Origin of the sequence: Paenibacillus sp. TCA20 (genome assembly GCF_000732325.1) — a bacterium.
GTDB lineage: Bacteria > Bacillota > Bacilli > Paenibacillales > Paenibacillaceae > Paenibacillus > Paenibacillus urinalis.
In genome coordinates this window covers 346029-386655 of sequence record NZ_BBIW01000005.1, presented here as the reverse complement: position 1 = coordinate 386655, position 40627 = coordinate 346029, and the positions used below count along the sequence as shown (strand labels likewise).

The window sequence follows — 40627 nt, the reverse complement described above, 5'->3', positions numbered from 1 at the left end:
TTTTTTTGCATTTTTTGAGGAGCTTCCACGGTCTCAGCACTCTTTGTGAAACTTTGCTGTACCTTCCAAGATCGTTTTCAAATATTGCTCAGACCGGTTCAATTGATTCTTAAGGTCATTGATTTCTTTGACCTTTTGCTTAACGAGCTTAAGCTTGTCCTCATATGATAGGTTAATCTCGTCATTAACTAGCAGGCTCAGCTCTTCTATAGAAAAATCCGCAGATAGCAGTGCCTTCACATCGTTCAGATACTCCACAATTTCCTCTGAATATACACGGTAATTATGTATATCTCTATACATATAGCTGCCCGGAATCAGCTGCTTGCGCTCATAAAATCTTAAGGTAGATATCGGCAGACCCGTTAATTTCGAAACCTCATTTATTCTCATAATGATCCCTCTTTAACTTCTTGCTATAAACCTAGGTTCATAGCTCATAATGTGATCATGATAACGAACGGCATATCAAATGTCAAAAAAATCTAACGTTATCACGAAGGAGAGAGTCATATGTTCAACTATATTCAAAGTAATGATTTCACGGATATCGTGAAGGGACGTCGTTCAGTTCGCAATTATGATGAGCATTATAAAATTCCGAGAGAAGAGATTACTGAAATAATATCTGAAGCCAGCCTGGCTCCTTCCTCAGCTAATATGCAGCCATGGCGAGTCGTCGTCGTGGACACTCTGGAAGGGAAGAATAAGCTTACACCCTTAGTTCGATTTAATACACTTCAGAATAGTACCTCTTCAGCGATGCTATTAATTTTTGGAGACACATCAAGTTATTTATATGCAGAAGAAATATACAACACAGCAGTAGAACAAGGATTAATGCCTGCGGATGTGCGAGATCGGCAGCTTGAAACCATATCGTCGATTTTTCCAACACTGACAAAAGAAATGAAAGTGGAAATTGCGAAAATAGACAGCAGCCTCTTTGCCATGCAGCTTATGTTAGTCGCCCGCGCACATGGATATGATACCAATCCAATGGCAGGCTTTGAAGCAGATCGGTTAGCCCGAGAGTTTGAATTAGATGAGGAGCGTTATGTTCCGGTCATGATCATCTCCATGGGTAAGGCCAAAGAGGAGGGATATGAATCCATTCGATTAGATGCCGAGAAGATTACATTTTGGGCATAACCTCTGATATGCAAAATAAGGCTGCTGATGATTCAGCAGCCTTATTCCCGGGTGCAGGATTGTTGAGTGACAACATAGAATTACAACATTTGACAATTGATTTCTTCGAGAGGTGGCAACCCCTGTGGTTAGAATGATGAACAAACGAGAATTTATTGAGATGACCGTTAGAGAGGAACGCTCTGTTGTCATTAGAGTCAAAGATCATAATGAACTTGTCCGTGGCGTTTCCAAACATATGAATGATCACTGCTTGTTCATAGATACAGAAGAAGGGAACTCTCTGCAGTATGAAATGGATGATATCATTGAAGTCTTTGCGATCCAATCACTGACTCCTTCTCAAATGTCGGTACAATCTCATCTTGCCCAGTCTACCGATAGTGATGATGAACTAGAAATTCTGGTGCAGGAGTTCAATGGTTTAACTGAAGATCATCAGCATCGACTAGCGACCAGATTATCTCAAATATTTAATAAGGATGTGATTATTTCAACCTCGGAGCTGGAAACCTACAGTCCTGCAGAGATTCACATGCTTACGGACATCATAAATGGATATATCCTTACTGTAAGAACACCAGATCTATTCCCTAAATCAATACATTCGATGAATTTACCATCCAAGATAGAGTTTGGACATCGCCCACCCATGGAAGAGGAATAAGTTAATGGCCAGACTCCACAAAACTTTGAATGCGTGCTTTAATGTCATCACGGACAGATCTGAACTCGCTCATGATATCCTCTTTCGTTCCTGTCGCTTTTGCCGGATCCTCAAATCCCCAATGCCATTTGATAACCTCTGGATTGGATATTACCGGACAATGCTCATCTGCGTGACCGCATAACGTTATGACATAATCAGCACGGTTAAGGATAGCTGGATCAATCACATCCGAAGAGTGACTAGTGATGTCAATTCCTGCTTCATTCATCACTTGCACAGCTCTAGGATTAAGACCGTGAGCTTCTAATCCGGCGCTTTTCACTTCATACTTGTCACCGCCAAGCTCCTTCAAGAATCCATCGGCCATTTGGCTGCGACAAGAATTTCCTGTACATAAAAAGTATACGAGTTTTTTCTCCATGTTCATTCTCCTTTGGTAATCTTCATTTGTATATTTGCAATCAATAAATTAGGGTCAGCCATAGGTAGAGGCCGAATAAGGTAATTAAGAGTACCGGCAAGGTAAGTACAATTCCAACCTTGAAATAATATCCCCATGTTTTTTGACGTTCTTCCTAGCCAGCACATGCAGCCATAAGAGGGTAGCGAGCGAACCGATAGGCGTAATTTTTGGGCCGAGATCCGAACCAATGACATTGGCATAGATGAGAGCTTCTCTTAATACACCTTGTGTGTTGGTTGCTTGAATCGCTAGAGCATCAATCATGACCGTTGGCATGTTATTCATTACGGAAGAGAGCAAGGCGGCTACAAAACCAGCACCGATCGTGGCTGTAAGTAGTCCTTGATCCGCAAGCCATTGGAAGAGGTGGGCAAGCTCATCCGTCAAACCTACATTACGGAGACCATATACAACCACGTACATGCCGATCGAGAATAACACAATCGACCATGGCGCTCCTTGAATGACCGATTGAACGTTGACTACCGGACTGTATCTAGCTCGTACAATAAATACAATTGCAGCAACTCCAGCCATGATGGATACAGGGACATTGATAAATTCACTCAGCAGGTAAGCAGCGAGCAGCAGCGCAAGAATGATCCAAGATAACTTAAACATACGCGGATCTTTAATGGCTTCTCTTGGATGCTTAAGCTGTTGCAGATCTACCGTTTTGGGAATGCTCTTTCGAAATAGCAGGAATAATACGAGCAAGCTGCTGCCAATGGAGAACAATGTCGGTACGATCATTCTGCTAGCATACTCGACAAAACCAATGCCGAAGAAATCCGCCGAAACGATATTTACTAAGTTACTGACGATTAGAGGAAGGGATGCAGTATCTGAAATAAATCCGCTGGCCATGATGAAAGGTAAGATCATTCGATCATTGAACTTCAAGGCTCTAACCATAGCTAACACAATCGGAGTTAAGATAAGGGCTGCTCCATCATTGGCAAAAAATGCAGCAACCGCAGCTCCAAGCAAGATCACATAGATAAACAACACTCTTCCATTTCCATTGGAGAAGCGGGCCATATGAAGGGCAGCCCATTCAAAGAACCCGATCTCATCCAGAACTAGGGAGATCAGTATAATGGCCACGAAGGCAAGCGTCGCATTCCAGACGATGCCGGTCACATCCCAAACATCCTGCAGACTCACAATGCCGCACATCAGTGCTAAGACCGCACCACCCATGGCAGAATAACCGATGTTTAATCCTTTAGGCTGCCATATTACAAAAACAAGAGTAACCAGAAATATAAGGCTTGCTGTCAATAACATCATTTCCTCCTTAGCTACCGGCAACAATCAGGATCCAGCTGATCGATTTGCTCCTTCATTGAAGGCATCTCATCCAATATCCCCTGTAGGTAAGGCTTTTCATCCATATTGAGTGAATAATAAACCCATTGCTTCCTTTTGGTCTCCGTTACAAGTCCTCCGTTCTTCAGCTTTCTTAGGTGCTGACTTACATTGGGCTGTGTCGTTTGCAGAAGATCGACCAGATCACACACACATAATTCTTTTTCCTTGAGAAGTGCCAAGATCGTTAACCTAGTTCCATCAGAGAGCAATTTCAAAGTGTTGGCTATCGCTTCTATGTCTTGAGACAAATGTATTCCACCTCACGATCAATTTCATCTTGTATTCGTCATGACTTTGTTAATTATACATAGGATTGAATATAAGTAAACAGTTATATAATCAAATGATTATGTTAAATTTAATAAATCAAGATTTTTTGATGAATTATTGACATCTGTATTTCTCAAGTGATAAAGTGTGTGTATAAATCAAGTTATTTTGATATAAGATATAAGATATAAAATAAGAGATAAGGAGGTGGGGGATTGGATATTAAGTTTCCCGAAACCAACGAGCACCCAATTGATTTTTCTACATATGAAGCCAAGTTCAAAGCATTGGCGGATCAGAAAAGGCTGAAGATTATGTATGTACTTACACAGAGAGGTAATACCTGTGTATGTGATCTAACCGAGATCTTTGATATGCAGCAATCCAAGCTGTCATACCATTTAAAGATACTATTAGATGCGGGGCTGATTAAGCGTGAAACCAAGGGAACCTGGAGCTATTATGAATTAAATAGTACGGAAGTAAACAATCTTTTATCACCGGAACTGTGCTGCATATTCCGAAATGTAGAGGAACAAAGAGGCGATTGCTGTTGAATCGCTTTTACTTTTCATTAATTAATCAAAAAAAATTGATTTAACTTGAATAAGGAGGGTTTTAACATGAGTAATTGTTGTAATAGCTTAAAAATTAATACGGTAGTAGCTAAGAATTCACCTATGGAGTATGTTAATAAGAACAGCGAGCTTCCTGTGGCTATTATTGGAGCGGGACCGATTGGTCTAGCTGCTGCAGCACATCTGGTTTCAAAAAACCAGCCTTTTATTTTATTTGAGTCAGCTCAACAAGTCGGGGGAAATGTAACAACATGGAGTCATGTTCGTTTATTTTCGCCTTGGAAGTACAACATAGATAAAGCAGCGAAGCAATTATTAGATGTAAGCGGCTGGACCGAGCCAGGTGAAGAAGAGCTTCCTACTGGAGCACAGCTGTTAGAACAGTATCTTATTCCTTTGTCCGATCTACCAGAAATAAAGCCTTACATTCATCTAAACACTATAGTCACTGCCGTGAGCCGAAAAGGGTTAAGTAAAATAAAAACGGCAGGGCGTGATAATTTCCCTTTTGTCCTACATATCCAAGAAAATGATACTCGTAAGGTGGTCGAAGCTAGAGCCGTAATCGATGCTTCAGGAACATGGGGGTCACCTAATCCCGCAGTATCCGAAGGAAACTGGACAGATAGCGAGCTGAATATACAACACAAGATGTTCTACGGTATTCCAGATATATTCAATGTTCACCGTAATCGATATGCGGGTAAACATGTGCTCGTTGTGGGTAGTGGTCATTCAGCCATTAATGCACTCTTAGATCTGCAAAGTCTGCAAGAGTTGGAGCCCTCAACCCGAATTACTTGGATTCTGAGAAAAGATAATGTAAGTGAAGTATATGGAGGTCAAGAAAATGATGGTTTGGCTGCACGGGGAGCTTTGGGAACTCAATTGCAGCAGTTTGTAGCTTCCGGGAAAATAGAAGTATTTTCTTCATTTCAAATTGAAAGATTCCAATACTCTGCAGATCAAATATCGATATCTGGAGTGCGACATGGACAGGAGAGCAGGGTGAACTCCGTCGATGAGATCATCATCAGTACGGGCTCTCGTCCAGACCTGAGTTTTCTAAGAGAAATAAGATTGGACATGGATAGTTCTATAGAAAGTGTTCGTGCGTTAGCTCCACTCATTGATCCCAATATACACAGCTGCGGAACAGTTAGACCTCATGGTGAACGAGCGCTGCGCCAACCAGAATCTAATTTTTACATTGTAGGAGCTAAGAGTTATGGCAGAGCCCCAACCTTTCTAATGACAACAGGTTATGAACAGGTAAGATCCATTACCGCTGCACTCGTAGGAGATTACGAGGCAGCAGAAAAAGTTGAATTAGTCCTACCTGAAACAGGAGTATGTAGAAATTCTTAATGGACTTACGTATATTACATGTAAGAAATGCAAAGCTGACTAAGAGAGAAGAAGTTTAGAATGAAGAGAGATCATTAACCTTGGTCTCTTCAATGTTTCATTAAAATATTTAAAATATCCTCTACGTTATAAACGTCGTTATTCACTTTCCATTCATCAGCCTCCTTTAGCAAATAGATGGTACCTTCGAGATCTAGTGATTCTTCTGCTAATGAGACCGTCCCTGTATAATTCAGTTCAATCTGTGTATCTGCTGCGTTTCTTTCGGTAAATTCAAGGTCGGTCAATCGGACCTCACTTTCTTTCAGCTCTGCTAATTGAGAGCCACGGATAAATACTCGGGAACGAACTGATCTTTCATAGAACACTTCCGTTGTTAGAGGCTCCATTGCCTCATATTTTTCGGATATGACTTGCTCCGTAACCTCATTAATTTGTGGGCTTTCCAATTCAGCAAGCTTATATTTCTCTGCCACTTCAGCTGCGCTCGGAACATTCGAATTAGCGCATGCGGAGATGAATAACATTGTGAGTAGTGCAGTGAGCATTACTATACTGGATTTTTTCATGAATTGGCTCCTCTCTGGATCGGTTAAAAGTATATTACCATATTTAGGATAATCGATAAATGTACATATCTCGTGCTAACTCCTGCTGTTTGATATACTAAATAGAGCAAAAAGTATACAAGGAGATGGGATTAATGCGGGGGAAGCTGACTACATACCAGATTGAGAACAGGAACATTTATATCTATACACCACCGTCTTATGATGACAACAATGCGGATTTGTTTCCCGCTGTAATTGTCCAGGATGGCAGCTATTTGTTTGTAGATTCGATGGAGGAATTAGAGGCAGATTTTGCAAGCGGTGCTACGCAAGAGGTACTCTTTATTGGGATTGAGCCAAGCAGACGCGATTGCGAATATACCCCATGGGAGGCAGAGCCTCTGCAGGAAGGTGAGGTCTTCGCAGGAGAAGGGGATCAGTACTTGGACTTTGTGACAGAGAGAGTACTTCCTTACGCGAGGGAACGGTATCGAATTACAGAGGATGCATCCCAGATTGGAATTACGGGAGGATCACTCGGGGCGTTGATATCGCTGTACGCTGCTTTTCAAGAGCCGGACTACTTTGGACGATTCATTATGATGTCAGCTTCGCTTTGGTATGATAGGTTTGTTGCGTTTGTAGAGAGCAGTACCTTGACTCAGAATGATGTGCGCATGTATATGTATGTTGGTGAGACGGAGGGGGTAGGGCGGGATAATCTGCAGCAGTACATGGTCCCGAATACGAAGAAGGTCTATCACATCTTACAAGATAAAGTTCCTAGTGGAACGGATCATATTATGCTGGAGACCGATCCAGAAGGTATTCACAGTCACCAATATTTCAATAAGTATTTCCCGAGTGGAATGAGATTTGCATACCCGGGTCCCAATGCGGATTAGCGAGCGTTGTATACATTAAAATAGGATTAGGGAAAATGATAAGATGAATAAATTTAGATTAGGAGCGTGTAGACGATGGTTGGAGTAGAACTGGATATGGTCGTAACCGACAGTTTAAAAGCACTGGAGATGTACAAGGGTATATTCGATATTGAGCTTGTGGAAGCTTCTAAGCTTCCTCGAGGTGAAAATGAGGTGGTGTTTACTCTATATGGCGTCCGGTTTCATCTGTTGGATGAGAACCCGCAATTTCATCTCATTGCACCAACTCCTGAGCATCCTCAAACCAGCTGGGTAAATGTCACCGTCCCTAATATTGAAGAGACTTATACCAAGGCGATGGAATTAGGCTGTACAGAAATTCAGCCGGTAACGGAGCTGCCTGACTATGGAATAGCGAATGCTATTTTTACAGATCCTTTTGGTTATGTATGGATGCTGCATCAGGTATATAAAGAGGTTAGTCATGAAGAACGAATTAGGCTGTGGGAGGAAAAAAAGGGAGAACTAACTTCTGATTAAGCGCATTACTTGATGTTAACTGCCATATACGGTTTTTAAAATAAAATAGTCGTACAAGCCTCCTTCTGCGAATAGGATATATCGATGTATTGTTGCTATCTAAGGAGGAGGCATATGTTAACAAGTGCTTATATTGCCTATATGCTGCTTGGTTTGTCGCTCGCCGCTCCCATTGGCCCTCTGAATGCAGCTCAATTAAATATTGGGATTCGGCGGGGATTCTTTCACTCCTGGGTATTCGGACTCGGGGCTGTGCTGGCAGACGTGGTCTACATGCTGCTCGTGTATTTGGGTGTGGTTCATTTTCTGGATACTCCATTTGTTCAGACATTTCTATGGTTATTCGGCTTCTTTGTATTAGTCTATACCGGAGTGGAAAGTCTGCTGAGCAGCGGTCAAATCAAGGAGTCGGAAGCATCAGAGAGGGAGCCGCTGGGCAGATCATTTCGATCTGGATTTTGGATGTCCTTGTTTAATCCGATGTCCATTTTGTTTTGGCTCGGCATATTTGGCTCCGTACTCGCACAGGAAACAGCGGCCAAGAGCACTTCGCAGATTGTACTGCTCAGCCTGGCCATTGTCGCTGGGATCCTTGTGTGGGATGTTACAGTTGCTGCAACATCGAGTTTTTTTCGCAAAGTGCTGAGTGCTCCTCTGCTAAGAGGGATATCTATCATATCAGGACTATTTTTAATCGGCTTTGGTGTACATTTTGGTGTGCAAGCCGTCAAGGTTTTATTCTTCTAGCATTTTTAGAGTGTGTTTAATTCTGATCTATCGGTTTAATTACAAATTAGAAAATTGTAAAAAACCTTTTAGATTAGGAGTGATATGATGTTCCGTCATCAGAAAGAATTGCAGTTTGAAGTTAAGGTTGATCGTCCAGATCCGATGCTGGCACGTCAGGTTCAAGAAGTACTTGGTGGTCAGTTTGGAGAAATGACGGTCATGATGCAGTATTTATTCCAGGGCTTTAATTGCCGTGGTGAAGAGAAGTACAAGGATATGCTGATGGACATCGGTACCGAAGAAATTGGACATGTTGAAATGCTCTGTGCATTGATCAGTCAGTTGCTTGATGGTTCTTCTCCAGAGGCACAGGATGAGGCGGCAAAAGATCCAGTGACCGCAGCGATTATGGGCGGGGTGAACCCGCAGCATTTGCTCGTTAGTGGTCTTGGTGGACTACCAAGTAATTCAAATGGTGTACCTTGGAATGGGTCTTACATTGTAGCCAGCGGCAATTTGCTCGCAGATATGCGTTCTAACCTCCATGCAGAAAGCCAAGGCAGACTTCAAGTGGCGAGACTATACCATATGACAACGGATGAAGGGGTTCGTGCAACGTTCCGAAAGATGCTGGCACGTGATCGCTATCACCAATATCAATGGATGGCAGCCATTCAAGAGCTGGAGGAGAAAAACGGAGTTGTCGTTCCAGCTACCTTCCCTCCGGAAGCAGAATTGGAATCACAGCCAGAAGCTTATGAATTCTGGAATCTGTCTGAAGGCAATGAATCCTCCGAAGGACTGTGGGCTACGGGCAGCGCTCCTGACGGAACAGGTAACTTTGTCTATGTAGCAGAACCGGTAGCTAAAGGCCAAGTATATAAACCTGCTGTTCCACCAGAATCCATTCATCATGATCTGGATCCACAAAACTAACTTTAATCTGATAATTAACGAATTAACAAGCCTTACAGTTGCATGCATCCTTGCAATTGTAAGGTTTTTTTGTTAATCAACTTACTGAAGAATGGATACAAAACGACATTTACATCATGAGTATGTTAAATATGCTAGTTCATGGCAGGATCGTGTGATCATGTGAAGAATTAAATCTTGTTGGGGTCTAAGATCTAGTTAGACATCATCAATCTATTTAACATTCTATCATTAGGAGGCGGATATGTTTCAAAAACTAGGATATGATCGTACTGTTCCCTTGCAATTCAACTACAAGAAGGTCTGTGGATTATGGCTGGCCATCATCGGCTCTGTCATCATCGCATCGACAATATTTGGCGGTTCCTTTTATTTAAATCCTTTCATCTTTATGATCGGTTATTTCATCGGTTTCTATATTTCGTTTTTTAATGCGAGAGTTCAGCACAGATTAGCTGAGGGTCCCAGCACCCCTTTTCAGGATCGAATGGGAAATATCGGTGTTATCTCTTTATTCGTGCTGATGTTCTTGATCGCAGGGCCTTTTTTCCCTAGCTTGGATTGGCGGATGATCTGGCTGGGCACGCTTCTGGCAACAGGTATTCATTTCTTCCTGTTTTATTATGTCCACGGGAAGTCGATGCTTGTCATCGGTTCGATGGGCACCGTGATTGCAATAGCGGGGATGGTTCTCGAATCGATACCCTTTTTCTACTTTGGAATAGCAGATGGCCTCGCCAAGCTAGTAGGACTATATCTATTATTCTATTCCAAGCCAAGCCGTCAGAGCAGGGCACATCAGCTTTCAGCATAACAAAAGTAGCAGCATCTAGGATTATAGTATTGGAGACATAAGTAGTTTCCTTCAAGCAGAAGTACATAGACAGATTAGCCGTCGTCTATTCGTTCCTGAACAGAATCGTTCTACCCTTGATATGATATAATCATGGCAAAGTTCTAGACGAGGAGATGTGAACGGATTGTCTGGCGTTATTAACAAAGTAGTGCAAATCTTGGACCTGTTACTTCCTCAGGGTACCGAAAAAGAGATGAGTGTAACGGAGATCAGTAAAGCGTTGAATATGCCGATACAGAGTGCACATCGATTACTCTCCTCTCTTACTGAGCATGGTTTTGTGTCGCAAAATGAGAAAACGAAACGGTATAAACTGGGCCTGTCTCTGATGAAGTATGGCTTTCTCATGTGGGATAGTTTGATGCTGCGCACGATTGCAAGACCGTTCATGGAGGAGCTATCGAAGCGTACTAAGGAAACCGTATACTTATCCGTTCGTGAGAATGCGGAAGGGATCTACATTGATTCAGTGGACTCACCGCAAGTTCTGAAAATATCGGAACCAATAGGGCTGCGCTTGCCATTATTTATTGGAGCATCGAATAGAGTGATATTAGCCTTCCTAAAGCCTGAACTGCAGAAGTCACTGCTGGATTCGTTTGATTGGGATGACGTCCCTTCGTTGAAGCCGCTGTCCCGAGCCTATATTGATCAGGAGCTTACAGCAATTAAACAGCAAGGATATGCAATGACGACGAATGAGGCAACAGAAGGGACCACAGGAATTGGAGTCCCGATCTTTTCCTACGAGAATACAGTTATCGGGTCTTTGAATGTGGCAGGTCCTTCGATTCGTTTCAGTGAAGAGAGTATTGGTAAATATTCAAGTATGGCTCGAAAATATGCAGCCCTCATATCTAACGAGCTTGGGTATCGCGGACGTAACCTTCAATGATCTCCAGGTGAATTGACATCCTATGAAGGATAACCTTTTCTTAAATTGTAGCAGACCCCTGTCATTTAATGACGAGGGTCTTTTTCTGTTTTATTTATCTCATTATTCGGGATAGACATAAACAATACTCAATATTTCTCAATATTATCTCACTATGTGGGATAATGGCGTTGATATCCTCCCTATTTGAGATACTATAGAATTATTCATATCATTCGAGGTGAGCCTATTGAACATCATTGTTTTCCGTCATTTTTCATTTGATGATCCATCCGTAATCGTGTCGTGGTCCAAACAAGCTGGGCATGATCTGATCGTACATGACCCTGCCAACGGGATACCGCCGGAATGGCTTCACTCGTTAGACCTGCTCGTTATTCAAGGGGGACCCATGAGTATCTACCAGGAAACGGAATACCCTTGGCTTATTCAAGAGAAGCACTTTGTAAGAGATGTCATTGAAGCGGGGAAGAAGGTGCTTGGGATATGTTTGGGAGCACAGATGATCGCAGAAATCTTGGGAGGAACGGTATCTCCGATTGGAGCAAATAAGGAGATTGGATGGCATCAAATCTACAGAAATAAGGAACGTCATCCTTGGCTGGCTCAGCTTCCGGAACATTTTATTTCTTTTTCATGGCATGGTGATACCTTCTCAATGCCTGAAGGTGCCAGACATCTGATGTACTCGGAAGCTTGCGGTCAGCAAGCATTTGCCTATGGTGATCATGTCTTGGCCTTGCAGTTTCACTTAGAGTCAACACCCGATTGCATCGAGGAAATGCTGTCCAGATGGTCACATGAACTGATCGATTTATCATTTATTCAGCAGGATGCAGGAATTCGCGAAGGGATGAATCATAGTGAACCTGCGAACAGGCTGCTGAAGGGAATATTGGATCAAATTGCGTTGAGCATATCAGAAAGCGCAGACGAAAGCGTGCTTTCATCATAATGACGAAGAAGTCGATTTATGGAGAGGCCTCTTAACCTATGAAAAGTGTAGGTTTGGAGGCTTTTTTTGACCCTAAGATAGCAATCATGAGAATCGAGAGTACAACGTATGATATGTAGAGGATAACGTTTAGTGAAGGAGAGCGCTATATCTTATGGACCCACTTTCGAATAATCACTATTCAACGAACGATAAATTAACAGACCATACTTATCAGCAAGCGAATCTAAAAATAACAGGGATGTCGTGTGCCGCATGCTCAGCTCGAATCGAAAAAGGCCTCAGCAAGCTTCCCGGAGTGAAGCGAGTAAATGTGAACCTTACTTTAGAATCAGGACAGGTTGAGTTCGTATCAGGAGCACTACAAGCTTCAGATCTTATCCATCAGATCAGGCAATTTGGATATGAGGCGTACATTCAAACAACAGATGAAGAATCTCTTGTACTGAGAGAACGGGAACTACAACGAAAAAAATGGAAGTGGATCTTGTCAGCGATACTCTCTTTTCCCTTATTGTGGTCCATGGTTTCCCATTTTTCGTTCACCTCTGGAATAGGTGTCCCTGACGTGTTATTCATTCCTATTGTTCAATGGTTATTGGCAACGCCGGTACAGTTCTATTTTGGCGCGACTTTCTATAAAGGTGCGTGTAAAGCGTTGAAAAACCGAAGTGCCAATATGGATGTACTGGTCGCCCTTGGGACAAGCTCGGCTTATTTTTATAGTGTGTATCTTATTTTGATGACCAGTACCGGGGGGGTGCTGGGTCATATTCACCAGGCGGTAGATGGGGCCGGACAAGCTCCACTCCAGCTTTATTTTGAAACAAGTGCAGTGCTGATTACGTTAATTTTGTTCGGCAAATGGCTGGAGGCTCTGGCTAGAGGAAGAGCTGTAAGGTCCATCCGCAGTTTGATGCAGTTAGCTCCGCAAACGGCAAGAGTCGTTCGAAATGGCAAGATTATTGAAATCCCCTCTGAACATGTCCATACCAATGATCTTGTTCTTGTAAAGCCAGGCGAGAAGATTCCTGTGGATGGAATCGTGGAAGAGGGAGCTTCCTCGGTAGATGAATCCATGTTAACCGGAGAGAGTCTGCCAGTGGACAAGAAGCTTGGCGACACTGTTGCTGGAGCAACACTTAACATCAATGGTCGTCTCGTTATACGTGCGACACAAGTAGGAGCTGACAGCGCCTTGGCAAGGATCATTCACATTGTCGAGCAGGCTCAGGGATCAAAGGCTCCCATCCAGCGTGTTGCAGATACCTTATCAGGAATATTCGTGCCTGTCGTTATTAGTCTGGCTGCGATTACATTTTTATTTTCATTATTATTTGAGAGCACAGGCAGCTTGAGTACTGCTCTGGAAAAAGCAATTGCTGTATTGGTCATCGCCTGTCCATGCGCACTGGGTCTAGCGACTCCGACATCCATCATGGCTGGTTCGGGTCGTGCAGCTGAATTCGGTATCCTGTTTAAAGGTGGGGAGCACCTTGAGAATGCAGGTTATATTCAGACCGTGATATTAGATAAAACCGGAACCGTCACTCACGGGAAACCGATGTTGACCGATGTAATTACTTCGCAGGACTGGTCCTCGAACGAAATGTTGAAACGAGTAGGAATTGCGGAGCTCAGCTCGGAGCATCCCATTGCTCAAGCCATAACGGAAGGGATAGAAGACAGGGGCATTAAAATTCTGCTTAAACCAGAGCGGTTTGAGAATATGCCGGGGTACGGCGTTCGCGCCCGCGGTTACAGCCAGGACATTCTTGTGGGAACGCGGCGGCTGCTTACGGATGCGAAGGTACGGATTCCTGCTGAAGCAGGGGTTCAAATGTCTGAGCTTGAAGGTCAAGGGAAAACGGTGCTGCTCGTGGCAATCAATAATCAATGGGCAGGAATGGTCGCTGTCGCTGATACCGTGAAAGAAACCTCTGCACAGGCCGTCAGCCGTCTTCAAGCAATGGGGATTGAAGTGGTATTAATGACGGGAGACAATGAGCGTACGGCTCTGGCTGTTGCGAGTCAGGTAGGAATCTCCAAAGTCACTGCAAATGTCCTCCCCGAGGAGAAAGCGGCAGAAGTAAAGAGACTGCAGCAATTGGGACATCAGGTAGCTATGGTAGGAGACGGGATTAATGATGGGCCTGCACTTGCTGTCTCTGATGTAGGCATATCTGTAGGCACTAGTACGGGAATAGCCGCAGAAGCAGCAGAAGTTATATTGATGCGCGGAGATCTGAATCAAGTTGCTGACGCGATCCAATTAAGTAAAAGCACGATGCGTAATATCAAGCAAAATCTATTTTGGGCGCTTGCCTATAATGTAGTGGGCATTCCCATTGCTGCTATGGGTCTCTTAGCACCGTGGCTGGCTGGTGCAGCGATGGCGTTCAGCTCTGTTTCGGTTGTGCTGAATTCCCTGCGTCTCCAGAAATTGAAGCTGTGAAAATGCTGCTGCCTCATTTGAACAAAAGTTGCTGCTCTTTCATTTTAAATAGAAGAAAAAGATATATCGAAGTGCAATTATGGAATAACAAGCCTATATAGAAGACCATGCGAAGCTGAATACAGAACAAGGGCTGGAGATAGGTCAGAACCTGTTCCGGCCCTTGTTTCTATAGAATTACGGTTCAATGCCCCAGCTAAGCTGATTGTTCAAATATCCAGTAACTTGATTGCTATTTACATATTGTGTGCTGGTCGCATTAAAGGAGTAGTCGTTCGATTGCGTGTAATTGGACCAGTTGTTTTTAGAGAAGCGTGTTTGAACTTCTGCACTCTGACCGGGGCTTAATGTTCCAGCCGCACTAGAGAAACTAATCTCCAAGTAATGATCAGCCCCGGAAACCGGAGTCGTCAGTTTAACGAAAGCACTGCTCACATTAGCACTTCCTACGCTGGACCAATCAGACCAGAAGCTCTGCCCTTGTTCCCCGTCAATGGTGTAGTAATACCGAATCTTGACATCACTCAATGAAATGTCGGAAGTCCCCGAGTTAACTACTTTGAATTTAGGCGAGATTCCGTTGGTAGATGTACTTGTGTTGCCATTATAAGCTTGAATCGTGATGGCCCCGTCAGGGGAGGGAACGGTTACGCCGCTGTCAGCAATATTCACGGTAAGGATGGCTTGACCACCTCCGCTGAATTGGAAGTTGATCGTACTCTGGCCAAGCGGCAGAGTGGACAGATAGGATTTGTTCAAAACGACAGAAGAGCCTGTCACCGTATAATCCTGACCGGATATAAGCGCATAACTGCTATTATTAATACTGATGAGCTGTAGTCCATTCAAGGAAAGAGCAATTGTAATGTTTTGCTGAAGATTGGCTGCTTTATCGAATGTGGTATTTACGGGTGAGATTGACGCAGCACTCGGTGTTGAATTGACGACCTTAACTTTAAGTGTAGGATCTTGACCTTGACTGAAATCAAATGTGAAGGTATGTTCGCCAACTTGCATCTGTGACAAGAATTCTTTTTTGAGTACAAGTGTGTTACCGCTTAAGGTATAGTCCTGGCTCGGGGTGAGTGCCTGAGTGCCCATACGGATCGCAGTTAACGTATGGCTGTTTGAATTTAGGATGATGGTTTGGTCACTCTGATTAGGTGTATACTTGTCGAATTCAATGTTGGAGGGTGATAGGGATGCATTTGGAGTTGGATTATTGGATTGCAGATTCGGAAGCTCATCTAACGTAATGACATAATCACTTTGATATAGAGTTGTCAGTGTGGCAGGATAGTTGAAGGCAGAACTCATCAGATGCTCACCATACCATGGACAGAAGTAGAGCCAGCCGGATTTTTCCTCAACTAAATTCTGTAAGCTCGGAACGGTATCATTCTCGGTCATGGCCACCATCTTTGTTCCATTCGTCAGATCAACCAGCTTATAGAAAATTGAAGTAATGGCGTCCTCGTTCGGAACGCCGGACAATCCGTCATCGCGATTGTAGACCGTATTGTATTTATCGTAGCCTACAAGATCGACCTGATCATCTCCTGGATACCATGCGGGAGATGTACTGTACACATAGCTGTTATAAGTCCAGATCAAGTTGTGCAAGTCGTACGTTTCAGTTAGTTCGGTATAGAGCAGATCCCATAGATCTTTGTATACTTCTGCACCTGCTGAAGCCCACCAGAACCATGCACCTTCTCCATTCAAGCCTCCGTTTCCTTCGGCCTCATGATAAGGACGGAATAGAACGGGTACATTGTTATCCTGCAAGATTAGCAGCTGCTCCGCCAGATCCTCAATCGTCATCATGACGTATTGATACTCTTTCGTACCAGGTATGACCGCATTTGCTGTATTGAAATTGGTTTCGGATGGCTTATAGGTGGCATCCTTCCAATCTACAGCCTGCCCAAGCTGATAGGTCGTGAAATTCTTGGGTACATTGATATGCCAAGCGGCTGTCGCAATACCGCCTCGATTGTTTACCCAGTCGATCATCCGATCAGTCGTGCCGTCTTCCCAGCCGTACAGTGGATTATAGTTCATAAAGTCAAAGCCGCGAATGGCTGGATACTTGCCCGTTAGATCATGGATCCATTCAAATTCGAGCTCATAATCGCCGTCATTACCGCCTCCATAGATCTCCTGCTGACCCGAGATAATATGGTTACCATACACTTCAGTTAAGTAATTCATAAGAAGCTGAGTCTCAGGTGTCGCTTGAGTATCTGTGAGGACAGGCTGTACATCCAGGGGATCAAGATCAGCATGATCTACAGTGAAGGAATCGAAATATGCAAATCCCCAGCCGGCCTTCAGTTGAATCGTATTGCTGCCTTGATTTAGTTTGAAAAATCCAAAATTGTAATCGGACCAAGTAGTCGCATAGGGCAGCATAAAAGTTGATTTTGTAACCCCATTTACCGCGAGTGATTGTTGCCTGCCGTCAGGACTTACCTCCTGCATATACCGTGATGAAACTTCATACATGCCTGTTTCTGGGACAGTCACGTTGAAGGTAATCGTCCCGGAACCCTGCATCCAGACAAATCCATCTCCTGTGTATCCAGGCTTAGGCTGGCCGTAGATTTCCGTGACCACTTGAAGATCAGAACTGAGCTGAGCATCTTCACTTTCGATAGTCAAGAGTGGGGCGTCGTCTGCTTGAGCAGGGACTGTTACTAACCCTACGAGCAGAGCGAATACCATCAGTATTGCGCTTGACTTTTTGAACAATTGTACCATTAACATCTTCCCTCCATATAAAATATGATGAAGAATGGATACTCTGCTCGGTCATGGTTGCGCTTTCAAAGTAAAGATAACATGATTGCCATTAATTGTAAATATTCTGATTTTGTTATTTTGAGAAACTCAAATTCGCCTATCTATATCAAGTGTACTGCATTCGACTTCATTCCCCTAAAATAAGCGAGTATTGAATCTCAGAGTCGGTTAATACATATTATGGAATCTCAATAAACGATTGAAAGGAGAGCTGACAAATGAAAAAGGAGCATCGCTATTGGATTACGGTTCCACTCTTCGTTCTGGTAATTGTAATTTCTGCTTGTTCAGGGGAAACAGAGCATGTGACGAAAACGGCAACTGGAGAAAGTGAAAATCAATCCTCTGTGCCTCCTTCATCTGAGCAGGAATCTCCCGAAGAGAAGACGCGGGAAGAGACCAAGAGCTTTGAGATGTTGACGTCTGAAGGAAATCAGTTATTTGAAGGACGCTTGCAGTACGGCGAGGGATTTAGTATGTATGTCTTTGAGAAGTTTACATTTGATGCAGATACCGGCCGATTGTCTTTGACTAGCAATCCAGATTACTACGTGGATATTAAACCTTTACCAGCCGATTATAATTTAGAGCAGCTTGAAGCTGCCGCCAAGGAGGACTTGAGTGAAGCAGGAGAAGTGTCTGATTATAGTGGTGAGTTAGTCGAACATCCCCTTGGGTTCGCTGAGCTTTACCTTCAAGCTTCCGGAGTGGAAGGCATCAGCGATTATATGGTATGGACAACAGAACAAGGGGATGCTTTTGAATTCCGCCTTCATAATCCGAAGAGTGAGGAGGCTTCCGATTTCGCAGGACCCGTTCTTGTTTCCCTGTCGACTGTGCAAAAAAATAAGTAGTTCATTTCGTTCAGAGTCGCATTCTTCGTGCGGCTTTTTTTATGCGCTTGGCGATTCAGAAGCTGTAACTACGCATAAGCCCAGACCAGATGATGAACGCATTCATACATTAAATGGTATCTGCCTAATAGAACTTTTATATAAAGGAGCAGGATCATGGATGAGTTCAAAAGTTAAGCTCACAGGGCGAGTCATTTTTAAGGGAGACCCTGGTTACGAAGCTGCTCGTAAGAATTGGGACCCGCATACAGATCGATTTCCTAAGGTGTTCGTTTTTGCACAAAAAACACAGGATGTGGCCAATGCCATCCGATGGGCTCGTCAAAATCATGTTCCATTGCGCGCCAGAAGTGGAAGACACGCCCTGGAAGGGAATCTTTCACAGATCAATGGCGGCATTGTCATCGATGTAAGTGAGATGAAGAAGATTACTTTGGATAAAAAGAGCGGAACGGTCATCGTTGAGACAGGTAATCAGGTAGGAAGAATTGTGGATACGCTCGCGCGGCAAGGGTTTATGGCTCCATTCGGTGATAGCCCAACAGTGGGAATTGGAGGTATAACGCCAGGAGGGGGGATTGGACCGCTGCAACGGACAACAGGCCTCATCTGCGACAATCTCATCGGACTTGAAATGGTTGACGCGAAGGGGAGAGTCATTCGAGCAAATCACAAACAAAATTCGGATTTATTGTGGGCTTCCCGTGGCGGTGGCGGCGGCAACTTCGGCATCTATACCCAATATAAATTTAAAGTCCTGCCTGCTCCAGCCAAAGCTACCGTATTTAGCATCACGTGGCCTTGGGAGCAATTTGAGGAAGTCGTAAGGAAATGGCAGGTATGGGCTCCTAACGCCAGCAACAAATTAGGCAGCGAGTTAAGTGTCGGTCCTAAAAAAGGCGGTAATGTCAGCATGTTAGGAATCTACCTCGGCTCAAAGGTCAAGGCGCTTCACCAGCTGAAACCTATTCTCAGCGTGGGCACGCCGACTCAAAAAGTAATTCGTTACCTGCCTTACACGGAAGCTACGAAATTCATGCTTGCCCCCGATCCGGTGCTTACTCAAAGATATAGCAATCAGTTTTCAAGTGGTTTTGGGAAACAGCCATTTCCCGATAAAGCCTATAAAGTGATGCGCGAATTTCTGGAGAAAGCTGAGGGAGGGACTCCGGCAGGCTTCTTTTTCCTAAACTGGGGCGGAGCCGTAAGCAGAGTAGCTCCACAAGCAACGGCGTTCTACTGGCGACAAGCTAAATACTATGTGGAATGGAATAGTTCGTGGGTTAAACCATCCCATGCAGCCCGAAATATTGCCTTGGCCCGGAACACAAGGAAGAAATTAAAGCCTTATATTGTAGGTTCCTACATCAATGTTCCTGACCAAGGGATTAAATGTCCAGGGCCCGTCTATTACGGGAAGAACTATGCTAGGTTGAAGAAAATCAAAGCGAAATACGATCCGAAAAATGTATTCAACAATCCGCAAAGTATTCCTCCAGCATAAAATACAGAGCCGTTGATTCCATTCTATCAGCGGCTTCATTGATTATGCCATAGTAGTGTTTAACCTTAGGGCTGGAGCAGCCAGCGGTGTGCCTCAGGAAATAACTTACTCCAAGTCGATTCGTGATGTGTTCCTTCGGGAACGGCATCGAATCGAACCCGGTCCTCCGGAACCCCTGCGGCAATCAGCGTCTGACGGGCAAGCTCAACATGCTCGTACGCGGTCTTATTAAATTCGGGATTGTCAGTTTCTTGTCCTCCAATGCTAAGATAGACCCGCAGAGCGGGTGATAACACTGAGCTCTGGATCAATTGCATAATCGCGCCGTTATCGTGCCACATAACAAAGGAAATCCCGCCTACACGGCCAAATTGTTCTGGATAGCGAATGGCCGTATAAAGTGCGATATAGGCACCAAAAGAGCTCCCGGCAATCGTTGTATGCTCTGGTTCTGGGCGTGTACGAAAGTGTTTATCGATATAAGGCTTGAGCGTTTCTGCCAGGAAAGCAGTGTACGCCTCACCTTTGCCGCCGAAGCCATACTCGTCGTTGACTGTAAAATTGTATTCATTATTACGTTCCTTGCCCCCATGGTCAACGGCGACCACGATCGCTTCTAAAGAAGGATTCTCAAGTCCCATCTGCGAAAGGGTCTCATCTACACCCCATTCGGTGCCCCAGGATGTTGCTTGATCAAATACATTCTGTCCATCTTGCATATAAATGACCGGATATCTCTGTTCTCCAATGTTATAGCTGCCAGGCAGATATATCCAGATTCTGCGCTCGATTTGCAGCTGAATTATTGGAAATGCATTGAATATTCGGACATCCCCCGTTATAGTATGCGTTCCCTCGTCAGTAAGAACATCTCTCCAAGGTATAGGATCACCAATCTTCATCCTCATTCTCCTAGTACTCATATTTACTAGAATCTTATCGTGCGCTACTAATGAATGCAATACAGTATGAATTTTAGATCGTTTATTGACAATGTTAAGAAGTAGTTATAGTATCTAATTAATTGAAAATTCGATCGAGGAAGCACCTCGCACTTACTTTGTTAAGTGTGGGGTGCTTTTTTTTTGCAATGAAATCAGACAGCGTCATCTAACGCGATGAACCTGGGTTCGTACAAACATATATTGAGGTGGTTGAACTAAATGTTACTTAAAATATGGAGAACGAAAATATTCTGTATGCTGCTGCTCACATTATTTGCCGCAACGGCTTCTGCTGCAGATTTTAATTTGTCGATGAACATCACAGACAAGAAGGCTAAGACATTAGCGGGTGGCTTTCATGCGCAGGTGCAACCAGGGTCTAAGCAAACATTTACAGTTACTGTCACGAATCACAGCAAAGATCGTCAGTCCGAATTTTATCTATATCCTGCGGATGCTGTTCCCAAATTAAATGGAGGTAAGGATTTTACTAATTATGGAGAAGAATTAACAGGGCCAGGTAAATGGATAAAGACAAAGCCCTTAAGGGTAACCCTTCCGCCTTTAGAATCTCAGAATTACTCTTTTGACGTTGAATTTCCTGAGCACTTGAGCTACGGCCAATATATTTCTTATATTGCACTACAAGAATACCCGGAGGCTGTGACAGCAGATACGCAACAACAAGAAGTGAATTTTCATACGGAAGCATTAACCAAAATCGGAATACAGATCATTGCTGATTATAACCCGGGTCAAGCACGTACCCAATTTTCATTTTCTGATTTTAAATATGAATACTTACATAACGGCTTATTAAGCGTATCTCCATATATTAATAATGAAGGGACTATACTCGGTAAGCCTGAAATTGAGATTCAAGTGGTTGATACCGACACGAATACAAGCCTCTATAAGAACAAACTGAGTATGGAATCTGTCTATGGAGGCACAGAGGCGGAATCAAAATTTATATTACAAGGGCTTCACCTTGAACAAGGGGGTTATAAAGCGGTATTAACAGGACAGTGGAAGGATGAAGTATTTACGAAGGAATTTGAATTTGTTCTAAACCGGGCGGAAGCTGCTAAATCTAAGCAATCTCTTGCTGATAAACATCTGGCAAAGGTGCTGCCCCAGAATAATAATGGAGGGATTTCCTCCCTAATGATCTGGTGTTTGCTTGCTATCATCTTCTTGTTACTGAGCCTGCTTATACGGATGAGATTCAAGAAGAACGATGAAAGGAGGGATTAAGGTGTAACATCCGAGGGAAGTACAGAAGCAACGAAACACTAAAGGAGAGATTATAAAATGTCAATCATGAAGAAGTTAGAGACAGCTCTACTCGGCTTAGTATTCATCATGTCAGTTCCACTGACAGCCGCAGCTGAAGAGCTAGATGTACAAAATCCGGAGAGTCAGTTTAGCTTAACCGGAGGTCAGCTCACATTCTCGGCAGATCCAATTATTTTTGCTCCCAAGGAAATCAACAACAAGGACTGGAAGGGAGCAACGGTAACCAGCAACATTCTTCTCACAGACAATACAGGCCGAGGGGACGGATGGACCATTACTCTAGCTGCATCAGATTTTGTAAGCCAGGCGCTTACGGATCCCACATCCGGAGGAAATGGGACATATACACTGTCCTATCCTGCCTCAAATGTTGAAGTTAGATCCGGACAGATTTATGTGAATACGGGGCAGCAAGTAGATACTACGTATGGCCCCTTATCCAAGAGCTTCTATCTATCATCTACACCACAAACCATTTTCAGTGCTGATCCAGGTTACGGTATGGGAGATTATCAAGTTAGTCCAACTTTTTGGATAAATACGCCAAAAACCGTTACCGTCAGTGAGCTTCATGGCACAGGATCTTCTTATGCGATCGGGGATACGGTGGGAGCAGTGGCAACTACATATACAAGTATGTTAACGTACACACTGGCAAGCGGAATTTAATGAACAGAACTTAGTCAAAGCTTGAACGAAAAGAAAAAGATGCCTGCAGAAGCAGGTGTCTTTTTTAGCAAAAGAGCATTTTAAGATTGCTGCTGAATTGCCTGCCTTCATATACATCCAGAGACCGATTTATAATTGGAGCTGTATGGTATACTCACAGAAAATGAGTACTGCACTTGCTTTCTATAACGGTGATGAGGGAAGGGAATATGTGCGATAAGACATGAATGGATAAACATGATTGAATCTTAGATTTTAACAGGTTCAGCAGTTGTATACTTTGTTTCATACAAAAAAGAGAATGATTCCGGAAGAATTCGGAGTCATTCTCTTTATTTTTGCAGGAATATTACATATTAATTTTGGATGCGGCATGCGATGAAGTGCACCTCCAAGCAGTGTAATTCGGTTTGTCCCGGCAGAGTACCGGCTAGAGCCAATCCTGCTTGAAATCCTCAATATAATGCCTGACAGTTGTAGGATTCTTTCCTGTTACCTTCATATAATCATGCTTAATTCCTTTTGCAAGTCCGAGCTTCGTAGGCATATGAATTCCAGCAACCACATTTACGAATGGTTCGTCTATACCTGATTGTGTCATATACTGCTTGAATTCTTTGATTGATGGGTTCGTATATTCAATTTTTACGCCAAGCACTTCCGTCATTATGACTGCTACCTCATAAAAATCGAGTGCTTCATTGCCTGTGATGATATAGATTTGATTTCTATGCTTAGCTTCCTCCATTAACGATAGAGCTGAGACTTCTGCAAGATCTCTTGTGTCCACAAAGCTGGTTTTTCCGTTTCCTGCCGGCACAAAAATGTGGTGTCTTTCTTTAATTTCCTTACAGAGAAAATCACTTAAATTTTGCATGAAATAGCCGGCACGAACGAAAGTATAAGGTATTTTACTGCTTTTGATCCGCTTTTCCATCTTGTAATGATGAATGAATGGCATAAACTGAACGTCTTTTAGCGATAGGTAGGTAATGTGTTTGATCCCTTTTTCCTTCGCCTTCTCGAGAAAGACATCGAACTCAAGTTGTTGACCAGGCGGATACATTAAAAAAATCCGGTCAACCCCTTTGAGCGCTCCATCAAAGGTGCTTATCTCTGAGAAATCAAGACGCACGAATTCATAATCATCTCCATATTTGGCCTTCACCTGTTCAACATTTCGCACCGCACATACGTTCGGAATATTTCTATTCTTCAATTCATTAGCAACCCAGAAGCCAACCTTTCCGTTAAAGCCAGTTACTAATACCTTCATCTGATATCCTCCTTGCTATAGCTCTCCGTTATGTCAGCATATCTGAATTCGGTGCATATTCATCCTGTCCCTAACCACAATTTCGCTCCAATAATGTTCCAAGCTGTTCTGCTAATACTTCATGGGATACAGGTCTTTCATTGCTAAACCACCACTCAACCACGCCTACATAGGAAGATGCTACAAATTGCACAACAAGATCTTTATTCAAGCCCTCGTTTTTCCCTTTAGTGGTATCCACTTCGTCCTTGAATTCTTCAATCAAGAACTCCAAAAACCGATGCCGGAAGAAAGGTGCTCCTTTACTTGCGAGCATCATGGAGAAGAAGGAATAATTGCTCTCCAGGTATTCCGTCCATATTAAGGACCCTTCTACAAAATCCATATCCGCAGCGGCCTCGCATCTGTCGCGAAGCTCATTAATATGGGTTTCTATCAGTTTATCTAACAGATCATATTTATCCATATAATGTAGATATATTGTACCTCTGCTAACATTAGCTCGATCAGAGAGGTCCTGGATTGTAATATCATCAAACGGTTTCTCCCTCATAAGCTCAATGACCGCAGATTTTAACGCTTCCTGTGTTTTAATAATTCTTCTATCGATTTTGCTCATTTCGTTATATTCACCAGACTTTCTCTTTGCATTCGTTTTAGCTCCGTTTGAAGCAGATAATTAACAATATCGATAAATCTATTCATTAATATACAAACTCTTACATAATGACAATTGCTGTGTAATAAGAATTCATTATAATTATAGACATGAGTTCAATAAAATAAAAGTGTTAATTAAGTAAATCAAACTTTTAAGCTGAACACTTTTTTAAAGAAGGAGATGTTTAAGACATGTGTAATAGCCATGAATCTTTTAATACACGGGTACTGAGCGTTCCGGCGGCAAAAGCGCCATTTGAACAAACCACAATCGAGCGGAGAGCATTACGTCCTGATGATGTATTAATTGATATTAAGTATTGCGGTATCTGTCATTCTGATATTCACAATGCGCATGATGATTTTGGTAGTGGAGTATTCCCAATGGTTCCTGGACATGAGATTGCAGGTGTGGTTGCGGCAGTAGGCAGTGAAGTTACGACATTTGCTGTAGGCGATCGCGTTGGTGTGGGCTGTTTTGTTGACTCTTGTGGTGAATGTGTATTCTGTCAAAGAGGAGAAGAACAGTTCTGTCAGAAAGGTGTTACCATCGTGTTTAACTCGATTGGCTATGATGGAGAGCTGACCTATGGAGGATACAGCCAAAAAATCGTTGTGAAGGACAAGTTTGTTGTACGTATTCCGGATCGCATGGAACTGGATGTTGCCAGCCCGCTGCTATGTGCTGGGATTACCACCTACTCGCCTTTGAAGCACTGGAACGCGGGGCCAGGCAAGAAGGTTGCTGTGATTGGCATGGGCGGCCTCGGTCACCTTGCTGTTCAGTTTGCCCATAAGATGGGTGCAGAGGTAACGGTTCTAAGTCATAGCGAGAAGAAGAGGGAGGAAGCTCTCAAATTTGGCGCTGAGCGTTATTTTGTGAGCAGCAATCCTGATGCATTTAAAGAGCTGGCAGGTCAATTTGATCTGATTCTTAATACGGTTTCTGCCAATATTGACGTTGATGCTTATCTGTCCATTCTAAATGTTGATGGAACGCTTGTTAATCTTGGCTTGCCGAACAAGCCGGATCAGTATAATGTGTTCTCCTTGTTTGCTGGAAGACGGAGTATTACTGCATCCAATGTTGGCGGTATTAAAGAAACACAGGAGATGCTCGATTTCTCTGCTCAAAATGACATTGCTCCCATGATCGAAGTCATTCGTGCAGACCAAGTGGACGAGGCGTTCGGACGGGTTCTGAACAGCGATGTGCGTTACCGTTTTGTCATTGATATGGCTACACTATAAAGCTTCAATAATCTCAAGAGCCAATCATGGATTGGCTCTTGTTCACAGCTTGCCACGTAAGCGTCAAGTTAAGTGAACAATAGATGTTGTTTTGTTCATTATTGTACGATGCGAGGATAATTGACTATTAACTTTTGTGCTGAGACAGCATAATCGATACCGCGTGCGGTTAATTTATGACAGATTGTATTTTAGATAAATAGGCTGGTTTAGAGGAAGGTGCGGATCATGAAAAAAATATTAATATTAGGTGCGAATGGACAGGTTGCTCGTCAAGCCATAGATCTGTTCCTCACCGAAACAGATGCTCAGCTGACGTTGTATCTTCGGAATTCGAGCAGGCTGCAGATCTCAGATGCCAATAGACAACGTGTGATTGAGGGTGATGTCAATGATATGAGCCGATTGAAAGAAGCGATGGCTGAGCAAGATGTGGTCTTCGCAAATTTGGGGGATCCCGGTATCGTACAGATGACCCGAAACATGATCAAGGCGATGAACGAAATGCAGGTGAAAAGGGGGATCTTCATTAATATACTGGGCATCTACGACGAAGTACCAGGCAAGTTCGGAGAATGGAATAAGCGAATGGTTGGCAGTGGTATACATGCCTGGAGGGAAGCAGCGAGTTTAATAGAAGAATCTGATCTGGACTATACCATTCTAAGATGTACCTGGTTCACTAACAAGGATGAAGTAGATTATGAACTGACTGAAAAAGGCGAACCTTTGACAGGCACTGAAATATCACGGAAAAGTATCGCTTCTGTGGTTGTCCGTTTGGCTGAAACGGAGAACTGGGGAGTACGCCAAAGTCTAGGAATAAGCAAACCTAATTCGGCTGGTGATAAACCGGCATTTTACTAGAAACCGCAGAGGATGAATCAGAAAGTGGGGAAGCGATGATGAGTAGACGTACATGGCTAATAACTGGAGTTAGCAGCGGTTTTGGTTATGAAATGACCAGACTGCTGCTAGAGAAAGGTGAGAAGGTCATAGGAACGGTGCGTAATAAAGATAAGGTTAGACAGCTGATAGAGCAATATCCGGATCACTTTATTTGCGAGTTCCTCGATGTTACGGATGTGCCTGCTATTCGCAGGTTAATTGACAATTCTTATAAAAAGCTCGGCCGTATTGATGTCATCGTGAGTAATGCAGGTTATGGACTCTTTGGAGCTGCCGAGGAATTAACTGACGAACAAGTGGAGCATATTATTGCGACAAATCTGACAGGCTCTATTCAGTTGATCCGATCTGCTCTTCCTCATCTGCGCAATCAGGGAGGAGGCCGTATTATACAGCTTTCAAGTTATGGGGGTCAGGTAGCCTTTCCAGGCAACTCCATGTACCATGCCACCAAGTTTGGCATCGAGGGCTTTTGTGAATCGGTTGCTCAGGAAGCAGCATCTTTTAACATCGGAATCACACTGGTAGAGCCTGGTGGGGCTCGAACAGAGTTCCGTTATGGCAGCGCCCAGGTGGCGAAGCTTATGCCGGAGTATGACGGTAATCCGGCACACGGTTTTCTTGGAATGCTGGACCCTTCTAACGGATTGGCCCCTGGAGACCCGGTTCGCATGGCTGAACGAATCATAGAAAGTGTTGATCAAGAGCCCGCTCCTATGCGGATGATCCTCGGGTCTCAAGCACTGAAGGTTACTCTATCGACACTGAAGACACGAGTGGAGGAATTGGAAGGACAGGCTGCGCTGGCCGCTTCCACAGACTTTCCTCCGGGAGAGTAATGGCTGCTTAAATCATCTACAAAACTTTAAGTAGAAGGGAGAAATCGAGATGGAGAATGATTACTTAAGCAACAGCACTATTTTTCCGCGTGGGGAAAAGGTGCAGGCGAACTTTACAGGCGATGCTTACCTTGAAATGGTGTTTACAGATCCGGCGCCTCTGAATACCACGATCGGCAATGTAACTTTTGCACCTGGCGCACGAAATAACTGGCATTCCCACAAGGTTGGTCAGGTGCTGTTAGTAACCGGGGGCAAAGGCTGGTATCAGGAAGAGGGCAAGCCTGCCAGACCGCTTACAACGGGGGATGTCGTTAATATTCCTCCTGACGTGAAGCATTGGCACGGCGCAGCTAGGGACAGCTGGTTTGTTCATCTCGCCATGACACCGGGAGAAACCGAATGGTTTGATTCCGTCGATGCGGATGGGTACGACCAATTGGAAGGATAGATTTATGGATAGGCAATAACGCAATTCTATATACATTATAGCGAATGGAGGCTTTAGATATGGAATACATCAAATTCGGAAATACGGGGATGGACGTGTCACGTATTTGTCTTGGCTGCATGAGCTTTGGTGAGGTACTGCCTGGAGGACATCAATGGGTGCTGAATGAGGAGCAGAGCCGTCCGATCATCAAGAGAGCACTCGAGCTTGGCATTAATTTTTTTGATACAGCGAATATATACGCATCCGGTACCAGTGAAGAGATCGTTGGACGAGCGCTGAAGGATTATGCCAATCGAGATGAGATCGTCCTTGCTACGAAGGTATGGGGACGCATGCATCAGGGACCGAATGGCGCTGGTCTTTCGAGAAAATCTATCATGAGCGAAATCGACAACAGCTTAAAAAGATTAGGAACAGATTACGTGGACCTCTACATCATTCACCGCTGGGACTACAATACGCCGATTGAAGAAACGATGGAAGCGATGCATGATGTGGTGAAATCAGGGAAGGCCCGTTATATTGGAGCTTCTGCGATGTATGCCTGGCAGTTCCAAAAAGCGCAGCATATCGCGGAGAAGCAGGGCTGGACAAGGTTTGTTTCCATGCAAAATCATCTTAATCTCATATACCGTGAAGAAGAAAGAGAAATGATGCCGCTTTGTAATGACCAGAAAATAGCAGTGACTCCTTACAGCCCGCTGGCGTCGGGACGTTTGATTCGGGATTGGTCTGAATCCACCCATCGCTCCGAAACAGATGTCATTCAAAAATCAAAATATGATGCGACAGCTGATGTAGATCGGTTGATTGTGGAACGAGTGGCATCGGTCGCTGATCAGCATGGAGTTCCGCGCAGTCACATTGCACTTGCTTGGCTGCTGCAGAAGGAATCGGTAACAGCTCCAATCGTCGGTGTTACCAAAATGGCACAGCTGGAGGAGGCGGCTGCAGCTGTGTCTGTCAAGTTAACAGCAGAAGAAATCTCTTTCCTTGAAGAGCCCTATGTTCCGCATCCTGTAGTAGGGGCACAATAATACCATTTGTAAATATTAGCGAGGAGGAAATGGTTATGAAATATGTGACTTTAAATAATGGTGTTCAGATGCCCATATTAGGTTATGGTGTGTACCAAATCCCTGATCAGGAAGAGTGCGAGAAGTGTGTGCTGGATGCTATAGAAGTAGGTTATCGTTCGATTGATACAGCACAGGCATACCGGAATGAAGAAGCTGTAGGCCGTGCAATAAAGAAAAGCGGAATTCCTCGGGAGGAATTCTTTGTGACTACTAAAGTATGGATTTCCAACGCGGGGTACGAAAAAGCAAAAGCTTCCATAGAAGATTCGATGCGAAAGATGCAGCTGGATTATCTTGATTTAGTACTCATCCACCAGCCCTTCAATGATTATTATGGGACTTATCGTGCGATGGAGGAGTTATACAAAGCCAACAAAATCAGAGCGATTGGTGTCAGCAATTTTTATCCGGACAGATATATCGATCTGGTGCAGTTTAGCGAAGTGGTTCCGGCCATTAACCAGGTGGAGACCCATGTCTTCAATCAGCAGGTCAAGGCTCAGGAAATTATGAAAAAATACAACACCCAGATTGAATCCTGGGGCCCTTTTGCAGAAGGGAAGAATAACTTCTTTACAAACCCTACACTTCAAGAAATCGGAACGAAGCATAACAAATCCGCAGCTCAAGTCGCATTACGGTTCTTGATTCAGAGAGATGTGGTTGTTATTCCAAAAACCGTAAACAAAGATAGAATGGAACAAAATTTGGATGTATTTGATTTTGAACTGAGCTCAAGCGATATGGCGAAAATAGCGGAACTGGATACGGGCGAAAGCTTGTTTTTCTCCCACTATGATCCAGATACCGTTGAATATCTAACTGATTACGGTAAGAAAGGTTTGGAATAAGTAGCGAAGCCGAGTATGATCATAGAAGCGAATATCGACCCGTAGAAGGAGCTTTGAAGAAAAGCGGCCCGTTCTTCGGGTCTTTTTAATATTCCGTAGGAAGCTGCTGTAAACTTGATGTGTCGAATCATGTTTCGCTTCTGAATCGATATTGCCTTGGTGAGACGCCAATGAACTTCTTGAATTGTCTCATAAAATGGGTATCGTTCTCGTAACCACAGGAATGGGCAATGTGAGTTACTGACCACTGGCTGTGATCTAATAGATACTTCGCATGCTCCAGCCTGGCATTGATGATATCGGTCATGACAGAGCATCCGAATAGCTCCTTATAGATGTGCTGGAAATAAGATTTACTCAAATTCAAGCTCAGTGCGAGATCCTGCACAGATCTATATTTCTGGGGACTGCGGTACAGTTCGCTTCGAAGCTCAGTGAATCGGATGTAATAATGGTGGAGCTGGTGTGGAGCAGTTCGTTCCCGCAGGTCTGTCAGTTTCATGAAAAAAGATCGAAGATCACTATCAATAATTCGCTCACGCAGACGGCCGTCAAGTCGATGCCGGTTCGTAAGCTCCATGATGCTTCGGGATATCAGCATTGGATCAGAGGCATCAACCGGAGTGTCCACAGGAAAATGGATATCCAGCAGGAATTCCTGAATGCCATCGCCGTTACAATGAAACCAGTCATTAATAAACGGGCTTTCAAGCTCGCGATAATAATGGGGGGTATGGGGTTGAAAGAGGATAAACGTATTCTTCTCTACCGTCAGGGTGTCGTCATGCAGCTTCACTTCCGCTCTACTATTAAAAAATACAAAAATGTAGTTTTCCGAACCGTTGGGTCTGTTCCGTATAATACCTTCACGGTGTATAGTATGGAACCCACAGGATAACAGCTTAATCATTCGTTTGCACTCCTAAGCACGATAGGTCAGTTTTTGATGATTATAGTTTATTGAATGGCCAGAGGCAACCTTCTATACTCTTTTAGGAAGCATGGATTTAAAAAAGGAGGCCACAGCGATGTCGGTCGATCGAAAGTATTGGGTGGATACCCTGGTTCGCATTGTTCATCCTGTACTGCATTCATTATCAGAACGTCGGCTGAAGTTGGATATGCCTGTTGAAGCAAGGGCTCGTGATCGATCCGATTACACTTATCTAGAAGCACTCGGGCGCACACTTGCGGGGATTTCACCTTGGCTTGAGCACGGCCCGCGTACAGGAGAAGAAGGAGAAATTCGGGCGAAGATGGCCGATATGGCAAGGCGTGCCATAGATATGGCTACAGATCCTGAATCACCAGACTTTATGAATTTTGCGATAGGCGGACAGCCCGTCGTTGATGCTGCCTTTCTTGCGAACGCGGTTCTCCGTGCTCCTAATGAGCTGTATACGTTGTTAGATGAAAAAGTGAAGCGGAATTTGATCTCCGCACTGCAAGCAACTCGCATTATACGTCCTGTATTCAGTAATTGGCTGCTGTTCAGTGCCATAATTGAAACCGCTTTATTCCGAATGGGAGTCGAGGATTGGGATCGGATGCGTGTGGATTATGCACTGAGGCAGCATGAGCAGTGGTATATGGGCGATGGAGCTTATGGGGATGGACCTGCATTTCACTGGGATTATTACAATAGCTTTGTTATTCAACCCATGCTAGTTGACATATTAAATGAAGTTGGAGATCAATATGGAGATTGGGCGGAGCTTCGAGCCAAAGTGTTAACGAGAGCTGAACGTTATGCCGCTATATTGGAACGGTTCATTTCCCCAGAAGGCACATTCCCGCCTATTGGACGATCACTTGCTTACCGCTTTGGCGCATTTCAGCATTTATCGTTAATGTCCTTAAGAGAGGAGCTTCCGAAAGAGCTGGAACCTGCTCAAGTTCGCTGTGCGCTTACAGCGGTCATCAAGCGGCAGATACAGATGCCTGGAACTTTCGATGATGCCGGCTGGCTTCGAATCGGATTTGCTGGACATCAACCAGATATCGGAGAAGCCTACATTTCGACAGGCAGTTTATATTTGTGCACGACTGTATTTTTGCCGCTCGGACTGTCACCTGACGCTGCTTTTTGGCAAGGACAGGCCGATTGGACGTCACTTAAGGCCTGGTCAGGCGGGAACGTATATTTGGACAAAGCCATATTAGGATAACCATAGAGTTCTTGAGAGGAGCATGTAATATGACAGTTCAACCGGATTGGGTGCAAGAAGCTTGGGATCAAACGGTAACAAAAGTGAAGCGAATTCATCATCGAATTGGAGACCGCTTTCCACATGCAAGTGTGAACGGAGAATATCAGCTGGAGCGGGCCTCGTGGTGGACCGCCGGCTTCTGGCCAGGCATACTGTGGCTTGTTTATCGTGATACCAAAGACGACGCACTCAAGGAAACGGCAGAATCCTGCGAACGGCAGCTTGATTCATTACTTACGGATGCCCATCAGGTAGATCACGATATCGGATTCATGTGGACTTTAACAAGCGGGGCCAGGTATAAGCTTCTAGGAGAAGAGGACTCGAAACGGAGAGCGCTGCTTGCCGCTAACCTTCTAGCTGCGAGGTTCAACGTACAGGGAAATTACATTCGAGCGTGGAATGGAGAGAATAACGCAGGCTGGGCCATTATTGACTGCTTGATGAATTTACCCCTGTTACACTGGGCATCCCGGTCGACGGGTGATCCAAGGTATAAACATGTTGCTATTAAGCACGCAGATACGGTATTGAAGCATTTTTATCGTCCTGATGGCTCGGTTGCTCATATTGTCGTATTCGACCCGGAAACAGGAGAGAAGCGGGAAGTGATGGGAGGACAAGGGTACGCACCAGAATCAGCATGGTCTCGTGGAACAGCGTGGGCGATATATGGAATGAGTCTAAGCTACCACTATACAGGTAAACAGGAGTATCTGGATGCAGCTAAACAAACCGCGTATTTCTTTATGGCTAATCTACCGGAGGATCATGTTCCGTATTGGGATTTCCGTTCACCCGAAGGAGTGCCTTCGATTCGAGATTCCTCAGCCAGTGCCTGTGCCGCCTGTGGACTCCTGCTTATCGCAGATCAGGTAAACGGACTGGAGGCGGAGATGTACCGCAAATGTGCAGAACGAATCCTCTACTCCTTGTATACCCAATACGGAGCATGGGAATCGGAGACAGAGGAAGGGCTTATCTTACACGGAACGAGTCATTACCCTGGGAAGAGTAATATTGATGTCCCATTGATCTACGGGGACTATTACTTTACAGAAGGCATATCGCTGTTAATGGGGCAACAAGATAGGTTCTGGTAAGATCTATGTACATAAATAAATATTTCGACCTGTAGCATTTTTTGTACGATCAGCCGCCAATAGGCGGCTTTTTTTCTATATTTATTTAAGAAGCGACTCCGCTCCATCAATATAAATCTCGGTTCCGGTAATATGTGAGGATAAGTCGGAAGCGAGGAAAGTCACTAATTCTGCAATCTGCTCAGGTTGACCCGGTCCATGCTCCAGAGGCTGATCACCTTCAGGATACTGGACGGGGATCTCAATGTCCTTGATATCCGTGGAGCTGTGTATGGAATCTCCAATATGGGTTTTAATCGCCCCTGGGCATATTGCGTTCACGCGAATTTTGTACTGTGCCAGCTCGAGCGCAGCCATCTTCATGAGTGCAATTTGTCCCGCTTTAGACGTGCTGTAAGCCGTATAGCCAGGCTGAGAGAAAATACGGTTACCGCTAACTGAGCTTGTAATAATAATGCTGCCTCCATGCTCTTTCATGAAGGGAATGGCATGCTTAAGCGACAGGAACGTTCCTCTTAAATTGGTATGGATTGTACGGTCCCAATCCTCCTCATTCATTGTTTCAATAGGAGCCATTTCTCCGGCGATCCCCGCGTTGGCAAACACAATATCAAGTCCTCCCCAATGTTCGCTTGCCGTGCGAATTCCCTGCTTGATGTCATAAGTCGAATTGATATCGCACTTGAGAGCTATAGCTTCACCCCCGGATTCCTCAATATGTGCCTTCACGTTGTTCACATGATCCAGATCAAGATCTAACAGACATACCTTCACGCCTTCGTCCGCGAGCTGCAGAGCTGCTGCACGACCTATACCAGAGCCGGCGCCAGTAATTACCGCAATTTTACCCTTTAGGTTAGGTTGCCTTAACATAGGATTGATCCTTTCATTTTTTCGATTTTTTCAAGTATTTTAAACCAGTCATTGATAGATTAAACCCGGAACCGTTTGATTTTTTAGAAAAGAGAGTGTAATATGTAATATACTTTGATTAGAGTACTTTTATTAAACTACTCATAAGAGAGTATTTTTTCACTTGAAAGGAAGAAGATGAGCAAATGAAGTTTAAGTCGTTTTTAAAAACAAGAGGAGCGATTGCTGCCATTTTTATGGGGATTTTTTACGCGGTTGCGATGCTGGGAATATTTCTCCCTGGATATACTGCAATTCCGAACAACATCGATAAACTCCCGGTAGCGATCGTAAATGAAGATGCGGGAGAGTATGGAGGAACGATTGCTGAGCAGCTACAAGAGAATTTGCCATTTGAAGAGATTTCAACGAATTTAACAAATGCAGAGGCTTTAGCTCAGTTAGAAGATAATGATCTGGCACTGGTGATTCATATTCCGGAGACGTTCTCACAGGATTTGCAGAGCGGGGATGTGTCATCCAGCATTGACTTTACAACAAATGCGGCAGGAGCGACCGTCGTCTCCTCGTCCATGACATCCATTGTCAGTGAAATCAACAATCAATTAAGTACTCAGTTTTCAACCCAAACCGCACAAAATATATTAATGACGTTAAATGTTCCGGAGGATCAAGCGGCTGCAATGGCCGAGAAGATCGAAACGACCTATGTCGGAAACTCCGTAACCATTAACGAAATTCCTGCAGGAATGCATAACAATATGCTGCCGATGTTTTTGACAATGGCAGGTTATGTTGGGGCAATGATCGGAGCTATGCAGCTGGTCGGCTCCTATAAGGCTAATCGGGGAACAACAAGCAAGTGGCGTTTATTCCTGTATGTTCAGATTACCGCTTTACTTATTGCAACAGTATCGTCTGTGGCAGCACTTGGCATTTCGTATGCTGTAAACAATTACGGAGCAGACACATTCTTCACACTGTGGGGTCACCAAATCCTGAACTATATGGTATGCTTCAACTTCACGGCGATCTTGATCTTCCTGGTAGGTGAAGGGGGCATGATACTTAATATGCCGATTCTACTCCTTCAAACGATTGCTAATGGAGCAACCATCCCGCGGGATATGATGTATCTGCCTTATGAATGGATGAGTTATATTTCACCGATGTACTATGCTGTACAGGCAAACTTTGAACTACTGTTCACAGATAACAGCTCCGCGTATCATCACTGGATGATGGCCGCTGTAGGTGGAGGAGCTCTGCTCATTAACATGCTGATTGTGGCGTTCCTGCATAAGTCTAAGGCAGTAGATGAACCGGTACAAGATTCAATAACGGAAGAAATGGTACAGCCAAATGTGAAAAAAGCTTTGAAATGACTGTTTAAGATCTGCTACAATAAGGAGAATGATGCTGAAGGAGCTAATGCATGGAAGTTCAAATTTATATTCTAAGCAAGCTGATGGAAGGCAATAATTATCCTTACCTCTTGAAGAAGCAACTGTCGGAGCCGATTCCATTTGATGAATTTACAGGCTTAACCGAAAGCAAGCTGTATTATCACTTTGAAGTGTTGGCGAAGCAAGGCTTGATTGAAGTCGTGGAAGTGGTTCGTGAAGAGCACCGGCCAGATAAACAGGTGTTTGCCATTACATCCAAGGGCCGGGAGGAGCTCCCCAAGAAAATCTACAAGTTGTTCGAAAATGCGGTTCATGTGGGTGGAATGACAATTGGCATTGCTAATTTGCAGTACGTCGATCGGGACAAAGTTGTTGCTATTTTGGAGAAAAAGCTGCAAAAATATCAAGATCGCTGGGAGCAAATTTCTCATTTTGAGCAGTATTTAGAAGTAGATGAACATAAAAAAAGATTTGTGGATTTCATGACCAGCTATTCATCAAGCAAGACGAAGCATACCACCGATTGGCTCGAACAATTAATTTCCCTTATTAAAGATGGAGCAGTATAGTCATCCAACGGACTTACAGTATTGAATATGAAGTTAAAATAAGCTTCTAATGCCTAGCTTAGGTATTAGAAGCTTATTTGTTTGTTAATGCTTGCTTAAATGATCCAGTTTGCGGATTTATGCATATCTGTGCGATCCAGTACTACAATATACCAGTTTCAATCATCGAAGCCTTGTGGGGTCGGTTGGTAGAATAATAAATGAGAAATATAAAGGAAATGCTACAATTCTTAACAACCAAATGTTAAAGATCGTTGATAGATATCACCTTAGATCTTCTATTAAGATGTAATTTGTAAGGAGATGAAAGATATGATTGATATGAATATTCGTACTTTTCGCAAAAAGCTTAAATTAAGCCAGGAACAATTGGCAGAGAAGGTAAATGTGTCACGACAGACGGTAGCAAAATGGGAGAATGGAGAAGCCGTGCCCGATATATATAAAGGCAAATTGCTTTCTGAGATTTTTCAAGTCACACTGGATCAGCTCTCTCGCAGTATGAACGAAGAAGAGGTGGACCAGGTTGCTCCTAGGGGGAAGCATTTTTTTGGTGTGGTAAAAGTAGGAGAACGAGGACAGATTGTGATTCCCAAGCAGGCACGAGAAATGTATCAAATTCATGCAGGTGATAAGCTGGTGGTGTTGGGAGAAGACGCAACGAGAGGTATTGCTGTTTTGAAAAGTGACGGTTTCCTGCAATTTGCAGAGATGATTAGGACATCCGAAATCATGGAGGAGGGAATAGAATGAGCAAAATTGTCTTTTTCTCGATACCCGCTCATGGCCATACCAACCCGACTCTTCCCGTTGTCAGAGAATTAGTCAATCGAGGACACGAGGTATGGTATTATTCGTTCTTGGAATTTCAAGAGAAGATTCAAGCCGCTGGTGCTTCATTTATAGCCTGTGATGAATATTTGCCCAAGCTGTCACCCGAAGAACTGGATCGCAAGGCCGGCAAAGATTTTGCAGCATTGATTGAAATGGTTGCCGATACGACCATAGCTTTAGATGCGAAGGTATGCAAGGAATTGCAGGAGTATCAGCCCGATTGTATTGTATCGGATTCTTTATGTTTTTGGGGGAAGCTCTTTGCCAATAAACTAAAAATTCCCTATATATGCTCGACAACTACTTTTGCGTTTAATCAACATACAGCCAAGCTGATGAAGCGGAGCTTCTGGGAACTATTGAGGATGGTCTTAGGTATGCCCCGAATCAATAAAAAAATGAAGATGCTTAGGGATCACGGCTATGATGTGAGAAGTTTTATATCCATTGTTCAAAACGATAATGATACTAACACAATTGTATACACGTCGAAGGAATTTCAACCGATGGCGAATACCTTTTCTGAACGGTATGCCTTTGTTGGTCCTTCCATTAGAACGTTGTCACCACAGGAGAACAATATAAAGGATAGACAAGTAATCTATATTTCCCTCGGCACCGTTCTTAATAAAAATCGTGAGTTCTATAATAATTGCATCAACGCATTTGCAAAATCCGATTATACGGTTGTAATGTCCGTGGGTGAGAAGACAGAGATTAAATCACTCGGCAATATTCCTGATAATTTCGTTGTAAGGAACACGGTCGATCAGATCTCTGTATTGCAAACTGCAGATGCGTTCATTACACATAGCGGTATGAACAGTGTGAGTGAAAGCTTGTATTTCGGTGTTCCCATGGTGTTATTTCCACAACACAGCGAACAAAAAATGGTTGCTAATCGGGTAGCTGAACTGGGAGCGGGCGTATTGCTGAAAGAGAAGAAGCGAGCAGATCTGGCGGCATCAGTAACCGAGGTGCTGACAAATGTGAAATATAAGGAAAACGCGAAGAAGCTATCAAAATCCTTACGGAATGCAGGAGGAGCGGTTGAAGCGGCGAATGTTATTCTGGAGCAGGCCCAGTCAGCTTATTGATATTTTGTAGGGAAGGGAGTATGACAATCATGTCGGTTTCACAGAGCAAAAGCGCACTTCTTGTTATGGATATGCAAAACAACATTGTGTCACGCTACGTTAGCAATAATGAATTGCTGTATCCATTCCAGCAGGCTGTAGAAGCGGCACGCAGAAGTGACATCATGGTGATCTATGCCAAAGTTTCGTTTCGTTCGGGTTACCCCGAGATCAGTCCAAGGAATAAAATGTTCGGGGCAATCAGAGCCCGTGCAGGAGCTGTAACTGTGAGTGAAGCAATGGACATCCATGAAGCGGTAACCCCTCTTCCAAAGGAGCCTGTTGTGACCAAGCTTCGAGTGAGTGCTTTTGCAGGGAGTGATCTAGACATCATTCTTCGGTCCAATCAGATCGACACACTCATTCTGACCGGTATAGCCACTAGTGGAGTTGTACTATCCACTTTACGAGAAGCCGCAGATAAAGATTACACGTTGAAGGTGCTCTCTGACGCATGTATCGATGCAGATGAAGAAGTACATCGTGTTCTGATGGAAAAGGTGTTCCCTCATCAAGCAGAAGTACTCACTGTAAAAGATTGGGTGAATACGATAAGGTAAGGTAACTTTTTATGGATGAATGAATAATAAAAATAGCGGAGCAGCTTATATGTCAAATACTGCTCCGCCAATTTCTAATATTACATGACACTTATGCCAGCAGAGTAAGTCCACCGTCAATACCTATCATCTGGCCGTTCATATAATGAGCTTGTTCACTTGCCATAAATGCAAGAATAGGACTGCAATCTCTGTAGGCTTCACCAACATAACGTACAGGTATAATTCTAGTAAGTTCTTCCATCGCAGCTTTTCCTTGTGGAGTCATATCAAAGCCGCGTGCTTTGATAACAGGGAAGAAGCAGTTGGTCGTAATTCCGTATTGTGCCCACTCTTTAGCTGCCACTCGGGTTAAAGACATGATCGCTCCCTTCGCCATTGCGTAACTTGCGAATCCTGGAGTGCCAGATACGGCTCCACCTGATGATGTGGTAATGATTCGTCCATATTGCTGTTCTTTCATATATGGGAAGCATTTCTGCATCAGAAGCATGGTATATAGAGGACCTGTGGTGTAGCTCTCCAGGGCATATTCTGAAGTTGCATGTATCAAATCGGTCGGATGGCTGAGCCCGCCCTGTGCAATACAAGCTAGAATTTCAATCCTTCCAAATTCGGAAATGGTTTTTTCTACAATATTATTCAGATCTTCTTCCTTGGATACATCAGCAACCAGTGTTACTATTTTGCCTTCCAAGCCTGCTGCTTCTTCGGCAAGCTGGAGCAATCCTTCTTCTTCATTAGAGCAAGCCAGTACATTTGCTCCCTCTTCTGCATAACGCAAGGCACAGCCGTAACCCACGCCGGAGCTCGCTCCGACAACAATTGCTGTTCTACCTTTAAGCATACCCATGTGGCAGTCCACCTTTCTAAGATTAAGAATACAACTTTAATTGTACAGAGCTTGGCCATATTCTATAATCTCTGAAAGCGTAGTTATTTGTATTAACAGCCCTATATTTTTATAGGTTAACGAATACTTGGATTGATCGTATCATGTTGATTCATATCATATAAACGAATACATAACTCTAGCTGGAACCGCTCGTCTGGTGAGGTCAGATCACTTTCCAGCAAGGATATCAATTTATCCCTTCGGCTAAGAAACGTATTCCGTGAGATGTACAGCCTGGCTGCTGTACGTGAATCGTTCCTGCCTTCTTCAAGCCATATGCGCAGTGTTTCTAAATAATCTACAGCTGAAGTTTCGTTATATTGGATTACCTTTACGAAGCCGGCAGGGAATAGTTTGCTCGCAGGCAGCCTTCCTGTGCATTTGCTTAGCACATAACGATTCCAGCAGTCAGAGAAGACTCTCACTTCAGAATCCTTTACATCCGCATATTCTAGAATCGATAAGGCTTCCTGGTAGTATATATTTAGCTGTGACAAGTCGGTAAAGCTATCACTTGCGCCTGCGACAAATTCAATTTTTCCCAGCCAGGCAGAGATGGATTGGTGAAACTTGTGGTTATCCCAGCCCATTCTGGTTTCATTGATTAATCCAACCAAATGATCATCATACAGTTGAGCTATGGATGAGGGGTTTTCCACCTGGAATCGATGCTTAAGGTAGTGTCCGTATTTGGTTGTGACATCTTCCGTGAACTGTATGACAATACACTTGAACTGATCATTAGCTCTGAAATGTAGTGCGTTCTTTAGCTTGAACAGATCAGCTTCTGAGACAGTCACACCCGTGATTAAGGCCTCGAGCAGATTTGTAAAAAAACTTCCGCTTACTTGCGAAGGACGAAGCAATAATGCCTTCACGTAGAAAGATAAGATATCCAGTAGCTGCAAATCATGTATCAGAATGATATGCTCATAAGGATGCACGCTCAATGTTCCTAGATTAATAGG

General features: G+C 43.8%; 41 protein-coding genes and 1 pseudogene (1 of these 42 running past the window's edge). 29 read left to right on the top strand and 13 right to left on the bottom strand.

Annotated features, from left to right (window positions below; translation table 11 throughout):
• Nucleotides 1–33: 33 nt before the first annotated feature.
• Nucleotides 34–393 (bottom strand): MerR family transcriptional regulator, encoded by a 360-nt coding sequence (locus tag TCA2_RS12760; protein ID WP_047911964.1) that lies wholly within the window; start codon nucleotides 391–393, stop codon nucleotides 34–36.
• 120 nt (nucleotides 394–513) lie between these two features.
• Here TCA2_RS12760 and TCA2_RS12755 point away from each other — a divergent pair, with 120 nt between their 5' ends.
• Together TCA2_RS12755 and TCA2_RS12750 are read left to right on the top strand one after the other, a co-directional pair.
• Nucleotides 514–1152, top strand: a complete 639-nt coding sequence (locus TCA2_RS12755) for a nitroreductase family protein (RefSeq protein WP_047911963.1) — start codon at nucleotides 514–516, stop codon at nucleotides 1150–1152.
• Nucleotides 1153–1276: 124 nt separating this feature from the next.
• Entirely contained in the window at nucleotides 1277–1819 is a 543-nt protein-coding gene (locus TCA2_RS12750) for a hypothetical protein (RefSeq protein WP_152557727.1), read from the top strand.
• 1 nt (nucleotide 1820) lies between these two features.
• On the opposite strand, the gene arsC is transcribed toward TCA2_RS12750, so the two are convergent.
• The 3 genes and pseudogenes from arsC to TCA2_RS12735 form a co-directional block, all read right to left on the bottom strand.
• A complete protein-coding gene (gene arsC / locus TCA2_RS12745; protein ID WP_193746037.1) occupies nucleotides 1821–2243 on the bottom strand; it encodes an arsenate reductase (thioredoxin) in 423 nt (140 codons plus the stop codon).
• 40 nt (nucleotides 2244–2283) lie between these two features.
• A pseudogene (locus TCA2_RS12740) lies at nucleotides 2284–3575 on the bottom strand (arsenic transporter).
• A 14-nt stretch (nucleotides 3576–3589) separates the two neighbouring features.
• Complete coding sequence (locus TCA2_RS12735) at nucleotides 3590–3907, bottom strand: metalloregulator ArsR/SmtB family transcription factor (protein ID WP_047911960.1); 318 nt, start codon at nucleotides 3905–3907, stop codon at nucleotides 3590–3592.
• Nucleotides 3908–4150: 243 nt separating this feature from the next.
• On the opposite strand from TCA2_RS12735, the gene TCA2_RS12730 reads away from it, so the two are divergent.
• Together TCA2_RS12730 and TCA2_RS12725 are read left to right on the top strand one after the other, a co-directional pair.
• On the top strand, nucleotides 4151–4486 hold the full coding sequence (locus TCA2_RS12730) for an ArsR/SmtB family transcription factor (protein ID WP_370510355.1): 336 nt from the start codon (nucleotides 4151–4153) through the stop codon (nucleotides 4484–4486).
• A 66-nt stretch (nucleotides 4487–4552) separates the two neighbouring features.
• Nucleotides 4553–5875, top strand: coding sequence for an NAD(P)-binding domain-containing protein (locus tag TCA2_RS12725; protein ID WP_081872474.1), 1323 nt, complete (start codon nucleotides 4553–4555; stop codon nucleotides 5873–5875).
• Between the two features lie 89 nt (nucleotides 5876–5964).
• Here TCA2_RS12725 and TCA2_RS12720 read toward each other — a convergent pair whose 3' ends face one another.
• Nucleotides 5965–6444, bottom strand: a complete 480-nt coding sequence (locus TCA2_RS12720) for a hypothetical protein (protein ID WP_047911959.1) — start codon at nucleotides 6442–6444, stop codon at nucleotides 5965–5967.
• 134 nt (nucleotides 6445–6578) lie between these two features.
• On the opposite strand from TCA2_RS12720, the gene TCA2_RS12715 reads away from it, so the two are divergent.
• From TCA2_RS12715 to TCA2_RS12680, 8 genes are all read left to right on the top strand, one after another.
• Nucleotides 6579–7331 (top strand): alpha/beta hydrolase, encoded by a 753-nt coding sequence (locus TCA2_RS12715; protein WP_047911958.1) that lies wholly within the window; start codon nucleotides 6579–6581, stop codon nucleotides 7329–7331.
• Between the two features lie 75 nt (nucleotides 7332–7406).
• A complete protein-coding gene (locus TCA2_RS12710; protein ID WP_047911957.1) occupies nucleotides 7407–7853 on the top strand; it encodes a VOC family protein in 447 nt (148 codons plus the stop codon).
• A 114-nt stretch (nucleotides 7854–7967) separates the two neighbouring features.
• Entirely contained in the window at nucleotides 7968–8600 is a 633-nt protein-coding gene (locus TCA2_RS12705) for a LysE family translocator (protein ID WP_047911956.1), read from the top strand.
• 87 nt (nucleotides 8601–8687) lie between these two features.
• Nucleotides 8688–9518: a manganese catalase family protein gene (locus TCA2_RS12700; RefSeq protein WP_047911955.1), complete on the top strand. Its 831-nt coding sequence runs from the start codon at nucleotides 8688–8690 to the stop codon at nucleotides 9516–9518.
• Between the two features lie 244 nt (nucleotides 9519–9762).
• Nucleotides 9763–10332 carry a DUF6609 family protein gene (locus tag TCA2_RS12695; RefSeq protein WP_047911954.1) on the top strand — a complete coding sequence of 190 codons (570 nt, stop codon included), beginning with the start codon at nucleotides 9763–9765 and terminating at the stop codon, nucleotides 10330–10332.
• A 157-nt stretch (nucleotides 10333–10489) separates the two neighbouring features.
• Complete coding sequence (locus TCA2_RS12690; RefSeq protein ID WP_238546376.1) at nucleotides 10490–11269, top strand: IclR family transcriptional regulator; 780 nt, start codon at nucleotides 10490–10492, stop codon at nucleotides 11267–11269.
• A 220-nt stretch (nucleotides 11270–11489) separates the two neighbouring features.
• On the top strand, nucleotides 11490–12224 hold the full coding sequence (locus TCA2_RS12685; RefSeq protein ID WP_238546375.1) for a type 1 glutamine amidotransferase: 735 nt from the start codon (nucleotides 11490–11492) through the stop codon (nucleotides 12222–12224).
• Between the two features lie 154 nt (nucleotides 12225–12378).
• Nucleotides 12379–14679, top strand: coding sequence for a cation-translocating P-type ATPase (locus TCA2_RS12680; RefSeq protein WP_047911951.1), 2301 nt, complete (start codon nucleotides 12379–12381; stop codon nucleotides 14677–14679).
• 177 nt (nucleotides 14680–14856) lie between these two features.
• Here the strand turns inward: TCA2_RS12680 and TCA2_RS12675 are convergent, their stop codons facing one another.
• Nucleotides 14857–17442 carry a glycosyl hydrolase gene (locus tag TCA2_RS12675; RefSeq protein ID WP_047911950.1) on the bottom strand — a complete coding sequence of 862 codons (2586 nt, stop codon included), beginning with the start codon at nucleotides 17440–17442 and terminating at the stop codon, nucleotides 14857–14859.
• 260 nt (nucleotides 17443–17702) lie between these two features.
• Between TCA2_RS12675 and TCA2_RS12670 the strand changes: the two genes are divergently transcribed.
• Both TCA2_RS12670 and TCA2_RS12665 read left to right on the top strand, forming a co-directional pair.
• Nucleotides 17703–18338, top strand: coding sequence for a hypothetical protein (locus TCA2_RS12670; RefSeq protein ID WP_047911949.1), 636 nt, complete (start codon nucleotides 17703–17705; stop codon nucleotides 18336–18338).
• Between the two features lie 160 nt (nucleotides 18339–18498).
• Nucleotides 18499–19842, top strand: a complete 1344-nt coding sequence (locus tag TCA2_RS12665; RefSeq protein WP_047911948.1) for an FAD-binding oxidoreductase — start codon at nucleotides 18499–18501, stop codon at nucleotides 19840–19842.
• Between the two features lie 65 nt (nucleotides 19843–19907).
• Here TCA2_RS12665 and TCA2_RS12660 read toward each other — a convergent pair whose 3' ends face one another.
• Nucleotides 19908–20744, bottom strand: a complete 837-nt coding sequence (locus TCA2_RS12660; RefSeq protein ID WP_047911947.1) for an alpha/beta hydrolase — start codon at nucleotides 20742–20744, stop codon at nucleotides 19908–19910.
• Nucleotides 20745–21041: 297 nt separating this feature from the next.
• Between TCA2_RS12660 and TCA2_RS12655 the strand changes: the two genes are divergently transcribed.
• Both TCA2_RS12655 and TCA2_RS12650 read left to right on the top strand, forming a co-directional pair.
• Nucleotides 21042–22043, top strand: coding sequence for a WxL protein peptidoglycan domain-containing protein (locus tag TCA2_RS12655; RefSeq protein ID WP_193746036.1), 1002 nt, complete (start codon nucleotides 21042–21044; stop codon nucleotides 22041–22043).
• A 57-nt stretch (nucleotides 22044–22100) separates the two neighbouring features.
• Entirely contained in the window at nucleotides 22101–22754 is a 654-nt protein-coding gene (locus TCA2_RS12650; protein ID WP_047911945.1) for a hypothetical protein, read from the top strand.
• A 430-nt stretch (nucleotides 22755–23184) separates the two neighbouring features.
• Here the strand turns inward: TCA2_RS12650 and TCA2_RS12645 are convergent, their stop codons facing one another.
• Complete coding sequence (locus TCA2_RS12645) at nucleotides 23185–24030, bottom strand: SDR family oxidoreductase (RefSeq protein WP_047911944.1); 846 nt, start codon at nucleotides 24028–24030, stop codon at nucleotides 23185–23187.
• A gap of 70 nt (nucleotides 24031–24100) precedes the next feature.
• Nucleotides 24101–24649 carry a TetR/AcrR family transcriptional regulator gene (locus TCA2_RS12640; protein WP_047911943.1) on the bottom strand — a complete coding sequence of 183 codons (549 nt, stop codon included), beginning with the start codon at nucleotides 24647–24649 and terminating at the stop codon, nucleotides 24101–24103.
• A gap of 233 nt (nucleotides 24650–24882) precedes the next feature.
• Between TCA2_RS12640 and TCA2_RS12635 the strand changes: the two genes are divergently transcribed.
• The 6 genes from TCA2_RS12635 (at nucleotide 24883) to TCA2_RS12610 (ending at nucleotide 30073) form a co-directional block, all read left to right on the top strand.
• Nucleotides 24883–25941: an NAD(P)-dependent alcohol dehydrogenase gene (locus TCA2_RS12635; RefSeq protein WP_047911942.1), complete on the top strand. Its 1059-nt coding sequence runs from the start codon at nucleotides 24883–24885 to the stop codon at nucleotides 25939–25941.
• 228 nt (nucleotides 25942–26169) lie between these two features.
• Nucleotides 26170–26808, top strand: a complete 639-nt coding sequence (locus tag TCA2_RS12630; protein ID WP_047911941.1) for an SDR family oxidoreductase — start codon at nucleotides 26170–26172, stop codon at nucleotides 26806–26808.
• 35 nt (nucleotides 26809–26843) lie between these two features.
• Nucleotides 26844–27689 (top strand): SDR family oxidoreductase, encoded by an 846-nt coding sequence (locus tag TCA2_RS12625; RefSeq protein ID WP_238546374.1) that lies wholly within the window; start codon nucleotides 26844–26846, stop codon nucleotides 27687–27689.
• 49 nt (nucleotides 27690–27738) lie between these two features.
• Nucleotides 27739–28140, top strand: a complete 402-nt coding sequence (locus TCA2_RS12620) for a cupin domain-containing protein (RefSeq protein WP_047911940.1) — start codon at nucleotides 27739–27741, stop codon at nucleotides 28138–28140.
• A gap of 59 nt (nucleotides 28141–28199) precedes the next feature.
• On the top strand, nucleotides 28200–29180 hold the full coding sequence (locus TCA2_RS12615) for an aldo/keto reductase (RefSeq protein WP_047911939.1): 981 nt from the start codon (nucleotides 28200–28202) through the stop codon (nucleotides 29178–29180).
• Between the two features lie 35 nt (nucleotides 29181–29215).
• Entirely contained in the window at nucleotides 29216–30073 is an 858-nt protein-coding gene (locus tag TCA2_RS12610) for an aldo/keto reductase (RefSeq protein ID WP_047911938.1), read from the top strand.
• A gap of 127 nt (nucleotides 30074–30200) precedes the next feature.
• Here TCA2_RS12610 and TCA2_RS12605 read toward each other — a convergent pair whose 3' ends face one another.
• Nucleotides 30201–30983, bottom strand: a complete 783-nt coding sequence (locus tag TCA2_RS12605) for an AraC family transcriptional regulator (protein ID WP_047911937.1) — start codon at nucleotides 30981–30983, stop codon at nucleotides 30201–30203.
• Between the two features lie 118 nt (nucleotides 30984–31101).
• Between TCA2_RS12605 and TCA2_RS12600 the strand changes: the two genes are divergently transcribed.
• Together TCA2_RS12600 and TCA2_RS12595 are read left to right on the top strand one after the other, a co-directional pair.
• A complete protein-coding gene (locus TCA2_RS12600) occupies nucleotides 31102–32241 on the top strand; it encodes a DUF2264 domain-containing protein (RefSeq protein ID WP_047911936.1) in 1140 nt (379 codons plus the stop codon).
• A 29-nt stretch (nucleotides 32242–32270) separates the two neighbouring features.
• Nucleotides 32271–33386 (top strand): glycoside hydrolase family 88 protein, encoded by a 1116-nt coding sequence (locus TCA2_RS12595; protein WP_047911935.1) that lies wholly within the window; start codon nucleotides 32271–32273, stop codon nucleotides 33384–33386.
• 81 nt (nucleotides 33387–33467) lie between these two features.
• On the opposite strand, the gene TCA2_RS12590 is transcribed toward TCA2_RS12595, so the two are convergent.
• The gene (locus TCA2_RS12590) at nucleotides 33468–34259 is read right to left on the bottom strand and encodes an SDR family NAD(P)-dependent oxidoreductase (protein WP_047911934.1); all 792 of its coding nucleotides are present in this window, start codon (nucleotides 34257–34259) and stop codon (nucleotides 33468–33470) included.
• Between the two features lie 185 nt (nucleotides 34260–34444).
• On the opposite strand from TCA2_RS12590, the gene TCA2_RS12585 reads away from it, so the two are divergent.
• The 5 genes from TCA2_RS12585 (at nucleotide 34445) to TCA2_RS12565 (ending at nucleotide 38764) form a co-directional block, all read left to right on the top strand.
• Nucleotides 34445–35644 carry a YhgE/Pip domain-containing protein gene (locus TCA2_RS12585; protein WP_047911933.1) on the top strand — a complete coding sequence of 400 codons (1200 nt, stop codon included), beginning with the start codon at nucleotides 34445–34447 and terminating at the stop codon, nucleotides 35642–35644.
• A gap of 50 nt (nucleotides 35645–35694) precedes the next feature.
• Nucleotides 35695–36234: a PadR family transcriptional regulator gene (locus tag TCA2_RS12580; protein WP_047911932.1), complete on the top strand. Its 540-nt coding sequence runs from the start codon at nucleotides 35695–35697 to the stop codon at nucleotides 36232–36234.
• A 312-nt stretch (nucleotides 36235–36546) separates the two neighbouring features.
• Nucleotides 36547–36987, top strand: a complete 441-nt coding sequence (locus TCA2_RS12575; protein WP_047911931.1) for a helix-turn-helix transcriptional regulator — start codon at nucleotides 36547–36549, stop codon at nucleotides 36985–36987.
• Nucleotides 36984–38165 (top strand): macrolide family glycosyltransferase, encoded by a 1182-nt coding sequence (locus TCA2_RS12570; protein ID WP_047911930.1) that lies wholly within the window; start codon nucleotides 36984–36986, stop codon nucleotides 38163–38165. Before TCA2_RS12575 ends, TCA2_RS12570 begins: the two co-directional genes overlap by 4 nt.
• 29 nt (nucleotides 38166–38194) lie before the next feature.
• Nucleotides 38195–38764, top strand: coding sequence for a cysteine hydrolase family protein (locus TCA2_RS12565; RefSeq protein WP_047911929.1), 570 nt, complete (start codon nucleotides 38195–38197; stop codon nucleotides 38762–38764).
• A gap of 91 nt (nucleotides 38765–38855) precedes the next feature.
• Here the strand turns inward: TCA2_RS12565 and TCA2_RS12560 are convergent, their stop codons facing one another.
• A complete protein-coding gene (locus TCA2_RS12560) occupies nucleotides 38856–39617 on the bottom strand; it encodes an SDR family NAD(P)-dependent oxidoreductase (RefSeq protein ID WP_047911928.1) in 762 nt (253 codons plus the stop codon).
• Nucleotides 39618–39733: 116 nt separating this feature from the next.
• Nucleotides 39734–40627, bottom strand: the 3' portion of a protein-coding gene (locus TCA2_RS12555; protein ID WP_047911927.1) for a CdaR family transcriptional regulator. The gene runs 624 nt beyond the window's last position; only the last 894 of its 1518 coding nucleotides appear in the window; the start codon falls outside the window, past its right edge; its stop codon occupies nucleotides 39734–39736.

What these genes read in the sequence shown, in the direction of transcription:
- TCA2_RS12630 (WP_047911941.1), top strand. Translation starts at nt 26,170, where the DNA reads ATGAAAAAAATATTAATATTAGGTGCGAATGGACAGGTTGCTCGTCAA.
- TCA2_RS12590 (WP_047911934.1), bottom strand. Translation starts at nt 34,259, where the DNA reads ATGTTAAGGCAACCTAACCTAAAGGGTAAAATTGCGGTAATTACTGGC.
- TCA2_RS12625 (WP_238546374.1), top strand. Translation starts at nt 26,844, where the DNA reads ATGATGAGTAGACGTACATGGCTAATAACTGGAGTTAGCAGCGGTTTT.
- TCA2_RS12705 (WP_047911956.1), top strand. Translation starts at nt 7,968, where the DNA reads ATGTTAACAAGTGCTTATATTGCCTATATGCTGCTTGGTTTGTCGCTC.
- TCA2_RS12560 (WP_047911928.1), bottom strand. Translation starts at nt 39,617, where the DNA reads ATGGGTATGCTTAAAGGTAGAACAGCAATTGTTGTCGGAGCGAGCTCC.
- TCA2_RS12755 (WP_047911963.1), top strand. Translation starts at nt 514, where the DNA reads ATGTTCAACTATATTCAAAGTAATGATTTCACGGATATCGTGAAGGGA.
- TCA2_RS12620 (WP_047911940.1), top strand. Translation starts at nt 27,739, where the DNA reads ATGGAGAATGATTACTTAAGCAACAGCACTATTTTTCCGCGTGGGGAA.
- TCA2_RS12710 (WP_047911957.1), top strand. Translation starts at nt 7,407, where the DNA reads ATGGTTGGAGTAGAACTGGATATGGTCGTAACCGACAGTTTAAAAGCA.
- TCA2_RS12650 (WP_047911945.1), top strand. Translation starts at nt 22,101, where the DNA reads ATGTCAATCATGAAGAAGTTAGAGACAGCTCTACTCGGCTTAGTATTC.
- TCA2_RS12670 (WP_047911949.1), top strand. Translation starts at nt 17,703, where the DNA reads ATGAAAAAGGAGCATCGCTATTGGATTACGGTTCCACTCTTCGTTCTG.
- TCA2_RS12715 (WP_047911958.1), top strand. Translation starts at nt 6,579, where the DNA reads ATGCGGGGGAAGCTGACTACATACCAGATTGAGAACAGGAACATTTAT.
- TCA2_RS12645 (WP_047911944.1), bottom strand. Translation starts at nt 24,030, where the DNA reads ATGAAGGTATTAGTAACTGGCTTTAACGGAAAGGTTGGCTTCTGGGTT.
- TCA2_RS12665 (WP_047911948.1), top strand. Translation starts at nt 18,499, where the DNA reads ATGAGTTCAAAAGTTAAGCTCACAGGGCGAGTCATTTTTAAGGGAGAC.
- TCA2_RS12720 (WP_047911959.1), bottom strand. Translation starts at nt 6,444, where the DNA reads ATGAAAAAATCCAGTATAGTAATGCTCACTGCACTACTCACAATGTTA.
- TCA2_RS12725 (WP_081872474.1), top strand. Translation starts at nt 4,553, where the DNA reads ATGAGTAATTGTTGTAATAGCTTAAAAATTAATACGGTAGTAGCTAAG.
- TCA2_RS12610 (WP_047911938.1), top strand. Translation starts at nt 29,216, where the DNA reads ATGAAATATGTGACTTTAAATAATGGTGTTCAGATGCCCATATTAGGT.
- TCA2_RS12760 (WP_047911964.1), bottom strand. Translation starts at nt 393, where the DNA reads ATGAGAATAAATGAGGTTTCGAAATTAACGGGTCTGCCGATATCTACC.
- TCA2_RS12595 (WP_047911935.1), top strand. Translation starts at nt 32,271, where the DNA reads ATGACAGTTCAACCGGATTGGGTGCAAGAAGCTTGGGATCAAACGGTA.
- TCA2_RS12615 (WP_047911939.1), top strand. Translation starts at nt 28,200, where the DNA reads ATGGAATACATCAAATTCGGAAATACGGGGATGGACGTGTCACGTATT.
- TCA2_RS12695 (WP_047911954.1), top strand. Translation starts at nt 9,763, where the DNA reads ATGTTTCAAAAACTAGGATATGATCGTACTGTTCCCTTGCAATTCAAC.
- TCA2_RS12660 (WP_047911947.1), bottom strand. Translation starts at nt 20,744, where the DNA reads ATGAAGATTGGTGATCCTATACCTTGGAGAGATGTTCTTACTGACGAG.
- TCA2_RS12655 (WP_193746036.1), top strand. Translation starts at nt 21,042, where the DNA reads ATGCTGCTGCTCACATTATTTGCCGCAACGGCTTCTGCTGCAGATTTT.
- TCA2_RS12585 (WP_047911933.1), top strand. Translation starts at nt 34,445, where the DNA reads ATGAAGTTTAAGTCGTTTTTAAAAACAAGAGGAGCGATTGCTGCCATT.
- TCA2_RS12635 (WP_047911942.1), top strand. Translation starts at nt 24,883, where the DNA reads ATGTGTAATAGCCATGAATCTTTTAATACACGGGTACTGAGCGTTCCG.
- TCA2_RS12680 (WP_047911951.1), top strand. Translation starts at nt 12,379, where the DNA reads ATGGACCCACTTTCGAATAATCACTATTCAACGAACGATAAATTAACA.
- TCA2_RS12570 (WP_047911930.1), top strand. Translation starts at nt 36,984, where the DNA reads ATGAGCAAAATTGTCTTTTTCTCGATACCCGCTCATGGCCATACCAAC.
- TCA2_RS12580 (WP_047911932.1), top strand. Translation starts at nt 35,695, where the DNA reads ATGGAAGTTCAAATTTATATTCTAAGCAAGCTGATGGAAGGCAATAAT.
- TCA2_RS12605 (WP_047911937.1), bottom strand. Translation starts at nt 30,983, where the DNA reads ATGATTAAGCTGTTATCCTGTGGGTTCCATACTATACACCGTGAAGGT.
- TCA2_RS12675 (WP_047911950.1), bottom strand. Translation starts at nt 17,442, where the DNA reads ATGGTACAATTGTTCAAAAAGTCAAGCGCAATACTGATGGTATTCGCT.
- TCA2_RS12565 (WP_047911929.1), top strand. Translation starts at nt 38,195, where the DNA reads ATGTCGGTTTCACAGAGCAAAAGCGCACTTCTTGTTATGGATATGCAA.
- TCA2_RS12700 (WP_047911955.1), top strand. Translation starts at nt 8,688, where the DNA reads ATGTTCCGTCATCAGAAAGAATTGCAGTTTGAAGTTAAGGTTGATCGT.
- arsC (WP_193746037.1), bottom strand. Translation starts at nt 2,243, where the DNA reads ATGGAGAAAAAACTCGTATACTTTTTATGTACAGGAAATTCTTGTCGC.
- TCA2_RS12575 (WP_047911931.1), top strand. Translation starts at nt 36,547, where the DNA reads ATGATTGATATGAATATTCGTACTTTTCGCAAAAAGCTTAAATTAAGC.
- TCA2_RS12640 (WP_047911943.1), bottom strand. Translation starts at nt 24,649, where the DNA reads ATGAGCAAAATCGATAGAAGAATTATTAAAACACAGGAAGCGTTAAAA.
- TCA2_RS12600 (WP_047911936.1), top strand. Translation starts at nt 31,102, where the DNA reads ATGTCGGTCGATCGAAAGTATTGGGTGGATACCCTGGTTCGCATTGTT.